Here is a 55,623-nt window from a genome sequence, read left to right on the forward strand (position 1 = left end):
CGTCGCGCAGGACGCAGACGCGGTCGCCGAGGGTCATGGCCTCGACCTGGTCGTGGGTGACGTACACGGTGGTGACGCCGAGGCGCTCGTGGAGCTGGTTCAGCGAGGCGCGCATCGAGACGCGGAGTTGGCGTCCAGGTTGGACAGCGGCTCGTCCATGAGGAAGGCCTGGGGCTCGCGGACGATGGCGCGGCCCATCGCGACACGCTGGCGCTGACCACCGGACAGGGCGGCCGGCTTGCGCTTGAGGTACTGCTCCAGGCCGAGCATGCGGGCGGCGTCGTTGACGCGCTTCTGGATCTCCGTCTTGGACATCTTGCGCAGCTTGAGGCCGAAGGCGAGGTTCTCCTCGACCGTCATGTGCGGGTACAGCGCGTAGTTCTGGAAGACCATCGCGATGTCGCGGTCCTTCGGGGGAAGGTGGTTCACGACGCGCTCGCCGATGACGATCTCGCCGCCGCTGATGTCCTCCAGGCCGGCGATCATCCGCAGGGCCGTGGACTTGCCACAGCCCGACGGGCCGACCAGCACCATGAACTCGCCGTCCTTGATCTCGAGGTTGAGGCCGTTCACGGCCTTCACCCCGCCCGCGTAGATCTTGTCGACGTTGTTCAGAACGATTGCAGCCATCCCCAGTCCTTCGCGTTTCCGAGCCAAGATGATGTGGATACGTTTTCATGACTGTCCCGTGAAATACCGCCTATTGTCAAGATTTCGATGACACAGGGCATGGAATCATGGTGGAATCGTTTCCATGAACGGTCCAGCGCAGCGGCGGATAACCATCAAGGAAGTGGCGGAGGCGGCGGGGGTCGGGGTGGCCACCGTGTCCCGGGTCCTGTCGGGCGGCTCGGCGAGCGCCGAGACCCGCGAGAAGGTGCTCGCCGCGGCGGCGCGCCTCGACTACCGGCCGAGCGCGCTGGGCCGCAACCTGAGGCGCCAGCGGACGGGCGGCATCGGTTTGCTGGTCCCCGACATCACCGACAGCTTCTACGCGCGACTGGCCGACGGCGTGCTGTCGTGCGCCCGCTCGTACGGCGAGCCGGTCACGGTGGGGGTCACCGGCGACGACCCCGAACGGGAGGCCGAGCTGATCGGCACGCTCATCGAGCAGAGCATGGACCGGCTGATCGCGGTGCCGTCCGGGGACGGGGACATGTGGGCGCCCGCGCTGCGCGCGGGGCTGAACGTGGTGTTCGCCGACCGGCGGGTGCGCACGGACGTGCCCAGCGTGGTGCCCGACGACCGGGCGGGAGTGCTGACGGCGGTGGAGTACCTGGCCGGGCTGGGACACCGGAAGATCGCCTACCTCGGCCGGCACGCGCAGTCGCAGCGGGTGGCCGCCTTCACCGCCGCGCTCGCCTCGCTGGGGCTGCCCGCCGACCGGGACCTGGTCGTGCATGCCCGGTCGAGCCGCGACTCCGCCTACGCGGCCGCCGCGGGGCTGCTGCAGCACCGGCCGGACGTCACGGCGGTGATCGCGGGCGGCAACGTGCTCGGCGAGGCGGCCGTGCTGGCCGCCCGGGAGCTTGACGTGCGGATTCCCAGGGACGTGTCGCTCATCATGTTCGACGACGTGCCGTGGGCCGAGCTGTGCTCCCCGCCGCTGACGGTGATCGCCCAGCCGGCCCAGGACATCGGCTACCGCGCCGCAGAGCTCGTGCTGCGGCAGGGCAGGCGGCCTCCGACCGTCACGCTGCCCACCCAGCTCGTCGTACGGGCGAGTTGCGGGCCCAGGGTCGCGAGCCCTAGGAGATGACCTTCTCGATCGCCGCGGCGATCTCCGGGGCCTCGGGGACGACGCGGGGGCGGAATCGGGCGACCACCTGGCCGTCGGCGGCGACCAGGAACTTCTCGAAGTTCCACTGGATGTCGCCCGCCTCGCCCTCCGCGTCGGGCACGGCGGTCAGCTCGGCGTAGAGAGCATGCCGTCCCGGACCGTTGACCTCGGTCTTGTCCAGCAGCGGGAAGTCGACGCCGTACGTGGTGGAACAGAACTCCTTGATCTCCTCAGCCGTACCGGGCTCCTGGCCCATGAACTGGTTGCAGGGCACGCCGACGACGGTGAACCCCCGGTCGGCGTACGTCCGCTGGAGGGCGACCAGGCCCTCGTACTGCGGGGTCAGCCCGCACCTGGACGCCACGTTGACCACCAGGGCGGCCCCGCCGCCGAGCAGGCCGCCGAGGGTCGTGCCCTCGCCGTCGATCGTGGTCACCGGAATCTCGAGAACGCTCATGTCCGCACCCTAAACGAGGGTCCCGTCCGCGCTCGCCGCAGGGCGCGCCGCACGGCCGCACGGTAACCCGCGCCTCCGCGGAGGGTCGGCGTTGGGGGGCGGAACGGCAAAGAACCGGCCGCCGCGTGTCGCGATGCCACCGACGAAGCGGCTGTCCGTATTTCAATCCGCGTGAGGACCCGTCGCGGTGCCCGCCGGAAGCTCTTGGTGATCCGGGCGGGCCGAGCGGACGGCAGCGCCCACGCCATGGGCGCGGCCGGACGGAGGGCGTCACGCGCGCCCGCCTTCCGCACGCGACCCGACGACAAGGACCGATTTGGACAGCAGAAGCCTTCTACGCAACGCAGTCGCCGCCCTCATCGCGGCCACCGTGACCGGTGGCGGAAGCGGAGTGGCGTGGGCCGGCGAGTGGACCGCCCTGGATCAGACCGGGGAGACGGCGCAGACCGGGGAGACGGCGCAGACCGGGGAGACGGCGCAGACCGGGGAGACGGCGCAGACCGGGGAGACGGCGCAGACCGGGGAGACGGGCCAGACCGGGGAGGCGGAGCGGACCGCGGAGAGCGTGCGGCCCGTCACCCACCTGGGCGTGTGGACCACGCGGGCGGCGGCGCAGCCGCCCCGGTTCCGCCGGGCGCCGGCGAAGATCCGCAGCAAGGCGTACGCCTTCCGGCTCGTCACCCGCCGCACCTGGTCGGGCCAGCAGTTCCAGTGCCTGGACAGCCTGTGGACCAGGGAGAGCAACTGGGACCACCGGGCCTACAACCAGGGCTCGGGCGCCTACGGCATCCCGCAGGCGCTGCCCGGCCACAAGATGGGATACGCCGGCAACGACTGGAGGTTCAACCCGCAGACCCAGATCAGGTGGGGTCTGCGCTACATCAAGGGCCGCTACGGTTCGCCGTGCGGCGCCTGGGGCCACTTCCGGTCCCACAACTGGTACTGACCCGGGCTCACCCGGGCGGGGGCGCCTGGCGGCCTACCGCCGGGCGCCCCCGCGGCCGGTCGGCTCGCCGGTGCCGCGATCGGCCCGCGCGTCCGCCCGTACGGCCATGGCCTGGACGAGCAGTTCCAGGCCGAACTCGAACTCCTCGTCGTGGTCGCAGGAGTCCAGATGCGGCCGCAACTCGCTGACCACGGGGAACAGCGCCGGATCCACGTCGGCGATCGCCGCGCCGGCCCGCACCGGGGCGAATGTCGGGGTCACCCCGACCTCCCGCAGCAGCGAGCCCACCACGTACGCGATGAACATGCGCAGCATGCGGACGGCCTCCCGGCCGTCGAAGCCCGCGTCGCGCAGGGTCGCCAGGGCGCGCTCCACCGGGAGGAGACCCGCTGTCGAGCCCAGCTGCCTGCTCACCACGACCATCGTGGAACGGGGGTAGTGGTGGGCGATGCGCCGGAAGGCCCGCGCCTGGATGCGCACCCGGTCGGTCCAGTGGGCGGACGGGTCGTCGGTGAAGCCGATCCGCGACAGCACGTCCTCGGCCACGGCGTCGAGCAGCGCGGCCTTGCTGGGCACGTGGTTGTACAGCGACATGACGCCGACGCCGAGCTCGGCGGCGATCCTGCGCATCGAGACGGCGTCGGCGCCCTCTCTCTCGATGAGCTCCACGGCGGCGGTGACGATGCGGTTCCGGTTGAGCATGACCGAATCCTCTCTCACCGCCGACGTCCGGCGTCCATTGACGTACGTACAGCGTACGTGACACGCTCGCGGGGAAACGTACGGTGTACGTCAGAGGAGGTCCCCCCGTGTCGACCCACGAGCTCTACACCATCCCCGCCGAGCTCTCCACGTGGGACGTGGAGATGACCGGCGCGGCCCGTTTCACCTGGGAGTACGACGACGGCCGGGACCGCATGCTCGCCCTCTACCAGAAGGGCAAGGACAAGCAGTGGGACTCCGTCAAGCGGATCGACTGGGACATCGAGGTCGACCCGTACGACGTGCTCGGCGTCCCCGACACCACCCTGGCGATCCACGGCACCCCACTGTGGGAGCGCATGGACCAGCGGCAGCGCGACGAGGTGCGCAGGCACAACGCCGCCTGGCAGTTCTCCCAGTTCCTGCACGGCGAGCAGGGCGCGATGATCTGCTCGGCCCGCATCGTGGAGTCGGTCCCCGATCTGGACTCCAAGTTCTACGCCGCCACGCAGACGATGGACGAGGCGCGGCACGCCGAGACCTACGCGCGGTTCCTGCAGGAGAAGGTCGGTCTGGCCTACCCCATCAACGAGCACCTCAAGGCGCTGCTGGACAGCACACTCAGCGACTCGCGGTGGGACATGCCCTACCTCGGCATGCAGGTGCTGATCGAGGGCCTGGCCCTGGCCGCGTTCGGAGTCATGCGCGACGTCACCACCAAGCCCCTGCCCAAGCAGATCCTGGCGTACGTGATGCAGGACGAGGCGAGGCACGTGGCCTTCGGCCGGATGGCGCTGCGCGACTACTACCGGAACCTGTCCGACGCCGAGTTGCGCGAGCGCGAGGACTTCGTGATCGAGGGGTGCTACCTCATGCGCGACCGGCTGCGCGGCCAGGAGATCTGGGAGAACCTCGGCCTGTCGCGGCAGGAGGTCGGCGAGGCCATGGAGTGCGTGGACCGGTCGGAGTACCTGCGGCTGTTCCGCGCGCTGCTGTTCAGCCGGATCGTGCCGTGCGTGAAGGACATCGGCCTGTGGAGCCCCCGCCTGCGGCAGGCGTACGCCGACATGGGCGTGCTCGACATGGCCGGGCAGAGTCTCGACGCGCTGATGCGGCAGGACGAGGAGATCGCCGACCGGCTCGACGCGGAGCGCTTCGCGCGCGAGGAGAAGGAGCGGGCGGAGGAGGTCGCCGGCACCATCGCCGCCGCAGACTGACCCGCCACCGCCGGCCCGCCGGGACGATCCCCGCGTCCCTGCCGCGCGTCGGACAGTGGATTCAGGGCCACTGTCCCCATTTGATCGGGATCCTTGCCATACTCCGTCTTCGTGACACTGGAGTTGACGCGGAGTGGCCGCAGATCTCGCCGGATCGTGGTCGGGGCCATCGGCCTGGTCGTCTTCCTGCTCGCCGGCCTGGGCTCGTACGCCTTCGCGCGCGCCGATCGCGAACAGGACACGAAATACTGCGGCCACGACTGCATCCCCGGCGTCAGGATCGGCACCGTGGTCGAGGCGTTGCAGGACCAGGGGCACACGTGCGCCGACAGAAGACGGTTCTGGTCCTGTGAGCTGAGAGTCGGGAAAGTCCGGTTCGAAGCGGATCTCTTCCGCGTCGACAACCTGGTGAACTTCTACGAGTACATCAGCAAGGTCGAGGCCAGGATCGTCAATCCGGACAGCACCACGGCGGCGGCCGGGCTGGGCTACATGTCGTGGTTCGCGACCCTGCCGCACCGGGACGACCCTTCGACGGTCAAGAAGGTCAACGGCTGGCTGGCCGAGCAGATCGCGGGCGACGGGGACACGACCTTCATTCTCGACTGGGAGTACACGCTGGAGCGCGAGGCGAACACCCGGTCAATCGAGCTCACCGTGAAGAGGAGATATTGATGGCGGCGCCCCCCGGCTGGCCGTACTCTCCCGACGGCAGGTTCTGGTGGGACGGCGCCGCCTGGCAGCCGGTGCAGCCGCCACCGCCTCTCGGGTCCCCCGCACAGCAGAACCTCGGCGTGCCACCGCCCCCCGGCTCTCCCGCCCAGCGGGGCGTCACCGTGCCGCCGCCCCCCGGGCCCGCGGCGACCGGTCATCCGTCCATCGCCTCGCCCTGGCCGCAGACGCCCGGGCCGCAGGCGGCTCAGCCGTACGCCGTCCAGCAGGGGCCGCCGTACGCGCCGCCGCCCGACGCCGGGGCTCCCACTCCTACCGGTGTGGCCCCCCAAGGCCGCCGACGTGGAACGGCGGCGTTCGTGCTGGTCACGGTGGGTACGCTGATCGCGGCGCTGGCGCTGGGCGGAGTCACCGGCGCCGCCGTGGGCCTGGCGACCACCGAACCGGTGACGGACGCCTCCGCGCCCTCCTTCCCCGGGAGGTTCCCCACGGCCAAGCAGCGGTACCTGCCCAAGGTGACGGTCGACATGGTCGCGGTGAACTGGCTGCAGGCGGCCAATTCCTGGACATGCGCGAAGTCGGCGGCACCCGACCCGTTGACCGGCGCCAGGATGGGAATGATCTGCCGGCCGAGCGATGCCGCGAGGCTCCACATGTCCGTCTTCATCTGGTCCGACGGGCCCGACAAAGTGATGTCCGTGATGGCCGACTGCAAGCTCGGCGTCCGGGCGAAGGCGTGCACGAGCCTCTTCGCGAAAATGGCGGACACTCTGCTGTCCCCCGACCGGACCCTGCGCGCGAAGGCGGAGACGTGGGCGGGCGAGAACGCGGACAGGGCGGCGGTGACGGCCATCGGCGGCATCCGGCTGCAGACCAGCCCGCGCCCGCACCGCATGGAGGCCGTGCCGGCGATCTGAGAGTTCCCGGCCGCGCTCAGCCTCGGTGCCGTGCCTGCCGTGCCTGCCGTGCCGCTCGGCCTCACGGCAGGCCGCCGACGGCCCGCTCTCGGTGGGCCGTGTGTTCACACGGCCAGCATCAGCACGAGAACCAGCGCCGCGGCGGCGACGGCCAGCGCGCCGGCCCAGACGGTGCGCCCGTCCAGCCGGTGGTCGAGCGGGTGACCGTACCGCAGCGCCCGTTCGAGGCGGCGGTGGCGGATCCCGGTGCGCAGGAGCAGGACCGCCCCGGCCAGCGCGGCGGCGGCGAAGGGCGCGGCGAGGCCGGGCAGGTCGTGCCGTACGGCGAGTCCCGCCATCACCATGCCGGAGCCCGCCATCGTCACGGCGGTGCGGACCCAGGCGAGCCGGGTGCGCTCGCTGTGCAGACCCGGCCTCGGCACGTCGCTCACTGGCCCGGTCACCTCGACAGGAGGATCACGACGAGGGCCAGAACGGCCACCCCCGCCACGCCGTACCCGAACAGGGGAGCCAGGGCGGGCGGCGGAAGCGCGCGGTCCTGCCGGAGCGCCCGGTCGATGTGCCGCCAGCGGGGGTAGGCCGAGCCGGCGGCCACGGCGGACAGCAGCACGAGCACGATGGCGAGCAGGGTGCGCACCCACGGCACGAAGACGCCCTCGGGAACGACCGCGATACCGATGCCGCCCGCGCTCAGCGCGAGCGAGGTGGTGATCCAGGTGAGGAACGTGCGCTCGTTGGCGAGGACGAAGCGGGGGTCGGGTTCGTTCTCTTCCATGCGAGAACGCTATTTCCGCCCCTTTTCCCCTAGATTTGTCGGGGTTGCCGTTTTATCGACCGTCGGTCGGGCGAAGCACCGGACGGCACGCGTGTGGTGGTGCCGGCCAGGTGCCGCAGCTTCCGCTCCGACTCCGACCCGGCCTCCGCCGCGAACGGGTCCGGGCCACGGGACGCCGGCGCGTCCGCTCGGCGGCGGTCCCGGCACCGGACCTAAAGGCAGGCCTCGCTGACCTGGCGCAGGTAGCCGGCGCCGTCGGTGGCGACCTTCTGCGCCGCGTCCACCGCCGCGTTGGCGTCGTCGACGTTCAGCTTCTGCAGGCTGTCGGCGAGCCCCTGCAGGGCGTCCCTGAGCGTGGTGTCGGCGGCCTTGTTCGCCATGCTCTCCAGGTCGGCGGCGCCGTCCTCGAGCTTCTGGCGCATGGCGGCGGGGTCGTCGACGACCTTGCCGATCTCGCCGATGGTCCGGCTGATCAGCTGCGTCGCCTCGGCGCACGACTGGGCCTTGTCCGCGGTCGCGCAGCCGGTGACCAACAGGACGGCGGCCGCGCAGGCGGCGGCGAACGGGAGGAGTCGCATGCCGGTCACCCTACCCAACCGTCGCCCGCCCGCCGCGGGACCGGAGCGGGACCGGACCGGGCTCCCCTTCGCGGCCCTGCGCCCACATCACCGGCCGCCGTCGATCCCGGGCCCTTCGAGGCCCCGTCTCTCACCGCGCCATGACCTCGGCGACGACCCCGCGGAAGCAGCCGGTGACCTCGCGGGCGAAGGCGCTCCGGGACATCCCGGCCCCGTGCAGGGCGTCTCCGTGGCCGATCACGACCACGGTCAGCACTCCCGCCAGCAGCGACCACCACAGGGCCGAGGCGATCGCCCGCGACAAGCGGGACGACTCCCGGAAGGACCGCCGCAGCCGGTCCCGGTGGAAGGGCACGTGGCGCAGCTCGTCGGCGAGGATCCGGCCCGCGACCTCCGCGGCCAGGAGGTCCGGGACACCGTCGCGCACCGCCCGGTAGTAGCCGAGCGCGACGACCTCGGCGAGCATCAGGACCATCAGCTCGGTGCGCAGTCCGAGGAGCCGCCGCAGCCGGACGAAGGCGGCGTCGGTCCAGTGGCCGGAGATCGTGGCGGCGCCCGCCGACTCCAGGAGCCGGCCCAGCAGGCGGGCGTGCTCGCGCTCCTCCGCCACGAACAGGAGGACCGCCTCCGCGTACACGGGGTCGCCCGCCCGGCGGGCCTTGTCCAGGAGGCGGGCGCCGTCACCGTCCTCCCCCACCTGGAACCGCTGCAGGCTGCGTACGAGGGCGGGCTCCAGACGCGCTCCCGCGCTCCAGTCGGGGTCGCCCCAGGTGCGCCGCAGCAGCGCCGCGCCTTCGAAGTCGCGTAACCAGGCGGTGAAAGCGCCCGTGTCGACCGTCGTCATGACCCACGAACCTACGGAGGCGATGTGCAGATTCCGGGGGGCGGTTCGTAGAGGTTCGGTGCGAGCGGCCCCCGGCCGGGGGAGGCACCGATCACCCGATGAAGCGCCGTAGCATCTGCGGCATGGGGAACTGCGAACACCTGCTCGTGACGGCCGACCCGGAGCCGCTCACGCCGGAAGGCTGCCAGGAGTGCCTGGAGCGCGGCATGCGATGGGTCCACCTGCGCAAGTGCCTGGAGTGCGGTCACATCGGCTGCTGCGACTCCTCTCCCGGCAAGCACGCCACCGCCCACTACAAGGAGACCGGCCACCCGGTGATGCGCTCGTTCGAGCCGGGCGAGGACTGGCGGTGGTGCTTCGTGGACCAGCGCCTGGGCCAGGCCGTGCCCTGACCGCGCAGGTCCTGACCGCGCAGGTCCTGACCGCCGGGTTCTGGGGGCGCTCACCCGCGTTCGAGTGTCGCCTCCTCGAAGTCGAGCTCCTGCATGACCCGGTGGAGGACCTCGTCGTCGATGCGCCGCTCGTCCCGCAGCCGCACGAACACCTCGCGTTCGGCGGCGAGCATCTCCCGGCGCAGTCGCCGGTAGACCGAGGCGGGCGTCTCCTCGCCCTCGGGGCCGGTGCCGCCGCCGAGCCGCTCCCAGGCGTGCAGGGCCTTGCGCTCGGCACGGGCGCGCAGCTGCTCGACCACCTCTTCGTGGACGTCCAGCACGCCGTCGGCGGTCAGCTCCTCGAGCCGCGCCAGGGCCGCGGCCGCGGCGGCCTGCTGGGCGCCCGCCTCCGCGAGGTCGTCACCGTAGCGCTCCCGCGCGGTGGACACGCCCAGCCGCCTGATCAGCCAGGGGAACGAAAGGCCGTGGACGATCAGCGTGCCCACGACGATCGTGAACGTCAGGAACAGCAGCAGGTTGCGCTGGGGGAACTGCTCGGGCAGGGCGAAGGCCGCGGCCAGCGACACCACCCCGCGCATGCCCGCCCAGCTCGTCAGCATCACGTTCTGCCAGGACGGCGTCTTGGGCTCCCGGGCGCGCACTCTCTTCGACAGCATCCGCGGCAGGTAGGTGCTGGGCGGCACCCAGGCGATCCGCACGAGGACGACCACCAGGAACAGCACGATCGCGTACATCGCCAGCTCCCCGGGCCGCTCGTCGTTCAGCCCGGCGATGATCGGGCGCAGCTGCAGTCCGATCAGGGCGAACACGATCGACTCCAGCACCAGGTCGGCGACCTTCCAGACCGCGCCCGACAGCAGGCGCGTGCCGTACGTCGTCCGGCTGAGCTCGTGGCCCAGGTAGATGCCGACGATCACGACGGCGATCACGCCCGAGGCGTGCACGGCCTCGGCCCCGAGGTAGGCGGCATACGGCACGAGCAGCGAGACGCCGTTGGCGATCAGCGCGTCGTCGAGCCGCCGCAGCGCGACACCGGCGACGTACGCGACGGCGAGGCCGATCGCCACGCCGAGGCCTGCGGCCAGGAGGAACTGCCCGCCGATGTCGAGCAGGCCGGCGGCCGCGCCGGCCGTCGCGCCGACCGCGACCCGGTAGGCGGTCAGCGCGGTGGCGTCGTTGAACAGGCTCTCGCCCACGAGGATGGTCAGCGCGCGTCGCGGCAGGCCGAGCCTGCGCCCGATGGCGACCGCCGACACCGCGTCGGGCGGTGCGACGATCGCCCCGAGTGCGAAGGCCGCGGCGAGCGGGAGATCGGGGACGAGCGCGTGCGCGACGAATCCGACCACCAAGGTCGTCGCCAGGACGAGCCCGACGGCCAGGAGGCCGACGGGCCTGGCGGCGTCGCGCAGCCGCAGGTACGAGCTGTCCAACGCCGCCGAGTAGAGCATCGGCGGCAGGAAGACCAGCAGCACGATGTGCGGGTCGAGGCTGTAGTCGGGAACCCCCGGCACGTAGGAGGCGGCCAGTCCGGCCATCACCAGGAGCAGCGGCGCCGACCAGCCGCGCCATTTGGCCAGGGCGGCGACGCCGAGGGCGCCGGCCGGGAGCAGGAGGAACTGCAGTGCCGTTGACGTGTCCATCAGACGACGAGGTTACTTACAGTTGGAACTCCTGCTGACCGGGGCCCTCACCAACCCCGGGAGCCCTCCCAGTTCTCCCCGTTCTCCTCCGACCACGGGATCGGGGAGTCCGATACGGGCTGTCCGGCGCGCCGCCCCCCGCGGCGCTCGCGCTCGGCGTGCGGGTCGGGGGCCTGGCCATTCGGCCACTGGTCCGGCCGCAGGCGCTCGCCCGTGGTGTAGAGCGGCGGTTCGTTCGCGTACGACTCGTTGACGTACGGCCGGACCGCGCCGAGCCCGAGCGGGTCGCTCGGGTCCACCGGCGCGGGCTGCGCGCCCGGAAGGTAGGCCGCCTGAGGGCCGGTCTGCGGGGCGGACGACGCGACGAGGCGGTCCTGGGTGGGCGTGCCGCGGGCGACGAGCACGTCGTTGGGGCCGAGCGCGGCGGGCGCGGGGTAGGCCTCGGGGGCCGGGGCGGGCGGCGGCACCGGCGGGCGGGCGTACTGCCCGGTTCCCGGATAGTCCGGGTACTCGTAGTCGGCCGGTCCGGGCGGCTCGGGGAACCCCGCGTCGCGCGCCCCGCGGCCGTAGCCGTTTTCGGCCTGCCCGTACCCGTTCTCGCCGTGCGCGTAGCCGTCGTGGCCCCTGCCGTAGCCGTCGGGCGCCGGAACGTGACCGTCGGTGGCGGCGTACCCGTCCCGGGCCTGCCCGAAGGGATCCTGCGGCACGTTGTGGGGTACGCCGTAGGGGTCCTGCGGCGCGTATCCGTCACCGGGCTGCCCGGCGTACGCGTCGGGCCCCGCGTAGGCGTCCTGGGCGCGCGCCGCGTACGCCTCCTGGGGTTCGGCCGCGTACGGGTCGTGGACCTGCGTGGCGAACGGGTCGTGGACCTGGGTCGCGTAGTGGTCCTGCCCCTGATCCTGCGGGTGCGCGGGGTAGGTCCCCTGGGGGGCGTAGCCGTCCTGTCCCGCCGCCCCCTGCTGGGGGAACGGACCGGTCCCGGCGTCCTGCTCCTCGCCGCCCGCCTCGGCGAAACCCTCGTCCAGGGTGTCGATCAGCCGTCCCACGTCGTCCATGGGCATGCGGAAACTCGCCGTGCACATCTCGCCCCGCCACAGGCTCAGCACCAGCGTGCCGTCGTGCCACGTGACCCGGAGCACACGGTCCTGGCCTCGCGCGTCGAAGAACACCTCGCCGAACGATGGCAGTGGGACAACTTCCGACATGGCAGACATAGTGCCTTTACCTGCCCTTTTCCGTCCACTCGATCTCGGGAACCCTCGCGAAACGTCCGTTTCGTCCCTTTTCGACCTCACTGGGTAGATCGCCGTTGACCTTGAGAGCACTGACACCCCAGTGTGCCATGCGCGCCGGGAGGGAGTTCCTGGAACGCCAGGATGTGGTGGGACGGACACGCACCGGATGTCGGTGGCACCGGGTAGCGTTCTTCCGTGCCCAAGGACCGTCCCGAGCTCCCGCCCGTCGAAGAACTCCTCGCCACCGCGGTGACCGCGCTGGGCGGCGTCGAGCGCCCGGGCCAGGTCAAGATGGCGCAGGCGGTGCGCGACGCCGTCGAGAGCGAGGAGCACCTCGCGGTGCAGGCGGGCACCGGCACCGGCAAGTCGCTGGCCTACCTCGTGCCCGCGATCAGGCACGCGGCCGAGAGCGGCGACGCCGTGGTGGTGTCCACCGCCACGATCGCGCTGCAGCGCCAGTTGGTGGACCGCGACCTGCCCCGGCTCGCCGACGCGCTGGAGGGCCTGCTGCCGCACCGCCCCGAGTTCGCGATCCTGAAGGGCCGCCGCAACTACCTGTGCCGCCACAAGACGGCCGCCGGCATGCCCGAGGACGAGGACGACCAGCTCTTCGACCCGCGTGAGGTCAGCGCCACCGGCCGGATGGTGCAGCGCATCCAGGAGTGGGCCAACGAGACCGAGACCGGCGACCGCGACGAGATCGTGCCCGGCGTGAGCGACCAGGCCTGGCGGCAGTTCTCGGTGACGGCCAGGGAGTGCCTGGGGGCGCAGCGGTGCCCCAGCGGCGCCGACTGCTTCGCCGAGCTCGCGCGGGAGCGCGCGGGCGAGGCCGACGTCGTGGTGACCAACCACGCGCTGCTGGCGATCGACGCGATGGAGGACTTCGCGGTCCTGCCCGAGCACGACGTGGTCGTGGTCGACGAGGCGCACGAGCTCGTCGACCGGGTGACCTCGGTGGTCACCGGAGAGCTGTCGGAGAGCACAATCGGCCTCGCCGTGCGCCGGGCGGGACGGCTCGTCGAGCAGGGGGTGGCCGACCGCCTGCAGGAGGCGGGAGAGGACCTGCGCGCCCTGCTGGCCGTCGCTCCGCCCGGCCGGGTCGACACGCTGCCGCAGTCGCTCGGGATGACGCTCGCGCTGATCAGGGACGCCGCGTTCGCCTGCATCACCGCCCTCGGGCCGCGCAACAAGGACAAGGACGACCCGGAGAACGCCGGGCTGCGCAAGGCCGCCTTCACCGTGCTGGACGACGTGCACGACACCGCTCAGCGGATGCTCGACGCCTTCGGCCCGGCGGCCGGCGACGACGCGGACGAGTCCGGCGACGCCGCGAACGGCGACCACGCGGGAGACGCCAGGTCCGAGGAGGTCCACCGGGCGGAGGTCGTCTGGCTGGAGGAGGGGCGCGGGCGCGTTCCCCCCACGCTGCGGGTCGCGCCGCTGTCGGTCGGCGGCATGCTGCGCGACAAGCTGTTCGGCGACCGGACCGTCGTCCTCACCAGCGCCACGCTCGCGCTCGGCGGCTCGTTCGACAGCCTGGCCCGCCAGTGGGGCCTGGGCAAGGGCGAGTGGACCGGCCTCGACGTCGGCTCGCCGTTCGACCATCCGCGCCGCGGCATCCTCTACGTCGCCACGCATCTCCCCCAGCCCGGCCGCGACGGCCTGCCCGAGGCGTACGTCGACGAGATCGCCGAGCTCATCGAGGCGGCCGGCGGCCGGACGCTCGGCCTGTTCTCCTCCATGCGGGCCGCCAAGGCCGCCGCGGAGGCGCTGCGCGAGCGGCTGGACGTGCCGCTGCTCTGCCAGGGCGACGACTCGACCTCGCAGCTCGTCAAGCAGTTCGCGGGCGACCCCGCGACGTGCCTGTTCGGCACGCTGTCCCTGTGGCAGGGGGTCGACGTGCCGGGCCCCTCGCTGACCCTGGTGATCATCGACAGGATCCCGTTCCCGCGCCCCGACGACCCGCTCGCCTCGGCCCGGCAGCGCCATGTGGCGGCCACGGGGGGCAACGGCTTCATGGCGGTGGCGGCCACCCACGCCGCGCTGCTGCTGGCGCAGGGCGCGGGCCGGCTGCTGCGCTCGATGGACGACCGGGGCGTCGTCGCCGTGCTCGACCCGCGGCTCGCCACCGCCCGTTACAGCGGGTTCCTGCTCAACTCGCTGCCGCCCTTCTGGCGCACCACCGACCCCGCGAAGGTTCGCGACGCCCTGCGCCGCCTCACCGCCGGCTCCTGAGCGGAGCCGGCGGATCACATCCTCGTGACGGCCCCGAAGGTCTCGCCCGCGTTGAGGCGCCGTACGAGGTCGAGCACGGCGTGCGGCCCGCCGTTCGCGGTGACCCATCGGCTCACCCGGCAGGCCGCCTCCGCATAGGCACGCCGGTCGGCGTCGGCCGCCCGCAGCCAGGCGTCCAGCGTCACCGGCAGCGGCGCGTCCGAGCTCACCAGGCAGCGGTCGGCCGCCGTCTCCGGCGCGAGATAGCGCGGGTCGCCGGAGACCAGCACGGCCAGCCCCTCGTCGAACCACTGCGGCACCTCCACACCGCCCGGTTCCAGCCGGGCGTGCAGTTCGACGTGCGACATCTCGTGGGAGGCGATCACCGGGTCCACGCCCGCGGGCGACAGCATGACCGCGCGGTTCAGCACCGCGACGCCCCGCTCCCCGCCCCCGCCGATGCGGCGGTAGCAGCGGTCGCTGAGGCAGGCGAGGATCCGGGGCGAGGTCTGCCTGCCGCCGAAGAAGGCGCGGACACGCCGCTCCGCCTCCTCCACGGCGGACAGCACCTGCCGCCTCCGGGACGACGGCAGGCCCGATTCCGCGTAGATGCCGGAGGCCAGCCGCTCCAGCCCGTAGCAACCGGGACACGTGGTGGCGGCGACCGAAGGAAAGGCCACCGCCACGACAGCGGCCGCCGCGATCGGCAGGACCACGAGCAGGGCGAGCAGCCACGCCCGTCCACGCCGTGACGGGCCGCCTCTCCTGCCGGCGCGCCCTCGCTTCCACACCATGGCCGGTCCCCCTCGATGCCGGTGGTCGTGCGGCAGAGCCTCGCCGATGTCCGCCCGTCGCACATCGAACCGGGGTATGACCTCCCGTGGCATGAGGCGCCCGCCGCCGGCGAAAGCGGCACGTCGCGGCGGGCGCTCGGTCAGGGAGAGGGAATCGGGGGCAGCGGGCTGAGGTCGGGGCGCTTGGGGGCGAGGCCGTCGCCGGACGAGGTGCCGCGAAGGCGCCGCCCGATCCACGGGCCGAAGTGCTCCCTGAGCCACTGCACGTCCTCGCGGCGCTTGGCCCTCGGGTCCACCTGCTCCCGGGGCGGCCAGGTCTTGCGCCAGTCGTCCTCGCCGGGCACGCCCAGCACGTGCAGGACGCGGGCGGCGACCAGGCGGTGGCCTTCGGCGTTCATGTGCAGCCGGTCGCCGCTCCACGCCCGCCAGTCCCGCAGCCCCTGCATCGACCACATGTCCACCAGGTGGCAGCCGTACAGGTCGGCGATCGACCGGACGTGCATGTAGAAGATCGCGAACTTGCCCCGCACCCGGCGCATGATCGGGGTGTCCCGGGGATCGGTGCCGGTGAAGAGTACGACGTCGGCGCCGGTGGCCCGCAGGTCCCGTACGGCGGCGGCCAGCTTCTTGGCCATCTCATCGGGATCGCTGCCGGGGCGGATGAGGTCGTTGCCGCCCGCGCAGAAGCTGATCAGGTCCGGCTGCAGGTCGACGGCCACGGGCACCTGGTCGGCGACGATCTGGTCGATCAGCTTGCCCCGCACCGCGAGGTTGGCGTAACGGAAGTCCGGCTCGAGTGCGGCGAGCCGCTCGGCGACCCGGTCGGCCCAGCCCCGGTAGCGCACCACCTCCGCGGGCGCCGGAGGGAGCGCGTCCGGGAGGGGGTCGTTGAGCCCCTCGGTGAAGCTGTCGCCGACCGCCACATACGACCGGTAGCCCATGATCCCTTCTTTCGTCACTCGCCCATGTCCGCGATCGCGCGCAGCGCGAGCTCGTACGACCGCATGCCGAACCCCGCGATCGTCCCGGTGGCCACGGCCGCCACGACCGAGGTGTGACGGAACTCCTCCCGCGCGTTCGGGTTGGAGATGTGCACCTCGACCAGCGGGGCCGTACGCTGCGCGATCGCGTCGCGCAACGCGTACGAATAGTGGGTGAAGGCGGCGGGGTTGAGGACCACGGGGGTCCTGCTGTCGGCCGCCTCGTGGATCCAGCTCACCAGCTCGGCCTCGTCGTCGGTCTGCCTGACCTCGACCGACAGGCCCAGCTCGCGGCCGGTCTCGCGGCACAGGACCGCCAGGTCGTCGAAGGTCTGCGCGCCGTAGACGTCGGGCTCCCGGCTGCCGAGACGGCCCAGGTTGGGCCCGTTCAGGACGAGCACCTGCCTCATCGGGCGACCTCCCGGTACGCCGCTTCGAGCAGCTCCTCCGACGGGTTCTCCAGACGGGCGGGCCTGCCGATGTCGTCGAGCACGACGAAACGCAGCACCGCTCCCCTGGCCTTCTTGTCCACCCGCATGTGGTCACGCAGGCGCGGCCAGGCATCGGCGCGGTAGGAGGTGGGCAGCCCGACCGACTCCAGGATGGAGCGCGTGCGGTCCACGACGTCGCGCCCGACGCGGCCGTCGAGCCGGGACAGCTCGGCGGCGTAGACGAGTCCGATGGCCACGGCCTCGCCGTGCCTGATGCGGTAGTCCTCGACCCGCTCGATCGCGTGACCGAGGGTGTGGCCGTAGTTCAGGATCTCCCGCAGGCCGCTCTCGCGCAGGTCCGCCCCGACGACGTCGGCCTTCACCCTGATCTTGCGCTCGACCAGCTCGCGGGTGTGCTCGCCCTCGGGGGTGCGGGCGGCGGCGGGGTCGTCCTCGATCAGCATGAGGATCGTCGGGTCGGCGATGAACCCGCCCTTGATGATCTCGGCGAGGCCCGCGACGTAGTCGTCGGGCGGGACGCTCGCCAGCGTGGCAAGGTCGCACAGCACACCCCTGGGCGGGTGGAAGGACCCGACGAGGTTCTTGCCCTCCGGGGTGTTGATGCCGGTCTTGCCGCCGACCGCCGCGTCCACCATGGCCAGCAGCGTGGTCGGCACCTGCACCACCTGGACGCCGCGCAGCCATGTCGCGGCCGCGAAACCGGCCAGGTCGGTCGTCGCTCCGCCGCCGACGCCGACGACCGCGTCGGAACGCGTGATGCCGTATCGCCCGAACGCCGACCACAGCTCGGCCGCCACGTGGACGGTCTTGGCCTCCTCGCCGTCCGGCACGGGCAGGGCGACGACCTCCAGCCCGGCGCCCTCGAGCGTCTCGCGGACCGGCCTGGCGATCTCGGGAAGCCCGGCGGGGTGGATCACGGCGACGGTGCGCACCTTCGCGTCCAGCAGGCCGGGCAGCTCGGCCAGCACGTCGGTGCCGACGACGACGTCGTAGGGGCTGTCGCCCCGCACGGTGATGCGCGTCGCGGTCACAGCGCCGCCTCGATGTCGGTCGCCACGTCCTCGGGCTCGCGGCCGTCGGTGGCGACGGTGATCGCGGCGAGGCTCTCGTAGATCGGTCGGCGCTGCTCCATCAGCTGCCTGAGCCGGCTGCGCGGGTTGAGCACCAGCAGCGGCCGGGCCGAGGCGAGCCCGACCCGCTTGACCGCCTGGTCGAGCCCGACCTGGAGATACACGACCCGGTGGCCGGCCAGCAGCTTCTGCGTGTGCTCGTGCAGGATCGCCCCGCCGCCCAGCGAGAGCACGCCGGGGTGGGTCTCCAGCGCGTCGCGCACGGCCTGCGCCTCCAGCTCGCGGAACCGCTCCTCGCCGTCCTCCACGAACACGTCGCTGACGTTCTTGCCGGCGACGGCCTCGACGTCGGCGTCGGTGTCGCGGAACGGCAGGCCGAGGCGGTCCGCGAGGATTCGCCCGACCGTGGACTTGCCCGAGCCGGGCGGGCCGATGAGGACCGCGGCGGGGCCTTGTGGCGCCGATTGCATGATCACAAACCCTATTACTTGATGACCAGGGACGACAGGTAGCCCGCCAGGTTGCGCGCGACCTCTTCCACGGAGTCGCCGCCGAACTTCTCGACGGCCGCGTCCGCGAGCACGAGCGCCACCATCGCCTCGGCGACGATCGCGGCGGCCGGGACCGCGCAGACGTCCGAGCGCTCGTGGTGCGCCTTGGCCGGCTCGCCGGTCAGCACGTCGACCGTGGCGAGCGCGCGGGGCACGGTGGAGATGGGCTTCATCGCGGCGCTGACCCGCAGCGGCTCACCGTTGGTCATGCCGCCCTCGACGCCGCCGGCCCGATTGGTCATGCGGCGCACGCCCTCGGGGGTGTTCTCGATCTCGTCGTGCGCCCGCGAGCCGGGGCGGCGGGCCGTCTCGAAGCCGTCGCCGACCGCGACCCCCTTGATCGCCTGGATGCCCATGAGTGCCGCGGCGAGACGGGCGTCGAGGCGCCGGTCCCAGTGGGTGTAGCTGCCGAGGCCCGGCGGCAGGCCGTAGACGACGACCTCGACCACACCGCCGAGAGTGTCGCCGTCCTTGTGCGCCTTGTCGATCTCGGCGACCATCGCCGCGCTCGCGGCCGGGTCGACGCAGCGCACCGGGTCGGCGTCCACCGCCTCCATGTCGCCGGGGCCGGGCAGCACGTCGCTGGGCGCGCTCGCCTCGCCGATGGAGACCACGTGACTGACGATGTCGACACCGAGCGCCTGCTTGAGGAAGGAGCGGGCGACCTGTCCGAGCGCCACCCGGGCGGCGGTCTCCCGCGCGCTGGCCCGGTCGAGCACCGGCCGGGCGTCGTCGAAGCCGTACTTCTGCATGCCTGCGAGGTCCGCGTGGCCGGGGCGGGGGCGCGAGCGCGGCGCGTTGCGCGCCTGGCCCTCCAGCACCGCCGGGTCCACCGGGTCGGCGGCCATGACGGTCTCCCACTTCGGCCACTCGGTATTGCCGATGCGGATCGCGACGGGCGATCCGAGCGTGCGGCCGTGCCGTACGCCGCCGGAGATCGTCACCACGTCCTGCTCGAACTTCATCCGTGCCCCCCGGCCGTATCCGAGACGGCGGCGGCGCAGCGCCTCGGCGAGGTCGGCGGTGGTCACCTCCACACCTGCGGGCAGGCCTTCCAGGATCGCGAGAAGCTCGGGGCCGTGTGACTCCCCGGCGGTCAACCAGCGCAGCATGGTGACAAGTCTTCCATGTGCGTCCCAGTGCGCCGCCCCCTGACACCCCCTTGACCATCCACGGGTGCCCCGAAGCCGGGAAACGGCCGGTCCTATATACCCGGAAAAGCCAGCGCCACGAGCATGCCCGCGAGCATGAACGGGCCGAACGGGAACTCGGTCGTGCGGGTGGCCCTGCGCGCCAGGAGCAGCCCCACGGCGTACAGCGCGCCGAGGACCTGGCCCGCCATCCCGGCGACGATCGTGGCCTGCACGCCGAGCGCCCCGGTGAGCAGTCCGATCAGCCCGGCCAGCTTCACGTCGCCGAGCCCGAGGCCCGTGGGGCGGGCGAACCACAGCACGGCGTAGACCGCGCCGAGCGCGCAGCCCGACGCCACCGCCGGCAGCAGGCGGCCCGACGGCGCGAGCAGGACCAGCAGGATCGGGTACGACGGCAGCGTGATCGCGTCGGGCAGTCGCCAGGTCCGCCGGTCGATCTCCGCGAGGGCGGCCCCCGCGAGAACCGCGTACAGCCACGCGGCGAGCACCCAGCCGTCGTGGACGCGCCAGGCCACCAGCGCCGCGGCCAGCGCGGTCGCGCCCTCGAGCACGTACGGCGGGCGGGGCAGCGGCACGGCGCGGGCCGCCGCGGCGAACGCCGGCAGCACCTCCCGGCGGCGGTCGTCCGGCTCGGGGCCGAACCCGGCGGCGAGGGCACGGGCGTAGGCCCCCGCGATCAGGCCGAGGACGGCGGCGGTGAGGACGACGAGGGACACGCGGCCGACACTAACGCGCGCACGCCCCCCGTTACCCGTGGTGCGCGCTCCTCTGTGGACGACCGCGCTTCTGCGGACGACCCCGCACCTGTGGACGACGGACCCGGCACCGCTCGCCGTAACCCACGGCGAAAAGGCCGAAGCCAGTAGGCTGATCGCGAAAGCACTTCGCCGATGAGGCCGGAAGGACGGCGCAATGACAGGGCCATCCCTGACCGTGCTGGCACCGATTCTCGTCCTGATTGCGGCGTTCGCGGTCGACGCGTGGGTCTACGCGGATGCCAAGGAGCACCTCAGGCGGGGCCACCCCGCGGTCTTCACCCTCGGGCCCGTCCGGATAGCGACGCCCGAGGCATGGTTTCTGGGATGCCTCATCATGTGGGTCGTCTTCTTCCCGCTCTACCTGACGGTCACCGGGCGCAATCCCTTCCGCTAGCGCATGGGCGGGGTCAGGCGCGGCGGCTCCACCAGCGGCGGCGCTTCTCCTCCGCGGTCCCCAAATGGGCCACGGTGGCGCCCGGCACCTCGCGGGCGAGCCGGTCGACGGCGGAGGCGTCCCTCTTGGCCTCCTCCACCGTGGCGAGGGCCTGCAGCATGCCACCCTCGATCACGAACGGGACCGGCCCGGCGACGTCCACGACCACGGCGGCGGCCCTTTCGTGCCGCGCCGCCTGGCAGACCTGCGGCGCGGTGGCCTGCACCGGCCGGGCGTCCGCACGCCACCTGCGCATCGGCTCGGTCCCGGTGAAGGCGAGCACGGCCTCACGGCCGTCCTTGCCGACCAGTTTCGGGAGGGCCATCTCGCTCTCCTTCTCCTGGCGCAGGCCGTGCTCCCCCACTTCCGACTCGGTCAGCAGCGCGACCACGGGGACGAGCAGCCTGGTCCCGGCGAGCACCGCCAGGACGTCGGCCGCCGTCGCCGTCCCGGCCTGGAACGCCGACAACGCCGCCGCGACCGGCGCGTCGGTGCCGCCGTCGTCGTCGGGGCGCAGGGGCTGCGGAATCGATGGCACGTCTCCCGACCCTACCCCCAACCCGGACAGCCCTCCGCACTACAAGATCACGCGAGGTCGGCGATGGCGATCACCGGGCCTCCGCCGGACGGGCCCTGGTGGACCGCCGCCACGGAGACGAACACGGCCGGGTCACCGGTCACGCTCGCCGCCACCCCGCCGACCGTCGCCTTGATCTGGCGGTGCCAGTGGACGTCGGAGTCGTCGAGCATGATGTTGCGCCGCCCGCGTACGCGGCCCGAAGGGTCCGCCTCGCACTTGATGAACAGGTTGACCAGCCGGTCGCCGAGATCGTGCGGGCGCGGACGCTCGGGCAGGTCGACGCCCGCGCTCCGGACGGCCTCCCAGATGCCGTCGGTGTCCAGTGCGTCCTTCATCACCGAGTGGCCGGCGCGGTAGCGCCCGCCGATCCCGCGTACGTTGCCCACGACGACGATCTGGGCCCGGTCGAGTTCGACGCCGCTGGAACACGACGCGACCGACGAGTAGAGCGACAGGTCCTTGTGGATCTGCTCGGCCGACGGCATCTCGATCTCCCCGAGCGCGACCGCGATGCCGAGCGCCGTGGTGGAGTTGGAGATGTCCATCGACTTCAGCGTGTCCTCGGTGACGACCGTCTGGCCGCGTTCCTTCGCGTCGGTGATCGTGGACAGCGTGAGCAGCGGCGTCTTGGTCTGCACGTAGTGGACGTCGGCCGGGTCGTCGATGCCGGCGATCTTCATCGCCTCGCGGACCCCGGCGGCCACCTTCTCGACCATCGCGGGCCTGCCGATGTCCTCGGGAAGGATCACCTCGCTCATCGCCACACCGACGCTCGCCCGAGGCTCGTCGGTCCGCACGGCCTTCGCCGGGTCGATCGTGGCGAAGATCGTCGCATGCGGGCTGAGCACGCCGTCGGTGCCGCCGGACCACACCAGGGGCACCTGCGCGACCTCCTCGGCGGTGCGGGTGCCCTTGCCCACGAGCACCTCGCGGAAGGCGCGGTCGGCGAGGATCCGCGTGTAGTCGTTCACGCCGCCGTTGCCCTCGGTCTTGCCGATCACGGCAAGCACGCGGTCGGCCTCGATCACGCCCTGGTCGATCAGCCTCGCCAGCCCGGAGGCGTCGGTGACGCTCTCGATGGGGACCTTCCGTACCTCGATCGGATCCGGCACTATGCCTCCACCCCTCTGTACACCCTTGTACCTATATTTCCTGACAGCGCGGCACCGATGTGGTGCAGCGAGGTGATCACCGCCCGTCCCCCGCCGCCCTCGGCGAAGCGCACGGCGGCCTCGACCTTGGGCCCCATGCTGCCCCCGGCGAAGTGACCGGCGGCCTGCAGCTCACGCAGGGCGGCGACCTCGATCTCCTCGATCGGGCGGGCATGGGGAGTGCCGAAGTCCACCATGGCGTTCGGCACGTCCGTCGCGATGACGAGGTCGGTGGCGCCGACGGCGGCGGCCAGCACGGCGGCGGCGAGGTCCTTGTCGATCACGGCCTCGACCCCGGTCAGCGTGCCGTCCGCGCCGCGCACGACCGGCACTCCCCCGCCTCCGGCGGCGACGACGGTGTATCCGGCCTCGATGAGCGCGACCGCGGCGGACGCGTCCAGGATCTCCACGGGACGTGGCGAGGCGACCACCCGCCGCCAGCCGCGCTCGAAGCGCCGCCAGGCCTGGCCGTGCTCCTCGAAGCGGCGCGCCTCGCCCTCCCCGAAGTACCGTCCGATCGGCTTCACCGGGTCCTGGAACGCCGGATCGGCCGGGTCCACGAGCGTGCGGGTGACGACGGTCGCGACCCGCGCGTGCCCGAGTTCACGCTGCAGGGCGTTCATGACGAGCGTGCCGATGGTGCCCTGCGTCTGCGCCACGCACCAGTCGAGCGGCACCGGCGGCACGACGTGCGTGCTGAGCTGGTTCTTCAGCAGGATGTTGCCGACCTGGGGGCCGTTTCCGTGCGTGAGCACCACCTCGTGCCCGGCCCGGATGAGCGCCGCCACGTGGGCCATCGCCTCGCCGATCGCCCGATGCTGGTCGGCCGGGGACGCGCTCCCGTCGGGAGCCGTCATGGCGTTGCCGCCCAGTGCGATCAGTACGCGTCCGCCCACACCCGGAAACTATCCAGCCCCACCCGGGCCTTCATTGGCGAGTCTCGCCCACCCCTGCCACATCCATGGGCACATTTCACCAAGCTCGACACCGGGCGGCGACGCCGTTCCCCCGCGAGGCAATGGAAGGCGGTCCGAGCGCGGAGCTTCGGCCGTCCGCGGCATCGGGCCGCCTCTCACCAAGAGTGACTTCTGTCACAATGCTCGCCACTGCCCCCCTTTTATTGGAGACACGCATGGCCACGCCTCAGGTGCGTCCCGGCCTCACCCACGAGCGCGTCGGCGTCTTCGCCGACGCCATCTTCGCGATCGCCATCACGCTGCTCGCCCTGGAGCTCCCGCGCCCGGAGGGTGAGGACTTCCAGCGACTGGGGGCGTTCTTCGGCGACCACTTCGGCTCCTTCATGGCCTTCGCCATCGCCTTCCTGATGCTCTGGTTCGCCTGGCGGGCCCATCACACGCTGTTCGACCAGATCGAGCGGGTGTCCCAGCCGATGCTCCTGCTGCACATCCCGCTGTTGTTCTTCGTGGCCTTCCTGCCGTACACGACGTCGCTCTTCGGCGAGGCCAACGCCGGCCACCTCACGACGAGCGGCAAGGCCCTGGTGACCGGGATGTTCGCCGGCAACGAGGCCATCCTGCTGCTGTCCCAGGCCGCGCTGTTCACTCTGGTGCAGGCGCAGCGCCTGCACCGGCCGGACACCGACCTGCTCCGCCTGCGTGTCAACACCTGGGTCTACTGGGCCATCGGGATCTACTGGCTGCTGAGCGCGGTGGCGAGCGTATGGGCGGTCAACGTCGTGCCCTTCCTGTGGCTGGCGACCCCGCTCGTCGCCTTCGGCACGGTCCGGGTGCTCAAGAGGCGGTGAAGCCGCGCAACACGCTCGCGATCTCATCGACCTCGGTGAGCTTCCCCGACGCGACCGCGATCACCAGGTCGTACGCCGAGTCGTCGTCCGTGTCCACTGCTACACCGTTGTAGGCGAGGAAGACCACGGTGGAGACCCAGGCCACTCGCTTGTTGCCGTCGATGAACGGATGGTTGATGGCCAGCGAGTGCAACAACGCGGCGGCCTTAGCCAGGAGGTCGGGGTATGCCTCCTGGTCGAACATCCGGGCTTGGGGCCGGTGCACGGCCGAATCGAGCAGCCCGAGATCGCGAAGCTGGGGCGTGCCCTCAACGGCCAGTTCGGCCAGGTCCAGAACCTGCTCGACGGTCAGATAGCGGGTCACTGGGCGAGACGGTCGAGCACCGGCTTCCAGCGCCGCACCGCCTCGACACCCAGGCGGTGCACTTCCTCATCGGCGGCGTTCCGGGCGAGGTACTCCTCCACCGCGGCGACCACGATCTGCTGCATGCTCCGGCCTTCCTTCTCGGCGCGCCGCCGGAGGGCCTCGGTCTGCTCGTCGCTCAGGCGAAGCGTCATGGCCATGCCTCCATGGTACGGCGCGGTATCACACTGATACCATCAACGGAGAGTATACGACCGGTGACGATCCGCCATCAAACCGCTCGGTTCAGCTGACGCCGAGGCGGCGCAGGCGGGTCACCGCCTCGTCGATGACCTCGTCCCGCTTGCAGAAGGCGAACCGCAGGAAGTGCCGGCCCCGATCGGGGTGGTCGTAGAAGACCTGCGTGGGGATGGCGACCACCCCGGCCAGCTCGGGCAGCCGCCGCGCCAGCTCCAGCCCGTCCTCGAAGCCGAGCGGCCGTATGTCGGTCTGCACGAAGTAGGTGCCGGCGGGCCGGAGCACGTCGAAACCGGCCTCCGTCAAGCCCGCCACGAGGCGGTCCCGCTTGGCCTGCAGGGCCGTCCGCTGAGCCGCGACCCAGTCCATCTCCTCCCGCAGGGCGTACGCGACCGCGGCCTGCCAGGGGGCGTTCGCGGTGAAGGTGAGGAACTGCTTGACCGCCTGCACGGCGCCGGTGAGCGGCGCCGGGGCGCACACCCAGCCGGTCTTCCAGCCCGTGACGCTGAAGGTCTTGCCCGCCGAGGAGATCATGACCGTGCGCTCTCGCATACCGGGCAGCGTGGCGAGCGGCACGTGCTCGACGCCGTCGAAGGCGAGGTGCTCGTAGACCTCGTCGGTGACCGCGACCAGGTCATGCTCCCGGCACACGCGGGCCACGCACTCCAGCTCCTGCCGGGTGAACACGGTGCCGGTCGGGTTGTGCGGCGAGTTCACCAGGATCGCCCGGGTGCGGGGCGTGACCGCGGCCTCCAGCTCGGCCGGGTCGAAGGTGAACCGCCCCGCGTCGACCCGCAGCGTCACCGCCCTGCGTACGGCTCCCGCGAGCGCGACGGCCGCGGCGTAGGAGTCGTAGTACGGCTCGAACACGATCACCTCGTCGCCCGGCTCGCAGAGCGCGAGGACCGTCGCGGCGATCGCCTCGGTGGCGCCGACGGTGACGAGGACCTCCCCGTCGGGGTCGTAGGCGAGGCCGTACCACTGCTTGCGGTGCTCGGCGACCGCCTGGCGCAGCTCGGGGAGGCCCGGCCCGGGCGGGTACTGGTTGAGGCCGCTCCGCACGGCCTCGACCGCCCGCTCCAGCATGCGCTCCGGCCCATCGGTGTCCGGGAAACCCTGGCCCAGGTTGATCGAGCCCGTCTCCACGGCCAGCTTCGTCATCGTGGCGAACACGGTCGTGCCGAACTCCCGCATCCGCCGCACCAGCGGCTCCCTCACGGCCCTCACCCTATCCGCGACCGCCGAGAGCCGGCACGCGCCAACGGGCGTCCCCGATGCGTCCGGCGATCATTCCTTGGACGACGCAGAGGTGCGGTACGGGTGCGTGGCGCAGTCGACGTACGACGCACCTGGACCCATTACATGGACGACCGTATTTCGCGGAGTGCGGCGCCGCGCCGGAGCGCACCGACAAAGAGATGGCTGCCCGAAACGAGGACAAGCAGAGGAATAATGCGACGTTCCTGTCGATCCTGGAGCGGGAGCCTATAGTGAAGTGACCGGCGGAGCGCGGGAGGTGGGGTGGCCGGCACCTCGGGCGCTGGAGGCCGTCTCCCGTATTTCTTCATCGGTTACGCGCACACGCCTCGTACCCATCCCGGGGACGAGAACCCCAACCTTCTCATGGAAAAGCTCCACAAGAAGCTGTGCCGGGAGAGCATGCAGCCCACACCCATGCCCGTTGGCGTTCCTCCGGGCGTCATGGACATCCTCCCGGGCGTCGAGTGGGACAAGCGCCCGGCCAAAGAGCCAGTGATCGTTCCCGCGTTCCGGGTTCCGGATCCGGACTTCGAACTGCCGGATATGGTGAGGATTTATTCAATTCCATCATCCGGACCTCGGGACGCACTATCTCAAACGAGGCCTCCACGGCTTCATGAAGATCGAGAGATACCGCGACCATTACAAGTCCGCCGTGGATACGCCGTGCGGCTGGAATCCTTACCACCCCGAGGACCTCGGCCCGCCGGCGCCACCCTGCGCGCACCGCTGCCGACGAAGCCGGCGCGGCCGCTGCCGGGCACCGGCCGCCCCCGCGCAGGAGGACCGCGCACCCCGAGGATTTCGCGCCCGACGAGCCGCCAGGACGGAAGGGGAGGCAATGACCGAGTTCCGGGATGGCCACATCGTCACCTTCTACTCCTACAAGGGAGGGACGGGAAGGACGATGGCGCTGGCCAACACGGCCTGGATCCTCGCCTCCAACGGCCTCCGCGTGCTGGTCGTGGACTGGGACCTGGAGTCCCCCGGCCTGCACAAGTTCTTCCGGCCCTTTCTCGACGAAGAGTTGATCAGCGGCACGGCCGGCGTGATCGACCTGATCAGGGACTTCGCCTGGGCCGCGACCCGTTCCGGTCCGCGTCCCGCCGACTGGCACACCCGGTACGCGGACGTGGGACGGCACGTCGTATCGGTCGAGTGGCCCCACTTCCCCGACGGCGGCTCCCTCGACTTCCTGCCCGCCGGGCGGCAGAACCGCGACTACTCCTCGCTGGTGTCCACCTTCGACTGGGACGACTTCTACGAGCGGCTGGGCGGAGGGCAGTTCCTCGACGCCCTGCGGGTGGACATGCGGCGCGGCTACGACTACGTGCTCATCGACAGCCGCACCGGCCTGAGCGACATCGCCGACATCTGCACGGTCCACCTCCCCGACACCGTGGTGCCCTGTTTCACGCTCAGCGACCAGAGCATCGAGGGGGCCGCGCGGGTCGCGGCGGAGATCGCCGGACGGTTACCCGACCGCCGCATCAGGATCCTGCCGATCCCCATGCGCGTGGACCACACGGAGAAGGAGAAGCTCGACGCGGGCCGGGCCTTCGCCCGCAGCCAGTTCGAGGGGTTCCCCAGCGGCGTCGGCCAGGACCAGGCCGGCAGTTACTGGGGCGCCGTCGAGATCCCTTACAAGCCGTTCTACGCGTACGAGGAGACCCTGGCGACCTTCGGTGACCCGCCCGGCTCGCCCGGCTCGCTGCTGGCCGCCTACGAGCGGCTCACGGGCGTCGTCACCGGAGGCCGGGTCTCGTCCCTTCCTCCGCTCGACGAGGACCTGCGGCTGAGTTACCGGGAGCTGTTCGTCCGGCGCCGCCCGTCGCTGTCGAACGACGTCACCCTGAGCTACGCCCCAGAGGACCGGCTGTGGGCGGAGTGGATCGCCGCCGTGCTGACGCAGGCCGGCATCCGGGTCCGTACGCAGGGGGGCGAACGCGAGGACGACGAGAGCGGGCAGGCGCGGACGCCGGAGGCGGCGCGCCGCACGGTCGCACTGCTGTCCCCTGCCTACCTGCGCTCACCGTGGGCCCGGGAGACCTGGCACGCCGCCGAGGGACCCGCGGCGTTGTCTCTGCACCTCCTTCCCGTCCGCGTGTCGGACGTCCGGGTCCCGCAGCCGTACGCCGATCCGCCCCCGCTGGACCTGTTCCGGCTGGACGAGCAGCACGCGGCCGCCGCGCTGCTGCGCGCCCTCGACCGCCCGGCGGGAACCGAGGCCACCGGGCGAGGAGCGACGCCGCGGTATCCCGGCATCCAGCCCGCCATCCTGAACCTGCCGACCAGGAACGCCGCCTTCACCGGCCGGGGCGAGGTGCTGGAGCGGCTGCGGGACCAGCTGGTCCGCGGCAGCCAGGCCGCGGTGACCCAGGCCGCGGTGACACACGTGCAGGAGGGCCGCACCCAGGCCCTGTTCGGACTCGGCGGCGTGGGCAAGACCCAGCTGGCCATCGAGTACGCCCACCGTTTCATGAGCGACTACGACGTCGTGTGGTGGGTGTCGGCCGAACAGCCGGAACTGCTGAACGGCGCGATGGCCGATCTGGCCGAGCGGCTGGGCATCGGGATCGGCGACAACCTGGCGGAGGCGGCACTGGCGGTCAAGGACGCGTTGCGGCGGGGCGAGCCGTACGCCCGCTGGCTGCTCATCTTCGACAACGCCAACAGCGCGGATGACGTGCGGACCTACCTCCCCGGCGGCTCCGGCCACGTGCTGATCACGTCGCGCAGCCGGACCTGGTCCCAGATCGCCACGCCACTGGAGATCGACGTCTTCACCCGAGAGGAGAGCCTGGAGCACCTGCGGCGCCGGGTGGCCGATCTCGGCGACGACGACGCCGACCGGGTGGCGGCCGCGCTCGGCGACCTGCCGCTCGCCATCGAACAGGCCGGGGCGTGGCTGCAGGAGACCGGTATGAGCGTGGACGAGTACGTCGGCAAGCTCTCCACGCGGCCCGTGCGGACGCTCGCGCTCGGGGACTCCCCGACCTACCCGACGCCTGTCGCCGCCACCTGGAACGTGTCGTTCCAGCGCCTGCGGGAGAAGTCACCCGCGGCGGTCCGGCTGCTCCAGCTGCTGGCCTTCTTCGCCGCGGAACCGGTGTCGCTGTCCATGCTGTACGGCGACGAGACCGTGCGCTGCCTGATCCCGTACGACGACTCGCTGCACGAGAAGATCATGATCGGCCGGCTGGTACGTGAGCTGAACAGGTTCGCCCTCGCCGAGGTCGACCAGCGCAACAACTCGGTGCAGGTGCACAGACTGGTGCAGGCCGTGCTGCGCGACCAGATGGACGACGACGAGCGCGAGCGCACCGTCCACGAGGTGCACCGCATCCTCCTGGGCGCCCGCCCGCGCGAGGGCGACACCGACGACCCCGGCAGCTGGCCGCGGTACGACGAGATCTGGCCGCACCTCGCCCCGTCCAACGCGGAGGACTGCGACGAGGAGCAGACCCGGCAGCTGCTGATCGACCGCGTGCGGTACCTGTATCGGCGGGGCGAGTTCGACCGGGCGCTGAACCTCGGCCGCCGCCTGGAGGAGCTGTGGATCAGGAAGCTCGGCGACTACGACCCGCAGACGCTCTACCTGCGGTTCCACATGGGGAACGTCCTGCGTTCCCAGGGCAGGTACCGCGAGGCGTGCGATCTCGACCGGGCGATCCTCGACGACCAGCGCCGGGTCCTGCCCGACCCGCACCCGCACACGTTGCAGACCGCGGGAAGCCTCGCGGCGGACCTGCGGGCTCTCGGTGAGCCGGCCGAGTCGCTGCGGATGGAGCAGGAGACCTACGCCCGCACCAAGGAGCTGTTCTTCGACGACCATCCGCGGGTCCTCGCGGCGGCCGGCAACCTGGCCGTCGCCCTGCGGCACGTCGGTGACTTCAGCGCCGCGCGCCGGCTCGACCAGGAAACCGCGGACAAACGCCGTGAGGTGCTCGGTCCCGCCCACCCCTTCACGCTCCTGTCCGAGACGAATCTCGCCCTCGACATCCGCGAGGCGGGCGAGTACGCGGAGTCGGCCGAGCTGCTGCGCGAGACGCTGAACAGCTACGCCGAGGTGCCCGGCCCCGAGCTCCCCGACACGCTGAACACGGCACGCAGCCTCGCCGTGTCGCTGCGGGAGACCGGCGCGCTCGCGGAGGCGCGGCGGCTCACCGAGACGACCTACGAGCGTTGTCTCCGGCGCTTCGGTCCCGACTCGCCCGAAACCGTCGCCTGCAAGCTGAGCCTGGCCTGCGACCTCGCCGCGGCGGGCGACAGGCGACGGGCGTTCGAGCTCGCCGCCGAAGTCAGGGCCGGCTATGAAAGCACACTGGGCGCGGACAACCCGTACACCCTGATCGCGGCCAACAACGTCACGATCTACCTGCGGCACCTCGGGGAGCCGGCCGAGAGCCGGGCGCTGGGCACTCGGACCCTCGCGACGCTGCGGCGCAGGATCGGGCCCGATCACCCCTTCTCACTCGCCTGCGCCGTCAACGTGGCCAACGCGCTGGGAGACCTGCGGGACCACGCCGAGGCCGAGACGCTGCAGCGGGACACCCTCGACCGGCTGCGCGCGGTTCTCGGGCCCCGCCACCCCACCACGCTGATCTGCGAGGCCGACCTGGCCGTGACCCTGCGCGACGTCAGGCGGACCGACGAGGCGCGGGTGCTGCGCGAGCCCCTGCTCGTCCAGCTCCGCCGGACCCTCGGGGAGGCGCACCCGGTCATCGCCGCGGTAACCGACTGGCGCCGCGTCGACCGGGAGCTGGAGCCCCTCCCCTGGTGACCGGGCCGCGCCGGGTGACCGGGCAGGCCTCAGCGATCAGTCCGTCCCGCAAGCTCTCGAGCGTCGGCTGCGCCTTCGCTCCCCCGTATGGAGCCCGAGCTGGGTCTCTCCTTAGGACCACGAGATCGAGCGGCTTGCGATGATGGAGCAGGAACGGAGGCTGCGGGACCTGGTCGCCGACCGGGACGCGCTGTCGGCGCGGGGGTTCGGTGGCACGGCCGACGTCGTCTCGCACGCCCGCGAGCAGGAGATGCGCGTGCCGGTGCTCTGGCCGCCCGGCTCGTGAAGAGACCGACAAGGAGGGGCTGGAGGGTGAGCCTGACGGCAGACAGGATCCGGCGGGTGGACGCGCTGCGCGGGTTCGCCGTGTGCGGGATCATGCTCGTCAACGCGTGGCAGCAGACGGTGCGGCGGACGCCGACCTCGCTGGACTGGGTGATGACGAACCTGTTCCAGAGCCGCTTCTACCCGATGTTCGCGTTCCTGTTCGGGCTGTCCTTCGCCCTGTTCCTGCGCTCGGCGCGGCGGCGCACGCGGCGGCCGCGCGTCGTCATGCTCCGGCGCCTGGCCGTGCTCGCCGTGCTGGGCGCGGCGCACATCCTGATCGACCCGGGCGAGGTGCTGCTGCCGTACGCGCTGCTGGGGGCGCTCGTCCTGCTCCCGGCGAGCCTCCTGCCCCGGTGGGTGGTGCTGTCGGCAGGCTGCGCCGCGCTGGTCGCCTCCGTGCTCGACTCCCACCCGTACGTGCTGATCACCGCGCTGTTCCTGCTCGGCCTGGCCGCCGCCCCGGGTGTGGAGGCGGGGAGAGGACCGACGCGCCTCGCCGGGGCGGACGGCCTGGGCAGCGGGCCGTTCCTCGCCGTGGTGTGCGGGGCGGCTGCCGTGCTCGCGGCCTGGCTGACCTGGTGGTGGAACCACGCACCGCCCGGCGGCGGGGTCTACCAGGCGGCCGCGCTGTGCGGGGCGGTCGCGTACGCGGCGGCGTTCCTGCTGCTCGCCCGGCGCGCGACCCTGTTCGAAGCGCTGGGGCGGATGACGCTGACCAACTACGTGACGGGCACGACGGTGATCGTGGTGGCGATGCCGCTGCTGGAGGCCGACGGCACGGGGGGCGCCCTCGTGGTGCTCGCCATCGTCACCGTCGCCGCGCAGGCGGTCTTCTGCCGGTGGTGGCTCGCCCGGCACCGGCACGGCCCGCTGGAGTGGGTGTGGCGAACGCTCACCTGGTGGGGCACTTCGCGGGGCACCTGGTGGGGTGTGGAGACGACCGGGCAGACTGTGGTCCGTGACCCGCGTAGCCCTGTGCCAGATCCCCGTCGACCACGACCCGGAGACCAACCTCGCGACCGTGCGTGACGCCCTCGCGCGGGCGCGGGGGGCGGACCTCGCCGTGTTCCCCGAAGCGACGCTCGCCCGGTTCGGCCCACGGATCGTCGAGACGGCCCAGCCGCTCGACGGCCCGTTCGTCACCGGCCTGGCCGAGGCCGCGCGCGAGCACGGCACCGCGGTCATCGCCGGCGTCTTCGAGCCCGCCGCGGACGGGAGGGTCTGGAACACCGCCGTCTGCGTGCGGGAGGACGGCTCGCTCGCCGCGGCCTACCGGAAGATCCACCTGTTCGACTCCTTCGGCGCCAAGGAGTCGAAACTGGTCGCGCCGGGGGACGCGCCGGCGGTGGTGGAGCTGGCGGGGCTCAGGATCGGCCTCATCACCTGTTACGACGTCCGCTTCCCCGAACTGGCCCGCGCGCTGGTCGACCGGGGCGCGGACACGTTCGCGGTGATCGCCGCCTGGGGCTCGGGGCCGCTGAAGGAGGACCACTGGACGACCCTCGTCCGGGCGAGGGCCATCGAAAACACCACCTGGACCATCGCGGTCGGTCAAGCGCCCAACCCCGCCATACCGGACGGGTTCGGTGTGGGCCGCAGCATGCTCGTCGACCCGATGGGGGTCGCCCGCCACGACCTGGGCACGGGCCCCGGCGTGCTGCTCGCGGAGATCGACGCGGCGTGGACCGAGACCGCGCGCGCCACCCTCCCCTCCCTCGAACACCGCCGGCTCGGAGTCGGCAGATCGTAAACTTGGCCCCATGAGCGAGCCGGGACGCAGGACGCGGATGCAGAAGGTGGTTCCGCCGCGGCTGCTCGTGCCGTACCTGTCGGGCCGGCGGACGATCATCTCCGGCTACGTCTACCGCGAGCAGGACTGCGACCGCCTCACCACTCCCGCCGCGCTCGTCGAGGCCCTCGACCTGTGCTTCGACGGATCGGAGCTGACACCGGACGTGCCCGAGCTGTACATCATGCGCTGGGACGCGCGGGACATCGACACCTACGTCGTCCCGTACGGGCCGCACATGGGCGGTGATTGGAGCGATGCACCGCCCTTCACCGGGAACGGCTTCACCGCCTCGCGCGAGCAGGTGGTGCCGCAGTTCCACACGATGCCCATGCCGATCCCGGCCGGCGCGGAGATCGTGCACCTCACCGCGGCCGGGGAGCGTCCCTTCGCCGGGTACGACGGCCTGACCTGGCGGCCGGCGCGATGAGCGAGATCGAGCCGGTCGGCCTGGGATTCGTCGCCCGCTACCGCGACCGTGACTACGCCGCCGCGGTCGGGCCGGGCGGCGACGACGTGGTGCTGTTCAGCGAGACCCCGCAGGAGGGATTCACCGCCGCCGGCGGCTACTGGCGGCTGCGGGTGAACCGGTCCACCCTGGAGCGGCTCACCCTCCTGCGCACGGTCGGCGCCTTCGGGGGCGAGCCGTGCCTCGTGCTCGACGAGGACGACGGCGGAGACGGCGGGGAGGGCGGCCTGCACATCGCCTACACGGGTCACAACGGGCTGAAGGCCGAGGCGCTCGGCTACTGGCTGGTGGACCACGGCGCGTACGAGGTGGTCGTGCCCCGCGACGAGGTGCACGCGATCCGGGTGGAGCGCGTGCCCGTGCCGCTCGCTCCTGACCGGGCGGACGGTCAGGAGACCACTCCGCAGCCCAGCGACCGGTAGCGGGCGAACCCGGCCGCCGTCCGCTTCGCCGCCGGGCGGTCCGGCGACCCCGCGTTCGTGCTCCCGGCTCCGGCGCGGGCGAGGCCCACGGCGTCGATGAGAGCGAATCGGGCACCCCCGCTCGGCCGGCCGGGACGTCGTAGTCCTGGCACGGCCCGGGGGTCACGGACACGTCAGCGGTGGGTGCGATGGCCGCGCCACTGGTCCATCAGCCGGCGCAGTCGCTGCCGGTTCTCCGGATCACGCGTCATGGTCTTGGCCTTCTCGACGTTCTCCCGGCCCTTGGGGCTCTGCAGGTACTCCCTGATGCGCTGGACGATAGATGCCATTTGTAACTCACCATCCCTTTTATGCCGTCACTGGACGGCTACCCACGGACACCGCCGCCAATCACCGGTGCGGGAGCGTACAGAACGGTACGGTGAAGCCCGGGGACGACGTGCGGGTGTCGGTACGCGACCTGAGGGCGAGACGTGGGATCGGATGCACCGGGCACGGGACCGTTGTCGCCGGACTTCAGCGGCATATCCCCCGGGCACATGGATCGTTTCGTCAAGGAACTGGAGCACGCCCGTGGGGTCGTCGGGGAACGCGCCGAGGTCGTCCGGCGGGTGTTCGCCGATCCCGCGGCGGCACGGCTCGCGATCTCACTGGCGACCAGGGACAGCCCGCTGCCGAAGGACACCGCCGCCCGCCTGCTCGCGCTCCCTGGTGTCGCCCCGCGTGACCGGCGGCCCGACCTGGTGACGTTCCTGCGGGGACCTGAACGACCTCGCGGCCGCGGACGCCACGTCCGCCGACGCGTTCGGCCGGATGCTCGCCGCCGCGGCCGGCGCGTACGACAAGAAAGACGGGGCCCACAGCGACGTCGCGGCCCGGTTCGCGTTCGCGATCATGACCGGGACGCCGGGGTTCCGCTTCGCCCCGCCCACGCGCGTCCACCTCGCCGAGGTCGCGGGCGCGTACGCCACGGAGATGACCGAGGGCGAGACGGTCCGGGAGCACGTTCACGTCCTGGAGACGGCCCTCGATCGGGCCTGCGCCCAGTTCGGCGGTGAACCGGTATGGGTGGGCCCCGCGGCTCGCGCCTTCGCCGAGGAGCTCAACGGCCGCCGGGCGCGGCTGAAGAGCGCCGTCCAGCATGTGATCGCCGAACTGGAGGCGAAGCTGCGCGCCACACCCGCCAAGGTCTCCCGCTCCGCCGCGATGAGCGGCTGACGCGGAACGGGCCGGAGTCCCGCGCGCGGCCCTCGGCTGCGCCTCGCGCGGGCACAAGGGCCGGATGCCGTGTGGGCGGTCCTCCGGCTCCGCCCCGGCGTGTCAGACGGTGTCCACCTCCGCGTACGGGAGGCCGCCGGAGAGTTTGGGGTAGCCGGGGCCGCGGTCGAAGAAGGCGGCGGGGCGCGTCTCGCGCAGCCGCTCCCGCAGGCGCTCGGTCGCCTCCGTGTCCACGACGACGTCGTCGCGGGTGCCGGTCAGCACGACGCCGTAATCCTCCCGCGCGCCCTCGAACGAGACCTTCCCGTCGCGGACGTCGGCGGCCACCGTCTCGGCCGGGCGGTCGTAGGGCGAGCCCCAGCCGCCTCCGCCCGTCGTCCGGATGCGGATGACCTGCCCGGCGCGTACGGGGAAGTCGTCGACCAGGCCCTCCATCTCCACACCGTCCACGGTGACCTGGAAGGGACGGCCCGCCCGGCCGCCGTTCACGCCCCAGCACGACAGGATCGAGCGGTCGGCGATCGACATGAAGGAGGCGTCCCGCAACATGCGGATGTGCTTGTCGTAGCCGAGACCGCCGCGGAACTCCCCCGGGCCGCCGCTGTCCACGGCCAGGCCCAGCCGCTCCACCCGGAACGGCCAGCGTGCCTCGGCGAACTCCGCCGGGATGTTGCGGCTGTCGGGCACCACGTGGATGGTGTCCTCCCCGTCGGCGTACCAGCGCCCGCCCGACCCGCCGCCCAGCACCTCGCGCATGAGGTAGGGACCGTCGTCCGATTCGCCGTACACGCCGGTGTAGCGGATGGTCTCCTGGTCGGCCGGCATGCGGCCGCCGGTCGCCTTGGCCAGCACGCCGGCCAGCACCCCGAGCAGGCGCAGGATCACGAACGTACGGGCGTTGGTGGGCGCGGGGAAGATCGGCGTGAGCAGCGTGCCCTTCTCCGGGAAGACCATCTTGATCAGCGGGACGACCCCCTCGTTCACGTCGAGCTCGGCCATCCGCTGGGGAGTGTCGGCGAGGTTGCGCAGGATCGGCGCCAGCCACTTCTTCAGGAAGACCCCGTCGGCGTAGTCGCCCGCGTGGTTGATCGGCCCCTTGGCCTGCGGCGAGGTGCCGGTGAAGTCGATGGTCAGCGGCGTGTCCGCCGAGTGGTCGACGGTGAGCGTGATCCGCTGGGCGTGCAGGCGCGGCTCGTCCACACCGTCGTGTTCGGCGTAGTCCTCCCAGACGTGCACCCCCTCGGGGATCTTGGCGAGCAGCTCGCGGCGGAACGTCTCGGTCGTCTTGCCGATGATCGCGTCGAAGCACGCCTCGACCGCCTCCCGGCCGTACCGGCCGAACAGCTCGCCGAGCCGCCGCGCGCCCATCAGGCAGGCCGAGCACTCGGCGTCGAGGTCGCCGGCGAGGCTGTCGGGCATGCGGGAGTTGCGCGTCATGATCGTGAGCGCGGCGCGGTTGGGCACCCCCTGGTCCCACAGCTTGATCGGCGGGACCATCAGGCCCTCCTCGAACGCGCTGCGCGCGTGCGACGGCATGGAACCCGGCACGGCTCCGCCGATGTCGTCGTGGTGGCCGAACGCCTGGACGAACGCGACGACCGCGCCCTCGTGGAAGACCGGCACCGTCACGCACAGGTCGGGCAGGTGGCCGATGCCGCCCTCGGACAGGTAGACGTCGTTGTGGAAGAACACGTCGCCCGGGCGCATCGTGTCCACCGGGAAGTCGCGGACGATCGGCTGAACCAGCGCCGAGTAGGACCGACCGGTCAGCTTGCGCATCCGCGCGTCGTGGATGCCGGCGCGGAAGTCGTGGGCGTCGCGGATCATGGGCGACCTCGCCGTGCGCGCGATCGCCGTCTCCACCTCCTTCTCCACCGAGGCCAGCGTGCCTTCCACGATCTCCACGAGCACGGGGTCGGCGGTCCTACCGGTCATCGCTCACCACCACGAGGTTGCCGTAGTCGTCCATGGTCGCCGTGAAGCCGGGGTGCACCGGCAGGGTCGAGCCGTACTCCTCGATCACGGCGGGGCCGTGCACGACCGCGCCCGCGCCGAGGTCGCCCCGGCGGTAGGTCACGGTCCGGCCCCACCGTTCGTAGTACACGTCGCGGGTCGCGACCGGGCTCGGCTCGTCCTCCTGGCGGGGCCTGCGCGCGATCTTCGGCCGGACGATCGGGCCGATGCCGGACACCCGGAGGTTGACCCACTCGACGGCGTGGCTGGGATCGTCACGGTAGCCGTATCCGTAGAGCCTCTCGTGCTCGGCGTGGAACCGCTCGGCGACCGCGCCGAGCCATGCCTCGTCCACGGGGCCGTCGGGGGCGGCCACCCGCACCTCGTACGCCTGGCCGTAGTAGCGCAGGTCGGCGCTGCGCGCGTACACGTGCTCGGCGAAGCCCTCGCGGTCGAGCGCGGCCGCGGCCTCGGCCTCCAGGTCGCCGAGGATCTCGGCGACCGCCTCGGGCGAGGGGTCGCGGGAGACGTGCGTGCGGACGTAGTCGTTCTTCACGTCCACGGTGAGCAGGCCGAACGCGGACACGTTCCCGGGGTCCGGCGGGACGATCGCAGCCGGCAGGCCGAGGATGTCGATGAGGCGGCAGGCGAGCAGCGGCCCGGAGCCGCCGAAGGCGACCATCGGGAAGTCCCGCACGTCGAGGCCGCGCTGCACGGTGATCTGCCGGATCGCGTTCGACTGGTTGAACGCGCTGATCTCCAGGATCCCGGTGGCGCAGCGCTCCGGGGTCAGCCCCAGCCGGCCCGCCAGCGCCGTCACGCCCGCCCGCGCGGCGGCGACGTCGAGCGGGATCTCACCACCGAGCAGATGCGGGGGCACCCGGCCGAGGAAGACGTGCGCGTCGGTCACCGTCACCTCGGTGCCGCCCCTGCCGTAGCAGATCGGGCCGGGATCCGCGCCCGCCGACCTCGGGCCGACCTTCAGCGTCCCCTCGGGCGAGATCCAGGCGATCGACCCGCCGCCCGCCCCGACCGTGACGATGTCGATCATGGGGATCTTGCACGGGTAGCGGCCGATGCTGCCCTCGGTCGTCAGCGACGGCTCCCCGTCCACCACGACCGCCACGTCCGTCGAGGTGCCGCCACCGTCGAGGGTGATGACGCTCGGGTGCCCGGCGGTCCCCGCGACGAGCGCCGCGCCGAGCGCCCCCGCCGCCGGGCCGGACAGCACGGTCGTGATCGGCTGGTGCACCACCTCGGCCGCCGACAGCACGCCGCCGTTGCTCTTCATGACCGAGAACGGCCGGCCGAGCCGCTCCGACAGGTTGTCGATGTACCGCCGCATGATCGGCTTGACGGCCGCGTCCACCAGCGTGGTCACCGACCGCTCGTACTCGCGGTACTCCCGCAGCACGTCGCTCGACAGCGACACGACCGCCTCGGGGTGCTCGCGTTCCAGCACCTCGCGCATCCGCCGTTCGTGCCCGGGATTGGCGTAGGAGTGCAGGAAGCACACCCCGATCGCGGTGACGCCGCGCTCCCTGAACCACCGGGCGGCCCGTACGGCCTGCGCCTCGTCGAACGGCCGGACCTCCCGGCCGAGGTGGTCGAGCCGTCCCCCGACGGTACGCACCCGGTGCACGGGCACGATCCGCGGGGGTTTGACCCAGAAATAGGAGTTGCCGTAGCCGTCCGGCACGCTCTGCCGGGCGATCTCCAGGACGAACTCGAAGCCCTCCGTGGTGACGAAACCCAGATGTGACGTGCCGTCCGGGCGGTCCTCCAGCAACTGGTTGGTGGCGACGGTGGTGCCGTGGACGAGGGCGGAGACGGCGTCGAGGGCATGGGACCCCGCGTGGGCCTCGAGCACCTTGTGCACGCCTGCCATGAACCCGTCGGCCGGGTTGGCGGGAGTCGAGGGAGTCTTGGTCGTGACGATCCGGCCGGACTCCTCGTCGACGAGCACGACGTCGGTGAAGGTGCCGCCCGTGTCGACCCCGATGCGGACGCTAGGCATGCTCAGTGTTTACCGACCGCCGCCGATCGGAAGAACCGGCGCACTCTGCCGAAGAATCGCCGTCCTGTCGTCACACCCTGCCCGGACGGGCGACTCAGACGGCGCAGGTGCCGTCGTCGCAGTCCTCGCCCGCCGTGCCTGCCGTCGTGCCCGCCGCCGCTGCCTCCTGGGCCGTACGCGCCTCGACCTCCCGCAGGGCGGCCACGAGCGTCTCGACGGGCTGCGCGCCCGAGACGGCGAACTTCTCCTCGAACAGGAACAGCGGGACGGCGCGGACGCCGAGCGCGCGGGCGCGGGCCAGTTCGGCGCGCACCTGCTCGGCGCCCTCCCCGGTGTCCTCGACGCCGGTCTCGGCGGCGAGCTTCGCCAGCGTGGCGGGGTCGCCGACGTCGAGGCCGTCGGTGAAGTGGGCGCGGAAGAGCCGGTCGGCCATGTCCCCGTCCCGCCCCGCGCGCCCGGCCAGCCAGATCAGCCGGTGCGCCTCGAACGTGCCGGCCGCGACCGCCCGGTCGAATCGGAGCTCCAGCCCGTCCTGCGCCGCCACACCCGTCACGTGACCGGTCATCTGGGCCACCCGGTCGGCGCCGCCGAACTTGCGCTCGAGCGCGCGCAGCAGCGGCTCACCGCTGGAGACGCCGTCCGGGTCGAGCTGGAACGGACGGTGGGCGACCTCGACGTCGCCGTCGAAGGCCCGGACGGCCTGCCGGAGCCGGTGGTGGCCGATGTAGCACCAAGGACACACGACATCGGAGAAGATCTCTACTTTCACGACATGTCCCAACCCGCGGCACCGACCGCCGATTCCCCGGCCGCGCCTGCCGGCGGCTATCGCCGGCGGCTCTGGCGTCCGAGGAGCCAGCCGATGACGGCGCTGCCGAGCGCGACCCCGGCACCGGTCCCGAACGCCGCGAGCATCGTCCAGGCCGGCACCCCCTGACGGGGCGCGGCCGGGGCCTCGCGGGTGAACACCCGCGGCGCGGCCTCCCCTGCAACGGCCTCCCCTGTCACGGGCGCGGTCACGGCGTCAGCGGACTCGGCGGGAACGGCAGGCACGGCGGGAACCGACAGCAGGTGCCGCTCGACGGCGGCGAAGAACTCGCCCGCGGTCTTCTTGGCGACCGAGGCGAGCATCCGCTGCCCCACACCGCCGATCATGCCGCCGACCACGGCCTCGGCGTCGTAGTCGATCCGGGTGCCGCCCCCGGCGTCGCTGAGCCGTACGGCCACGGTCGCCTCGACGGTGCCGGGGGCGCCCTGCCCGCGCGCGCCGAGCGTGAACCGGTCCGGCTCCTCCTGGTCGCGCAGCGCGACCTCGCCCTGGTAGACGCCCTTGATCGAGGCGACCCCCGCGGTCACCGTCATCGCGTACACGTTCTCGCCTGTCGTCTCCAGGCGCTCGCAGCCGGGGATCGTCCGCACCAGGACGCCGGGGTCCTGGAGGGCGTCCCAGACCCGCTTGCGCTCCGCCGCGACCAGCGCGCTGCCCGAGACCTTCATGGGCCACCTCCGATGCCGAGCACCCTAGAAAATCACCTGTCCGGCGAGAACGGCAAGATCTGCCCCGGCACGGCGCGGCGGTCGTGCAGAGTTCACATGCCCTCGCGGCGCGGGCGGGACTACAGGGGCGCCGCGGCCACCTCGGAGGACCTGGAGGAGGGCCTGGGGGGCTGGGACAGCGCGACCTCGCGGCAGGTGTTGCGGCTGACCACCGCGAGCAGCGAGCGGAGCGTCTCCACCTCCTCCGGCGTCAGGCCGTCGGAGATCCGGCGGTGGAGCTCCTCCTCGACGCGGCGGACCTCGGGGCGCAGGGCGTCGCCCTTGGGCGTCGTGCTCACCACGCTGACCCGCCGGTTGGCGGGGGACGGCGTGCGGCTCACGAGCCCGCTGCGCTCCAGCCGCTGCAGGCTCTTGGTCATCGTGGACATGTCGATGCCCAGCGCCGCGGCGAGCTTGTTCTGCGACATCGGGCCGTTCTCCCACAGCCTGCCGAGCACCCGGTCCTGCCCGGGATAGAGGCCGATCTCCGCGAGCAGGGCGGCGAGCAGGACGCGGTGGCCCAGGGCCGCCTGCGCCATCAGGCAGCTCAGGCTGTCGGAACCCTCTCCCTGCGGCACTTCGCACGCCCTCGCGTCGCCGGTCAGCGCATCCACCATCACGACCCCTCCTCCGCGATCAGCCTACCCGTTTGCATATTGGTCGGCCAAGTTGTATGACTTTCATTGGCCGACCAAGTTTGCCGACCAAGTTGACTGGCCACCTTGACACGAAAGGACACGATCATGCCGTTCACCTCCTTCGAGCTGGGTTCCCTCCGTCTGCCGAACCGCCTCGTCATGGCGCCCATGACGCGGTCACGCTCGTACGTGGCCGGAATCCCCTCTCCGCTCACCGCGCTCTACTACGCCCAGCGCGCCTCGGCCGGCCTGATCGTCACCGAGGGCGTCCAGCCGAGCCCCGCCGGGCAGGGCTACATGGACACGCCGGGGTTGCACACCGACGAGCAGGTCGCGGGGTGGCGTGAGGTGACCGACGCCGTCCACGCGGCGGGCGGCAGGATCGTCGCCCAGATCATGCACGCGGGCGGGGCCGGCCATCCCGCGAACACCGGCAGGCTTCCCGTCGCCCCCTCGGCCGTACGGGTCGGGGGGCAGATCTTCACGCCGTCAGGCCTTCAGGACACGCCGGTGCCGGTCGCGTTGTCCACCGCCGAAGTGGAGGCCACGGTCCGCGACTTCGCCGCCGCCGCGCGGCGCGCGGTGGACGCCGGGTTCGACGGGGTCGAGCTCCACGGGGCCAACGGTTACCTGATCCACCAGTTCCTGTCCCGCAACGCCAACCTGCGCGACGACCGCTACGGCGGGACGGTGTCCGGCCGCATCCGGTTCGCGGTGGAGACCGCCCGGGCCGTCGCCGAGGAGATCGGCCCCGACCGGGTGGGCATCCGCCTGTCCCCCCGGAACGGCGCCCAGGGACTGGCCGAGGACGACGCGCACGAGCTCTACCCCGCCCTGGTGTCCGCGCTCGCCGAACTCGACCTGGTCTATCTGCACCTGGTGGCGACCGGCGGCGACGAGCTCAACGCGCGGATCCGCGACCTGTGGCCGAACGCCCTCATCGTCAACGACCCCGCGGCCACCGACCCGGCGTCCGCCGCGGAGCGGCTGCTGGGCTGGGGCGCCGACCTGGTCGCGCTGGGCAAGTCCTTCCTGGCCAACCCCGACCTGCCGCTGCGCCTGCGGGTCGGCGCACCGCTGAACGAGGCGGATCTGAGCACCGCCTTCGGCGGCGACCACCGCGGCTACACCGACTATCCGACGCTCGCCCTCCACCCCGCCGCGGCGTAGCCGGCACACGGGACGCGAAGACCTCCGGTTCGGCGAACCGGAGGTCTTCGCCGTTCCCGCGTCCCGTTCCCCGCGGTTCTCAACCGCGCGGCGTACGGGCGAATCAGCCGTGCGGCGGACGCGCTACTTGTCGGTGTTCGTCCATTCTTGATCCCGTGCCTCCCCAGGAGGCGCTCCCGGCGGGACGGGACCCGTGTCCCTGGCGGCCGGGACGATCCGACCGCAATCGTCGGTACTGCAAGAAACGGGGTTCCGGCCCCCGCGAACCGGGGTCCGGACGGCACTCCGCCCGGCTGTGACGAAGATCGCACGTCGCGGGGCCCTAATGCTCTACAGCTTGTAGTACTACTTGTTATAGGACTACGGGCCGTAGAGCTCCGGTGTGAGGGAGACATGGACGCGCTTGACCTGGCACGGTGGCAGTTCGGGGTGACCACCGTGTACCACTTTCTCTTCGTACCCCTGACGATCGGACTGGGCGTCTACGTCGCCGGACTCCAGACCGCCTGGCTACGTACGGGCAAGGAGCACTACCTCAGGCTCACGAAGTTCTTCGGCAAGCTCTTTCTGATCAACTTCGCCATGGGCGTCGTCACCGGCATCGTCCAGGAGTTCCAGTTCGGGATGAACTGGAGCGAGTACTCGACCTTCGTCGGCGACGTGTTCGGCGCCCCGCTGGCGCTGGAGGCGCTGCTCGCGTTCTTCCTGGAGTCGACGTTCCTCGGATTGTGGATCTTCGGCTGGGACCGGCTGCCCAAGCGGATCCACCTCGCCTGCCTGTGGGCCGCCGTCATCGGGTCCAACCTGTCGGCGTACTTCATCCTCGCGGCCAACGCCTGGATGAAGCACCCGGTCGGCTACGAGGTCGTGGACGGCAAAGCCAGGATGACCGACCTGTGGGCCGTCCTGACCAACTCCACGGCCCTCGCCCAGGTGCCGCACGTGGTCGCCGCCTCGTTCGTCGTGGCGGGCGGGTTCGTCATCGCCGTCACGGGCTACCGCATCCTGCGCGAGCGCGGCCTCGGCCTGGTGCCCGGCCGCGGGAACGCCAGGGCCGTCCAGGACGCGACCGTGCCCATGCGCCGCCTGCCGGACATGTGGCGGACCAGCCTGCGCGCCGCGCTCGTCATGACGGCGATCGCGGGGGCCGTCGTCGCCGGCAGCGGCGACCTGTCCGGCCAGCTGCTGCGCGAGCAGCAGCCGATGAAGCTCGCCGCGGCGGAGGGCCTGCGCCACGACACCGCCGGCGCGCCGTTCTCGATCGCGCCCGGCGTCGAGGTGCCCGGCCTGCTCAGCCTGCTCGCCGCGCACGACCCCGGCGCGACGATCCAGGGCGTCGACGACGTCCAGGCGCGGTACGAGAAGGCCTTCGGGCCGGCCGACTACATCCCGAACCTGCCGGTCGTCTTCTGGTCGTTCCGTGTGATGATCGGCTTCGGCATGGCCACGGTGGGCCTTTCCGTGCTCGGCCTGTGGCTGACCCGGCCCCGGCGCCGGCAGGGTGGCGCCGCGAAGCCGGTGCCCGACTGGTTCGCCCGCCTCTGCGTGCTGGCGCTCCCGCTGCCCACCGCGGCGATCGTCGCCGGCTGGCTGCTCAGCGAGATCGGCCGTCAGCCGTGGACCGTACAGGGCGAGCTCATGACCGCCGCCAGCGTGTCGCCCGGCGTCTCGCTCGGCGAGGTCGCGATCACCCTGGCCGTCTTCACGGTCCTGTACGGCGTGCTGGCGGTGGCCGAGGGCGTGCTGCTGGTGCGTCACGTCAAGGCGGGCCCGGAGCTGCCTCCGGTCGAGGCCGCGCCCGCCGGCGCCGTTCCCGCCCACTCCGACGAGGCGCGGCTCATGCCGACGCTCATGTACTGAGGAGTCACGAGATGACGACCTTCTGGTTCATCGTGATCGCGTTCCTCTGGACGGGCTACTTCGTCCTGGAGGGGTTCGACTTCGGCGTGGGCGCGCTGCTGCCGCTGCTGTCGCGGTCGGAGGCCGACCGCAAGCAGGTGCTGGGCACCATCGGGCCGGTCTGGGACGGCAACGAGGTGTGGCTGATCACCGCGATCGGGGCGATGTTCGCCGCCTTCCCTGCGTGGTACTCCGGCCTGCTGAGCGGCTTCTACCTGGCGGTCTTCCTCGTCATCACCGGCCTGATCGTCCGCGGGGTGGGCCTGGAGTGGCGGGGAAAGGTCCACTCCCGGCGCGAGGTCGCGCTGTGCGACGCCGGGATCGTCACCGGCAGCGTGCTGCCGGCGTTCCTGTGGGGCGCGATCTTCGGCAACCTGTTGTTCGGCACGGCGCTGGCGACCGTGCTCGGTGGGGCCCTGTCGCTGTCGGTGGCCGTGCTGCACGGCGCGGTGTTCGTCGCGCTCAAGACGACCGGCGCGGTCCGCGCCCGCGCCCGCCGCGCCGCGCTGCTCGCGGCCGTCGGCGCGGTGCCTGTCGCGATCGGCACGCTGCCGTCCGTGCCCGGCAAGGGGCCGATGTGGACGCTGGGGACGGCGCTGCTCGCCGCGTCGGCGCTGGCGGCCGGGGTGACGCTGGTGTGGGGCCGCCGTGAGGGCTGGGCCTTCACCGCGACCGCCACGTCGATCGCCGCGACGACGGCCACCGTCTTCGGCGTGCTGTGGTCGGCCCCGCTGCCCGGGCTCACGCTGGCCGAGGCGGCCTCGGCGCCGTACACGCTGACCGTGCTCACCTGGATCGGCCTGATCGCCCTGCCGGGCGTCATCGCCTACCAGGCCTGGACCTACTGGGTCTTCCGCAAGCGCCTCACCGCCCAGGTGTCCTGATCGTCTTCCGCAGACACGGAGCGCACTCGATCTCTCACGGATCGTCCAGAAGGCCTGCGGGAGACCGTGCCGTACGCTGAAGATATGAGCGTGGTTACCTTTCAGGCCGATCCGCGCACCGAAGCCGCGCTGGCCGAACTCACAGCCGATGGGCAGGCGCCCGACGAGGTCATTCGCGAAGCGATCGTGATGGCATGGCGGCTGCGGCGCGCGGAAACGGCGCGCCGGGAGGCCCTCGCCGCCGCGGGTGATCCGGACGATCGCGAGGAAGCGCGAGCGATCATGCGTGACATGGAGTCTCTGCGTGCGTGGTGACGTCCACCGTCTCCGCTCCGCTCGGGACACCATGAAGCACGAGCAGAGCGGCGAGCGGTTCGCCGTAGTGATCCAATCCGACTTCATTCCGGCCCTGTCGACCCTGCTCGTCGCTCCGACCTCCACGAGCGCTCGGCCCACATCCTTCCGGCCTGAGATCGAACTGTTGGGCAAGTCGACGCGAATCGTGCTGGAACAGACCGCCGCGGTCGCACCGGAGCGGCTCGGCTCCTTCGCCGGCCGGCTCTCCCCCGCCGAGTTGCTCGAAGTCGACGAAGCGCTCCACCTCCTGCTTGGGCTGGTCCGCTGAAGGCAGCCCGCGCAGGACTGGCCCCTAGCGCGTGAGACGCAGGTGGTGGAGGTCGGAGGGGGAGATGGGCATCCGGTCGATCGTGATGCCCTCGGCGTCCTCGACCGCAGAGGCGATGACGGCGGAGACGGGAATCACCCCGGCCTCCCCCGCGCCCTTGATCCCGAGCGGGTTCAGCGGCGAGGGCGTCTCCAGGTGGGCCGTCTCGATGCGCGGCACCTCCGTGGCGTACGGCATCAGGAAGTCCATGAACGAGGCGTTCAGCAACTGGCCGTGCTCGTCGTAGACCATCTTCTCGTACAGCGCACCGCCGACGCCCTGGGCGACCCCGCCGTGGATCTGCCCCTCGACGATCATCGGGTTGATCAGCTTCCCGCAGTCGTGGACGACGGCGTACCGCAGGATCCTGATCTCGGCGGTGTCGGGGTCGGTCTCCACGATCGCCGCGTGCATGCCGGCCGCGAAGGTGGATCTGACCGGCGAATAGTAGTCACGGCCCTCCAGCCCGGGCTCCTCGCCCTCGGCCACCGGCGGCCGGTCGTCGGAGGCGGGCCCGGCGAACTGTGTGGCCCGCTTGGCCTCCTCGTCGAAGGCGTACCGCAGCGGGTTGGACAGCACGGCGACGGTCGCCAGCGGGATCGACGCCGACGGCACGCCGGCGACGTGGATCTTCCCGTCGGTGATCTCCAGGTCGCGCGGGTCGGCCTCCAGTGCCTCCGCCGCGATCCGCAGCGCCTTCTCCCTGACCTTCCGGCAGGCGAGCGCGATCGCGTTGCCGCTCATCACGGCCGCCCGTGAGGCGAAGGTTCCCACGGCGTACCCGAAGCGGCGGGTGTCGCCGGTGACCACCGACACCTTCTCGATCGGCACGCCGAGCTCGGTGGCGGCGATCTGCGCGAACACCGTCTCGTGCCCCTGCCCCTGGGAGGTGAGGCCCGTCGAGACGTGCACCCGGCCGTCGGAGGTGATCTGCACGTGCCCGCCCTCGTACGGGCCGACGCCGGTGCCCTCGACGTAGCAGCCGACGCCGATGCCGATCCTGCGCCCCTCGGCCGCCGCGCGGGCCTTCTCCTCGGCGAAGGAGTCCCAGCCGATCAGCTCCTTGAGCATGCGCAGCGCCTCGGGGTAGTCGCCGCTGTCGTAGATCAGCGGACGCCCGTCCTGGAACGTCAGGCCCTGGTCGTAGGGGAACTCGTCCGGCTGGATGAAGTTCGCCGCGCGGACCTGCGTGCGGTCCCTCCCGAGGTACGCGGCGATCTTGTCCATCGTCCGCTCCATGCAGAACACGCCCTGCGGGCGGCCCGCGCCCCGGTAGGGCGTGACCTGCACGGTGTTGGTGTAGATCGAGGAGAACTCGACCCGGTAGGCCCCCACCTTGTACGGCCCGAGCAGCTGGGTCGAGGTGATGATCGGCACGATGATCCCGTACGGCGTGTAGGCGCCGTGGTCGTGCAGGATCTCCACCTCCAGGCCGAGGACGCGCCCGTCGTCGTCGAACCCGACCCGCACGTGCTGGACCTGGCCGCGCTCGTGCGACGACGAGACGAAGTGCTCGCGCCGGTCCTCGGTCCACTTCACCTCGCGGTGCAGCAGCCGGGCCGCCCACGGCACGAGGATCTCCTCGGGCCATGGGTGGACGATCTTGACGCCGAATCCGCCGCCGACGTCCGGCGCGATGACCTCCACCTTGGGCAGCGGCAGCCCGAGCTTGGCCGCGATCGCCATCCGCACGCTCGTGGAGGTCTGCGTGGAGGAGTAGACGCGCAGCGAGCCGTCGTCGGCGTCCCACCGCGCGTACACGCCCTTCCCCTCCAAGGGGGTGCACGCGCTGCGCTCGACGTCGAGGCGGAACTCCAGCCGGTGCGGGGCCGCCTCGACCGCCTCCCGCGCCGTCACGCCGCCGTGACCCGGCACCTCCTGGACGAGGTGCGCGCCGACGTTGCCCGGCACGTCCTCGTGCACGAGGTGGACACCGCGTACGGCCTCCTCGATGCCCACCACCGGCTTGAGGATCTCGTAGCCGACCCGGATCAGCGCGCAGGCGTCCTCGGCGAGGTAGCGGTCGCGGGCGACGACCATGACGACCGGCTCCCCGACGTGCCGGACGATCTCCCGGGCCAGCGGGTACGCCGTACGGCCGTGCGTGAGCGCGGGGTGCGGGATCAGCAGCGGCAGCGGCTCGGCCAGCGCCCCCGGCAGGTCCTCCCAGGTGTAGATCGCGACCAGGCCCTCCACGTCGAGGGCGGCCGACACGTCGACGTCGAGGATCCGCGCGTGGGCGTGCGGCGACCTGACGAAGGCGGCGGCCAGCGCACCCGCGCCGAGGTCGTCGAGGTAGCGGCCCTGACCGGTGATGAGCCGGGCGTCCTCACGCCGCCGGACCGGCTCGCCGAACAGCCTGGTCGTCACCGGTCCTCCTCCGCCTGCAGCTCGGCCGCCCGGTGGACGGCTTTGAGGATGTTCTGGTAGCCGGTGCACCGGCACAGGTTGCCCGCCACGGCCTCCAGCGCCTCCTCCTCGGACGGGGCGGGGTTGTCCCGGAGGAACGCGGTGACGGTGCACAGGAAGCCCGGCGTGCAGAACCCGCACTGCAGGGCGTGGCACTCGGTGAAGGCCCGCTGGACCGGCGACGGTTCGCCGCCGCCGCGGGCCAGGCCCTCCACCGTCGTGATCTCGTGGCCGTCCGCCGTGACGGCGAACGTGAGACACGAACGGACCGGCTCGCCGTCCAGCAACACCGTGCAGGCGCCGCAGACGCCGTGCTCGCAGCCCACGTGGGTGCCGGTGAGGCCGAGGTCGTGGCGCAGGCAGTCGGACAGCAGCCGCCGCCCGGGCACCTCCGCCTCATGCAGGACCCCGTTGACCGTCAGCGTCACCCGATGGCGCGTCTCGTTCACGCTTCCTCCCCGTGGGCCGCCGCGGCGGCGTCCCGCAGCGCCCGTACGGCGAGCACCCCGGTGAGGTGCCGCCGGTAGTCCGCCGTCGCGTGGATGTCGCCCTCCGGCTCGACGCGGTCCCGTACGGCGGCCGCCGCGGCCTCCCAGTCGGCCGACGCGGCGGGCCGCGGTCCGCAGGCCGCGGTCACGTCCACGACCACCGGGACGGGTCCCACGCTCACGCAGGCGACGCGGGCGGCGGCGACCCGGAGGTCCTCGTCCAACGTGACGGCGGCGGCGACCCCGGCCACCGCGTAGTCGCCGTGCCGCCGGGCCACCTCGTGGAAGGCCGTGCCCGACCGGGCGGGCAGCGCCGGGAAGAACGCCGACACGGCCAGCTCGCCCGGCCGCAGCGCCGACTCCATGGGACCGGTGAAGAACTCCGCGGCCGGCACCTCCCGCTCCCCGCCCCGGCTCGCCAGCCGTACGGACCCGCCGAGCAGGGCGAGGACGGCCGGCATCTCGGCGGAGGGGTCGGCGTGCACCAGGCTGCCCACCACCGTGCCGCGGTTGCGGATCACGGGATGGGCGACCAGCCGCAGCGCCTGGCGCAGCAGCGGCAGCGCGGCGGCGGCCTCCGGCGAGCGTTCCACGGCGGCGTGCCGGGCCAGGGCCCCGACGCGTACGCCGGGCGGGCCGGCCTCGATCCCGTCGAGGCCGGGCACGCGGTTCACGTCGACGATGTGGGCGGGCGCGGCCAGCCGCATGTTGAGCAGCGGGATCAGGCTCTGGCCGCCCGCCAGCACCTTCCCGTCCGGCCCGGCCTCGGCGAGGACGTCCAGCGCCTCGCCGAGGGTGGCCGGGCCGTGGTAGTCGAACGGGGGCGGCTTCACAGTGCCCGCACCCGCGGCTCCCGCCGCTCGGACCTCACCGGCGGCTCCCGCCGCTCAGACGGCGGGGTCGCGTTCGAACCCGATCTCCCCACCCGAGACCTCCTTCGCTGGTCTGCGCGCGATGGCGCGCAGCAGGTGATAGCCGGCGAGCACCACGATCGTCCCAAGCGCGATGCCGGCGAGCGAGAAGTCGCCGGTGATCTGGTGGGTGACCGGGCCGATCGCGAGGATGATCCCCGCGCCGATCGGCACCATGTTCACCGGGTCGGCGAAGTCCACCCGGTTCTCCACCCAGATCTTCGCGCCGAGCAGACCGATCATGCCGTACAGGATGACCGTGACGCCGCCGAGCACGCCGCCGGGCGTGGCGGCGATCAGCGCGCCGAACTTGGGGCACAGGCCGAACAGGATCGCGATGACCGCGGCGATGTAGTAGGCGGCCGTCGAGTAGACCCGCGTGGCCGCCATGACGCCGATGTTCTCGGCGTACGTCGTGGTGGGCGAGCCGCCGACCGCGGTCGCGACCGCGGTGCCGACGCCGTCGGCGATGACGGCCCTGCCCATCTGGGGGTCGACGTCGGCGCCGGTCATCTGGCCCACCGCCTTGACGTGGCCGACGTTCTCCGCGATCAGGGCGATCACGGCGGGCAGCACGACCAGCACGGCCGACGCCTGGAACGACGGCGCGTGGAAGTGCGGCAGCCCGATCCAGTCGGCGTCGGCGACGGCCTGGAAGCTCACCCGGGGGTGCGTGTCGATCTTCCCGGTGCCCGCGTTGTAGGCGGTGATGTTCCCCAGGACCTTGTCGGCGAGCCAGGACAGGACGAACCCGAAGACGAGCCCGAGCAGCACGCCGATCCGGCCGAGGAAACCGCGGAACAGCACGATGAACACGAACGTCGCGACCATCGTGATCAGCGCGATCCACGGGTCCTGCGGCCAATAGACGTCGGCCACGACGTACGCCAGGCCGAAGCCGATCAGCATGACCACCGCGCCGGTCACGACCGGAGGGAAGACGCGGTGGATGATCTGCACGCCGAGCACGTGGATCGCCACACCGCACAGGGCGAGCACCAGGCCGGCGACGAGGATCGCGCCGGTCACGACCTGGTCGGCCGCCGGGGTGTCGCCGCCGAACGCCGCCCGCACGGCCACCACGCCGCCGACGAACGACGCCGACGTGCCCAGGTAGCTGGGGATCCGCCCCTGGGTGAACAGCAGGAACAGGATCGTCGCGACGCCCGACATCATCACGGCCGTGTTCGGGTCCAGCCCCATGACGAGGGGGAACACGAAGGTCGCGCCGAACATGGCGATCACGTGCTGGGCGCCGATGCCGACCATGCGCGGCCAGCTCAGCCTCTCGTCGGGTTTGACGACGTCCCCGGGCGCCAGCCCTCTCCCGTCGCCGTGCACTGTCCATCTGAAAGCCATTTACGCCCCTCTTGCTACTGGGCCGTGGGCCGGTCGGCCACCCCGCAGGCGTCCCTCCGCGGCGCTTCTAGACCGTTTGGGGCACTTTAGGACTGGCGTGCGCGACAGACATTGGCATGATCTGCCAAACCCACGGACTCCGGGGCGTCACACCACGCGGATCGTGTACCCGTCTCCGGTGACGACCTGGCCCGCCCGGATTTTGCAGGCCTTGCGCAGCTCCACGCGTCCGTCGACGCGCACCCGGCCCTCGGCGACGAGGTGCTTGGCGGCGCCGCCGCTGTCGGCGATCTGGCAGAACTTGAGGAGATCGCAGAGCGGGATGTGGTCGCCGTCCAGCTCGAAGGTGATGGCAGGGGCCTTCGCATCGTTCACGCCGCCAGCTTAGGCAGTCGCGACGACGACAACGCGGCGAGGCGCCGCCTGGGCGACCGCAGTAGGCAAGAGATCTAAGGGGCACGACCTAGATACCCCGCATGCGCAGCACGTGCAGGGCGAGGGTGAGGTTGAGCCGCAGGTGCGCGTCCTCGGTGAAGTTGCCCAGCATGCGCTCCAGCTTCCCGATCCGGTAGCGCAGCGTGTTGTAGTGGAAGTGCAGCCGGCGCGCGGTCTCGGCGACGTTGAGGTTGGTCTCCAGCAACGCCTGCAGGGTGCGCCGCAGGTCGGCGTTCTCGGCGTCGTCGTCCCCCGCCAGCGGGCCCAGGGTCTCCCGGACGAAGGCGTGCAGCTCGTCGGTGTCGTTCACCAGCGAGAGCAGCCGGTAGACCCCCAGCTCGTCGAAGTGGGCGACCGCGCCCGCCCCATGAAGCTGGCGGCCCACCCTGGCGGCCTTCAGCGCCTGGCCGTACGCGCCGGGCAGGGCGTCCACGCCGGAGGCGACCCGGCTGAGGCCGGTGGAGAACGTGCCGTCGGAGACGGCGGCGAGCGCGTCCCTGGCCACTCTGGCCGGATCGGCGGCCGCCCCGACGATCGCCACGACCTCGTGGGAGAAGCCGGCGACCGCGCCGCGCGGGTCGTGCTTGCGCACCGACGCCTGCCACGCCGCCAGCATGCGGTCCTGAAGCGGCCGTTCCTCGGCGTCGGGGTCGATCTCGGCGACCAGCACGCTCACCGGGCGCTCCAGGTCCCAGCCGAACGCCTGGGCGCGCTCGGCCACCCGCAGCCCGCCCCTGCCGGTGAGCACGTCCCGCAGGAAGTCCGCGCGGTACTTGCTCTCGACGGCGGTGACCGCCTCCTGCTTGGTGATCACCAGCGCGGCGACGGTCGCGGCGCGCTCCAGGATCCCGATGTCGCTGGGAGTCAGCGTGCCGTGGGCGCTGTAGGCCGCGATCCTCCCGTGGTGGTGCCCGCCCGCGACGATCGGGACGGCGGCGTGGTGCCCGTCGCCGCCGGCGGGCGGGGCGGCCGGCGTCCGCGCGAGGGCCGCGTTGATCTCCCGCAGCCGGGCCACCTGCGCGGGCTCCCCCGCGGTGGCGAGGAAGTGGCCTGCGGCGTCGGCCGCCCCCACGGCCACCTGCAGCAGCCCGGCCACCTCCGCCGTGACCTCACGCATCCCGCCCCCCGCGAGCACGATCTGCACGAGCGCCCGGTGCGCCTCCTCAGTGCGGGCGAGGATCGCCGCCTGCCGGTTGAGGATGTCGGTGAGCACCTGGTTGAGGATGTCGTCGAAGCCGACGTCGTTGGGCAGCAGGATGAGCGGGAAGCCCAGCCGGTCGGCCTGCTCGACCATCTCCCCCGGGAGCTCGTCCAGATAGCGGCCGAGCTTGATCGCCAGAGCGGCCAGGCCGCGCTCGTCCAGGTCGGCCACGAGCCGGTCGAGCGACTGCGGCGTGTTGCGCAGCGGGTAGCCCGTGGTGAGCAGCAGCTCGTGCGGCTTCACCCAGGCGAGGATGTCGGGCACCTCCATCACGTTGAGGCGCTGCACGATGCGGTCGAGGCCGCCCCGGCCGGCGATCAGGCGGGCGTCCGCCAGCGTCGAGACTCCGAGCACCTCCCCCACCGACACGCCGTGGAGGATCGTTCCGGTGCTCGCCAGGCGCATCGCGGGCGGGGCCGGGTCGTTCTGCAATGCCGTCTCCGGTCCTGCTTGCCGAAGGGGGTCCCGACGTCCTCGGTCACCGCTCCTCCTCATTGGTCGCTCACCGCTCCTCGTTCGCTACGCGGGCCGCTCGTACCTCGCGGACCACTCCGCTCACTGCGTCGGGCTCGCTCCGGGGACGTCTCACGCCGATTGTGCCCGAGCACCGGTCCTGTCAGGAAGAGCCAAGCATTCGGCCGACTGTTGGCATCTTTCTCCGTACGGAGGGGGGAGACCGGGCTTTAGCGTCGGCAACGACTGGCTTCGGGAGGTCCGGTGAGTGTTGGCACGCGCCCGAGAGCGCGGGCGGCGGCGCCCGCGTCCCGCCCCCCGGCGGCCCCCGCCTACGTGAGCGGCGCCGCGAGTACGGCCGTACGGCCCGCGCTCGAGGCGCCCCGCCGTCCGGCCCGGGTGCTCGCGGCCTTTCCCCTCGCGCTCTACCTGGAGATCAGGAGCGAGACCGAGCCGCACGTCGTCGCCGTGGTGACGGGCGAGGCGACCCGCCTGCCCAACGCCGTGGTGCTCGCCGGGCCCGTCGAAGGGGTGTCGGCGGGCGACGACGCCTGGGTCGGGGAGGGCTCCGTCGAGGTCGGCGGCCTGTCGATCCGCGTGCGCCGCTGGTGGGACCCCGCTCCCCCGCTCGCCCCCGCCGACCCCGTACGGCTCGCGGCCGCGCCCGGACTGCTCGGCCGCGCCCGCGCGGCCTCGCCCCGGCGGCCGGGGCTGGACCCGGGCGGTGCCCCGGCGCTGCTGGAGCACGGCTGCCTGGCGGGTTCGCTGCTGGACAGCATCACCGCGGCCGAGCGGCTGATCGGCCTCGGCCCGGGACTGACCCCGAGCGGCGACGACATGATCGCCGGCCTGCTGGTCGCGCTGCGGCATCTCGGCGCGGCGGCGGACGTGCCGCGCGCCGTCTGGCTCGCGGACTGGCTGGCCGCCGCCGTCACCTACGACGCCCGCACCCGGACCACCCCCGTCTCGGCCACCCTGCTGCACTGCGCCGCGAGGGGCGAGGCGAGCCCGGAGGTCACCGGGGTGCTGCGCGGCGTGGCCGGGCACCAGCCGCTCGATCCGGCCGTGCACCGCCTGCTCCGCCTCGGCCACACCTCGGGCGCCGACCTGGCGTGGGGCGTGCAGATCGGCCTGTCCGCCGTACTCGCCCTTCGGGAGGGCCGGTGAACGACCTGGTCGAGGTACGCCCCGGGGTCTACCGCGACTCCGTGACGCTGATGCGGGTGAGCCGGGCCCTCACCGGACAGCCCGGAGTGACCGTCGCCGTCGTCGCGATGGCCACGGAGCTCAACACGGCTCTCGCCCGCGATCTCGGCTTCGCGGTGCCGCCCGCGACGCCCGGCGACCTGCTGGTGGCGGTGCGGGCCTCCTCCCCCGCGGAGCTGGAGGACGCCGCCGCCGAACTGGAACGACAGCTCGCCGCACGGGCGCCGGCGAGCGGGACGCGGGACGAGGCGCCGCCGCGCACCACCCGGTCGGCGGCGCGGGCCTTCGAGGCGACGCTGGCGCTGGTGAGCGTGCCGGGCGAGCACGCCTTCGCCGAGGCGCTCGACGCCGTGGAGGCCGGGCTCTCTGTAATGATCTTCAGTGACAACGTGCCGGTGGAGCAGGAGATCCTGCTCAAGGACCGGGCGCGGGCCAAGGGTGTGCTCGTGATGGGGCCCGACTGCGGCACCGCGGTCGTCGGCGGGGCCGGCCTGGGCTTCGCCAACGTCCTGCGCCCCGGGCCGGTGGGCGTCGTGGCCGCCTCGGGAACGGGCGCGCAGCAGGTGACGAGCCTGCTCGACCTCGCCGGCGTCGGCGTGTCCCACGTGCTCGGCGTGGGCGGCAGGGACCTGTCCGCCGAGGTGGGCGGGCGCTCGGCGGTGCAGGCTCTGCGCGCGCTCGACGAGGACCCGGCGACCGAGCTGATCGTGCTGGTCTCCAAGCCTCCCGCCCCCGAGGTGGCCCGCGCCGTACGGGACCTCGACCTGGCGACGCCGGTCGTCGCCGCGCTGCTCGGGCCGGGGCAGGACGACCTGACCACCGCCGCGGAGAAGGTGCTGCGCGCCCTCGGCCGCGACGTGCCCGAGTGGCCCTCCTGGCCCGCCCCCGTCACCCCGGCGGCCCGGCCCCCCGCGCCGCACGGCGCGGACGCGGCGGGCGAGGGCGTGGCGGCGCGGCGCGGGCCTCTGCGGGGGCTCTACGCCGGCGGCACACTGTGCGCGGAGGCCGCCCTGGTCGCGGGCGACGGCGAGTTCACCGACTTCGGCGACGACTCCTACACCCGGGGCCGGGCCCATCCGATGATCGACCCGGCGCTGCGCCTGGAGGCGCTGCGCGGCGTCGCCTCCGGCGTCGTGCTGATGGACGTCGTGCTCGGGCACGGCGCCGATCCCGACCCGTCCTCCTGGCTCGCGCCCGCCGTGCGCGAGGCCGTGGCCAGGGGCGTGGACGTGGTCGTGGCCCTCGTCGGCACCGACGGCGACCCGCAGGGGCTGCGTGCCCAGGCCGCCCGGCTCAACGAGGCCGGGGCGGTGGTCTTCACCTCCAACGCCGCGGCCGCCCGGCACGCCCGCCTCCTGGCGGGCGGATGACGGGCGTGGCCGCGCCGACCATGATCGGAGCCCGATGACCCTCTCCATGCTGTACGGCGAGCCGCGGGTGGTCACCGTGGGGGCGCAGGTTCTGGGCGAGGCGCTGG

The 55,623-nt window shown here is 72.3% G+C and carries 57 protein-coding genes and 1 pseudogene (1 of these 58 only partly in view); 24 read left to right on the plus strand and 34 right to left on the minus strand.

All coding sequences use genetic code 11. The features are described 5' to 3' along the window. A pseudogene (locus HHX41_RS15875) lies at positions 1-630 on the minus strand (ABC transporter ATP-binding protein); the annotation flags it as partial. Positions 631-754: 124 nt separating this feature from the next. On the opposite strand from HHX41_RS15875, the gene HHX41_RS15880 reads away from it, so the two are divergent. After that, the gene (locus HHX41_RS15880) at positions 755-1,759 is read left to right on the plus strand and encodes a LacI family DNA-binding transcriptional regulator (RefSeq protein WP_169980430.1); all 1,005 of its coding nucleotides are present in this window, start codon (positions 755-757) and stop codon (positions 1,757-1,759) included. On the opposite strand, the gene HHX41_RS15885 is transcribed toward HHX41_RS15880, so the two are convergent. Next, entirely contained in the window at positions 1,749-2,237 is a 489-nt protein-coding gene (locus HHX41_RS15885; protein WP_182906581.1) for a glutathione peroxidase, read from the minus strand. The genes HHX41_RS15880 and HHX41_RS15885 overlap by 11 nt on opposite strands. A gap of 316 nt (positions 2,238-2,553) precedes the next feature. Here HHX41_RS15885 and HHX41_RS15890 point away from each other — a divergent pair, with 316 nt between their 5' ends. Next, the gene (locus HHX41_RS15890) at positions 2,554-3,183 is read left to right on the plus strand and encodes a transglycosylase SLT domain-containing protein (RefSeq protein WP_259401013.1); all 630 of its coding nucleotides are present in this window, start codon (positions 2,554-2,556) and stop codon (positions 3,181-3,183) included. Between the two features lie 33 nt (positions 3,184-3,216). Here HHX41_RS15890 and HHX41_RS15895 read toward each other — a convergent pair whose 3' ends face one another. Beyond that, a complete protein-coding gene (locus HHX41_RS15895; RefSeq protein WP_182906582.1) occupies positions 3,217-3,885 on the minus strand; it encodes a TetR/AcrR family transcriptional regulator C-terminal domain-containing protein in 669 nt (222 codons plus the stop codon). A gap of 107 nt (positions 3,886-3,992) precedes the next feature. Here HHX41_RS15895 and HHX41_RS15900 point away from each other — a divergent pair, with 107 nt between their 5' ends. The 3 genes from HHX41_RS15900 (at position 3,993) to HHX41_RS15910 (ending at position 6,691) form a co-directional block, all read left to right on the plus strand. Continuing rightward, complete coding sequence (locus HHX41_RS15900) at positions 3,993-5,102, plus strand: ferritin-like domain-containing protein (RefSeq protein WP_182906583.1); 1,110 nt, start codon at positions 3,993-3,995, stop codon at positions 5,100-5,102. A gap of 111 nt (positions 5,103-5,213) precedes the next feature. Continuing rightward, on the plus strand, positions 5,214-5,777 hold the full coding sequence (locus tag HHX41_RS15905; protein WP_182906584.1) for a hypothetical protein: 564 nt from the start codon (positions 5,214-5,216) through the stop codon (positions 5,775-5,777). Beyond that, positions 5,777-6,691 (plus strand): hypothetical protein, encoded by a 915-nt coding sequence (locus HHX41_RS15910; protein WP_182906585.1) that lies wholly within the window; start codon positions 5,777-5,779, stop codon positions 6,689-6,691. Before HHX41_RS15905 ends, HHX41_RS15910 begins: the two co-directional genes overlap by 1 nt. 104 nt (positions 6,692-6,795) lie before the next feature. On the opposite strand, the gene HHX41_RS15915 is transcribed toward HHX41_RS15910, so the two are convergent. The 4 genes from HHX41_RS15915 to HHX41_RS15930 all read right to left on the minus strand — a co-directional run bounded on the left by HHX41_RS15915 (position 6,796) and on the right by HHX41_RS15930 (position 8,888). Beyond that, positions 6,796-7,122, minus strand: coding sequence for a DUF202 domain-containing protein (locus HHX41_RS15915; RefSeq protein ID WP_182906586.1), 327 nt, complete (start codon positions 7,120-7,122; stop codon positions 6,796-6,798). 8 nt (positions 7,123-7,130) lie between these two features. Continuing rightward, positions 7,131-7,466, minus strand: a complete 336-nt coding sequence (locus HHX41_RS15920; RefSeq protein ID WP_169980414.1) for a YidH family protein — start codon at positions 7,464-7,466, stop codon at positions 7,131-7,133. 212 nt (positions 7,467-7,678) lie between these two features. After that, on the minus strand, positions 7,679-8,044 hold the full coding sequence (locus tag HHX41_RS15925) for a hypothetical protein (protein ID WP_169980412.1): 366 nt from the start codon (positions 8,042-8,044) through the stop codon (positions 7,679-7,681). 130 nt (positions 8,045-8,174) lie between these two features. Beyond that, complete coding sequence (locus HHX41_RS15930) at positions 8,175-8,888, minus strand: ferritin-like domain-containing protein (protein ID WP_182906587.1); 714 nt, start codon at positions 8,886-8,888, stop codon at positions 8,175-8,177. Positions 8,889-9,010: 122 nt separating this feature from the next. Between HHX41_RS15930 and HHX41_RS15935 the strand changes: the two genes are divergently transcribed. Next, entirely contained in the window at positions 9,011-9,280 is a 270-nt protein-coding gene (locus tag HHX41_RS15935) for a ubiquitin carboxyl-terminal hydrolase 14 (RefSeq protein ID WP_169980409.1), read from the plus strand. A gap of 50 nt (positions 9,281-9,330) precedes the next feature. On the opposite strand, the gene HHX41_RS15940 is transcribed toward HHX41_RS15935, so the two are convergent. Then, positions 9,331-10,920, minus strand: a complete 1,590-nt coding sequence (locus tag HHX41_RS15940; protein WP_182906588.1) for a Na+/H+ antiporter — start codon at positions 10,918-10,920, stop codon at positions 9,331-9,333. Positions 10,921-10,967: 47 nt separating this feature from the next. Further along, the gene (locus HHX41_RS15945) at positions 10,968-12,125 is read right to left on the minus strand and encodes a hypothetical protein (protein ID WP_182906589.1); all 1,158 of its coding nucleotides are present in this window, start codon (positions 12,123-12,125) and stop codon (positions 10,968-10,970) included. Between the two features lie 225 nt (positions 12,126-12,350). Between HHX41_RS15945 and HHX41_RS15950 the strand changes: the two genes are divergently transcribed. After that, on the plus strand, positions 12,351-14,390 hold the full coding sequence (locus HHX41_RS15950; protein ID WP_182906590.1) for an ATP-dependent DNA helicase: 2,040 nt from the start codon (positions 12,351-12,353) through the stop codon (positions 14,388-14,390). 14 nt (positions 14,391-14,404) lie between these two features. On the opposite strand, the gene HHX41_RS15955 is transcribed toward HHX41_RS15950, so the two are convergent. The 7 genes from HHX41_RS15955 to HHX41_RS41790 all read right to left on the minus strand — a co-directional run bounded on the left by HHX41_RS15955 (position 14,405) and on the right by HHX41_RS41790 (position 20,083). After that, the gene (locus tag HHX41_RS15955) at positions 14,405-15,163 is read right to left on the minus strand and encodes a hypothetical protein (RefSeq protein ID WP_182906591.1); all 759 of its coding nucleotides are present in this window, start codon (positions 15,161-15,163) and stop codon (positions 14,405-14,407) included. Between the two features lie 140 nt (positions 15,164-15,303). Beyond that, positions 15,304-16,104, minus strand: coding sequence for an SGNH/GDSL hydrolase family protein (locus HHX41_RS15960; protein WP_182906793.1), 801 nt, complete (start codon positions 16,102-16,104; stop codon positions 15,304-15,306). A 14-nt stretch (positions 16,105-16,118) separates the two neighbouring features. Continuing rightward, positions 16,119-16,553: a type II 3-dehydroquinate dehydratase gene (gene aroQ / locus HHX41_RS15965; RefSeq protein WP_169980397.1), complete on the minus strand. Its 435-nt coding sequence runs from the start codon at positions 16,551-16,553 to the stop codon at positions 16,119-16,121. Beyond that, the gene (aroB, locus tag HHX41_RS15970; protein ID WP_182906592.1) at positions 16,550-17,626 is read right to left on the minus strand and encodes a 3-dehydroquinate synthase; all 1,077 of its coding nucleotides are present in this window, start codon (positions 17,624-17,626) and stop codon (positions 16,550-16,552) included. Before aroB ends, aroQ begins: the two co-directional genes overlap by 4 nt. After that, positions 17,623-18,135: a shikimate kinase gene (locus tag HHX41_RS15975; RefSeq protein ID WP_182906593.1), complete on the minus strand. Its 513-nt coding sequence runs from the start codon at positions 18,133-18,135 to the stop codon at positions 17,623-17,625. The genes aroB and HHX41_RS15975 overlap by 4 nt, the downstream gene beginning before the upstream one ends. A 14-nt stretch (positions 18,136-18,149) precedes the next feature. After that, complete coding sequence (gene aroC, locus HHX41_RS15980) at positions 18,150-19,328, minus strand: chorismate synthase (protein ID WP_211591644.1); 1,179 nt, start codon at positions 19,326-19,328, stop codon at positions 18,150-18,152. A 92-nt stretch (positions 19,329-19,420) separates the two neighbouring features. After that, complete coding sequence (locus HHX41_RS41790; RefSeq protein ID WP_182906594.1) at positions 19,421-20,083, minus strand: A24 family peptidase; 663 nt, start codon at positions 20,081-20,083, stop codon at positions 19,421-19,423. A 196-nt stretch (positions 20,084-20,279) separates the two neighbouring features. On the opposite strand from HHX41_RS41790, the gene HHX41_RS15990 reads away from it, so the two are divergent. Further along, positions 20,280-20,519 carry a hypothetical protein gene (locus tag HHX41_RS15990; RefSeq protein WP_169980390.1) on the plus strand — a complete coding sequence of 80 codons (240 nt, stop codon included), beginning with the start codon at positions 20,280-20,282 and terminating at the stop codon, positions 20,517-20,519. Positions 20,520-20,532: 13 nt separating this feature from the next. On the opposite strand, the gene HHX41_RS15995 is transcribed toward HHX41_RS15990, so the two are convergent. The 3 genes from HHX41_RS15995 to HHX41_RS16005 are packed head-to-tail and all read right to left on the minus strand — an operon-like array spanning position 20,533 to position 23,185. Further along, entirely contained in the window at positions 20,533-21,096 is a 564-nt protein-coding gene (locus HHX41_RS15995) for an SseB family protein (protein ID WP_182906595.1), read from the minus strand. Between the two features lie 47 nt (positions 21,097-21,143). Further along, the gene (locus tag HHX41_RS16000) at positions 21,144-22,250 is read right to left on the minus strand and encodes a ring-opening amidohydrolase (protein ID WP_182906596.1); all 1,107 of its coding nucleotides are present in this window, start codon (positions 22,248-22,250) and stop codon (positions 21,144-21,146) included. Continuing rightward, positions 22,250-23,185 carry a carbamate kinase gene (locus HHX41_RS16005; RefSeq protein ID WP_310742007.1) on the minus strand — a complete coding sequence of 312 codons (936 nt, stop codon included), beginning with the start codon at positions 23,183-23,185 and terminating at the stop codon, positions 22,250-22,252. Before HHX41_RS16005 ends, HHX41_RS16000 begins: the two co-directional genes overlap by 1 nt. Before the next feature lie 236 nt (positions 23,186-23,421). On the opposite strand from HHX41_RS16005, the gene HHX41_RS16010 reads away from it, so the two are divergent. Continuing rightward, positions 23,422-24,054, plus strand: coding sequence for a TMEM175 family protein (locus HHX41_RS16010; protein WP_169980384.1), 633 nt, complete (start codon positions 23,422-23,424; stop codon positions 24,052-24,054). On the opposite strand, the gene HHX41_RS16015 is transcribed toward HHX41_RS16010, so the two are convergent. The 3 genes from HHX41_RS16015 to HHX41_RS16025 form a co-directional block, all read right to left on the minus strand. Further along, entirely contained in the window at positions 24,041-24,418 is a 378-nt protein-coding gene (locus tag HHX41_RS16015) for a type II toxin-antitoxin system death-on-curing family toxin (RefSeq protein ID WP_169980382.1), read from the minus strand. The genes HHX41_RS16010 and HHX41_RS16015 overlap by 14 nt on opposite strands. Continuing rightward, positions 24,415-24,618, minus strand: a complete 204-nt coding sequence (locus tag HHX41_RS16020; protein WP_169980380.1) for a ribbon-helix-helix protein, CopG family — start codon at positions 24,616-24,618, stop codon at positions 24,415-24,417. Before HHX41_RS16020 ends, HHX41_RS16015 begins: the two co-directional genes overlap by 4 nt. Positions 24,619-24,703: 85 nt before the next feature. Next, positions 24,704-25,873, minus strand: coding sequence for a pyridoxal phosphate-dependent aminotransferase (locus HHX41_RS16025; protein ID WP_169980378.1), 1,170 nt, complete (start codon positions 25,871-25,873; stop codon positions 24,704-24,706). Between the two features lie 883 nt (positions 25,874-26,756). Here HHX41_RS16025 and fxsT point away from each other — a divergent pair. The 6 genes from fxsT to HHX41_RS16055 all read left to right on the plus strand — a co-directional run bounded on the left by fxsT (position 26,757) and on the right by HHX41_RS16055 (position 33,705). Then, positions 26,757-30,698: an FxSxx-COOH system tetratricopeptide repeat protein gene (gene fxsT, locus HHX41_RS16030; RefSeq protein WP_182906597.1), complete on the plus strand. Its 3,942-nt coding sequence runs from the start codon at positions 26,757-26,759 to the stop codon at positions 30,696-30,698. A 139-nt stretch (positions 30,699-30,837) separates the two neighbouring features. After that, positions 30,838-30,984, plus strand: a complete 147-nt coding sequence (locus tag HHX41_RS16035) for a hypothetical protein (protein WP_182906598.1) — start codon at positions 30,838-30,840, stop codon at positions 30,982-30,984. A gap of 26 nt (positions 30,985-31,010) precedes the next feature. Then, positions 31,011-32,054, plus strand: a complete 1,044-nt coding sequence (locus tag HHX41_RS16040) for a DUF418 domain-containing protein (protein ID WP_182906599.1) — start codon at positions 31,011-31,013, stop codon at positions 32,052-32,054. Then, positions 31,984-32,775, plus strand: coding sequence for a carbon-nitrogen hydrolase family protein (locus HHX41_RS16045; protein WP_169980372.1), 792 nt, complete (start codon positions 31,984-31,986; stop codon positions 32,773-32,775). The genes HHX41_RS16040 and HHX41_RS16045 overlap by 71 nt, the downstream gene beginning before the upstream one ends. Before the next feature lie 10 nt (positions 32,776-32,785). After that, complete coding sequence (locus HHX41_RS16050; protein ID WP_259401014.1) at positions 32,786-33,244, plus strand: hypothetical protein; 459 nt, start codon at positions 32,786-32,788, stop codon at positions 33,242-33,244. Then, complete coding sequence (locus tag HHX41_RS16055; protein ID WP_182906600.1) at positions 33,241-33,705, plus strand: hypothetical protein; 465 nt, start codon at positions 33,241-33,243, stop codon at positions 33,703-33,705. Before HHX41_RS16050 ends, HHX41_RS16055 begins: the two co-directional genes overlap by 4 nt. Before the next feature lie 173 nt (positions 33,706-33,878). Here the strand turns inward: HHX41_RS16055 and HHX41_RS16060 are convergent, their stop codons facing one another. Continuing rightward, entirely contained in the window at positions 33,879-34,034 is a 156-nt protein-coding gene (locus HHX41_RS16060) for a hypothetical protein (protein ID WP_169980367.1), read from the minus strand. A 484-nt stretch (positions 34,035-34,518) separates the two neighbouring features. Between HHX41_RS16060 and HHX41_RS16065 the strand changes: the two genes are divergently transcribed. Next, on the plus strand, positions 34,519-34,923 hold the full coding sequence (locus HHX41_RS16065) for a hypothetical protein (protein ID WP_182906601.1): 405 nt from the start codon (positions 34,519-34,521) through the stop codon (positions 34,921-34,923). 102 nt (positions 34,924-35,025) lie between these two features. Here HHX41_RS16065 and HHX41_RS16070 read toward each other — a convergent pair whose 3' ends face one another. The 5 genes from HHX41_RS16070 to HHX41_RS16090 all read right to left on the minus strand — a co-directional run bounded on the left by HHX41_RS16070 (position 35,026) and on the right by HHX41_RS16090 (position 41,046). Further along, the gene (locus tag HHX41_RS16070; protein WP_182906602.1) at positions 35,026-36,858 is read right to left on the minus strand and encodes a hydantoinase B/oxoprolinase family protein; all 1,833 of its coding nucleotides are present in this window, start codon (positions 36,856-36,858) and stop codon (positions 35,026-35,028) included. Further along, positions 36,848-38,893, minus strand: coding sequence for a hydantoinase/oxoprolinase family protein (locus HHX41_RS16075; RefSeq protein ID WP_182906603.1), 2,046 nt, complete (start codon positions 38,891-38,893; stop codon positions 36,848-36,850). The genes HHX41_RS16070 and HHX41_RS16075 overlap by 11 nt, the downstream gene beginning before the upstream one ends. A 94-nt stretch (positions 38,894-38,987) precedes the next feature. Beyond that, positions 38,988-39,662, minus strand: a complete 675-nt coding sequence (locus tag HHX41_RS16080; RefSeq protein ID WP_182906604.1) for a DsbA family protein — start codon at positions 39,660-39,662, stop codon at positions 38,988-38,990. A 56-nt stretch (positions 39,663-39,718) separates the two neighbouring features. Further along, positions 39,719-40,390 (minus strand): carbon monoxide dehydrogenase subunit G, encoded by a 672-nt coding sequence (locus tag HHX41_RS16085; protein ID WP_182906605.1) that lies wholly within the window; start codon positions 40,388-40,390, stop codon positions 39,719-39,721. 119 nt (positions 40,391-40,509) lie between these two features. Continuing rightward, complete coding sequence (locus HHX41_RS16090) at positions 40,510-41,046, minus strand: MarR family winged helix-turn-helix transcriptional regulator (protein WP_169980347.1); 537 nt, start codon at positions 41,044-41,046, stop codon at positions 40,510-40,512. Between the two features lie 126 nt (positions 41,047-41,172). Between HHX41_RS16090 and HHX41_RS16095 the strand changes: the two genes are divergently transcribed. The 5 genes from HHX41_RS16095 (at position 41,173) to HHX41_RS16115 (ending at position 45,645) form a co-directional block, all read left to right on the plus strand. After that, positions 41,173-42,237, plus strand: a complete 1,065-nt coding sequence (locus tag HHX41_RS16095; protein WP_169980345.1) for an alkene reductase — start codon at positions 41,173-41,175, stop codon at positions 42,235-42,237. A 393-nt stretch (positions 42,238-42,630) separates the two neighbouring features. After that, positions 42,631-44,097 carry a cytochrome ubiquinol oxidase subunit I gene (locus HHX41_RS16100; protein WP_182906606.1) on the plus strand — a complete coding sequence of 489 codons (1,467 nt, stop codon included), beginning with the start codon at positions 42,631-42,633 and terminating at the stop codon, positions 44,095-44,097. Positions 44,098-44,108: 11 nt separating this feature from the next. Then, positions 44,109-45,020 (plus strand): cytochrome d ubiquinol oxidase subunit II, encoded by a 912-nt coding sequence (cydB, locus tag HHX41_RS16105; RefSeq protein WP_169980341.1) that lies wholly within the window; start codon positions 44,109-44,111, stop codon positions 45,018-45,020. Between the two features lie 84 nt (positions 45,021-45,104). After that, positions 45,105-45,335, plus strand: a complete 231-nt coding sequence (locus HHX41_RS16110; RefSeq protein ID WP_182906607.1) for a hypothetical protein — start codon at positions 45,105-45,107, stop codon at positions 45,333-45,335. A 31-nt stretch (positions 45,336-45,366) separates the two neighbouring features. Continuing rightward, positions 45,367-45,645 carry a type II toxin-antitoxin system PemK/MazF family toxin gene (locus HHX41_RS16115; RefSeq protein ID WP_220504113.1) on the plus strand — a complete coding sequence of 93 codons (279 nt, stop codon included), beginning with the start codon at positions 45,367-45,369 and terminating at the stop codon, positions 45,643-45,645. Between the two features lie 24 nt (positions 45,646-45,669). Here HHX41_RS16115 and cutA read toward each other — a convergent pair whose 3' ends face one another. The 6 genes from cutA to HHX41_RS16145 all read right to left on the minus strand — a co-directional run bounded on the left by cutA (position 45,670) and on the right by HHX41_RS16145 (position 52,892). Continuing rightward, entirely contained in the window at positions 45,670-48,054 is a 2,385-nt protein-coding gene (gene cutA / locus HHX41_RS16120; protein ID WP_182906609.1) for an aerobic carbon-monoxide dehydrogenase large subunit, read from the minus strand. Beyond that, positions 48,051-48,542 carry a (2Fe-2S)-binding protein gene (locus HHX41_RS16125; RefSeq protein ID WP_182906610.1) on the minus strand — a complete coding sequence of 164 codons (492 nt, stop codon included), beginning with the start codon at positions 48,540-48,542 and terminating at the stop codon, positions 48,051-48,053. The genes cutA and HHX41_RS16125 overlap by 4 nt, the downstream gene beginning before the upstream one ends. Then, complete coding sequence (locus HHX41_RS41795; RefSeq protein WP_182906611.1) at positions 48,539-49,414, minus strand: xanthine dehydrogenase family protein subunit M; 876 nt, start codon at positions 49,412-49,414, stop codon at positions 48,539-48,541. The genes HHX41_RS16125 and HHX41_RS41795 overlap by 4 nt, the downstream gene beginning before the upstream one ends. 54 nt (positions 49,415-49,468) lie before the next feature. Continuing rightward, entirely contained in the window at positions 49,469-50,851 is a 1,383-nt protein-coding gene (locus HHX41_RS16135; protein WP_169980329.1) for a uracil-xanthine permease family protein, read from the minus strand. Positions 50,852-50,998: 147 nt separating this feature from the next. Beyond that, entirely contained in the window at positions 50,999-51,226 is a 228-nt protein-coding gene (locus tag HHX41_RS16140; RefSeq protein WP_310742008.1) for an RNA-binding S4 domain-containing protein, read from the minus strand. Positions 51,227-51,314: 88 nt separating this feature from the next. Then, a complete protein-coding gene (locus HHX41_RS16145) occupies positions 51,315-52,892 on the minus strand; it encodes a PucR family transcriptional regulator (RefSeq protein WP_169980759.1) in 1,578 nt (525 codons plus the stop codon). A gap of 312 nt (positions 52,893-53,204) precedes the next feature. Between HHX41_RS16145 and HHX41_RS41800 the strand changes: the two genes are divergently transcribed. The 3 genes in view from HHX41_RS41800 to HHX41_RS16160 are tightly spaced (at most 34 nt apart) and all read left to right on the plus strand, a layout consistent with a single transcriptional unit that may run on beyond the window. Further along, entirely contained in the window at positions 53,205-54,107 is a 903-nt protein-coding gene (locus HHX41_RS41800) for a DUF2877 domain-containing protein (RefSeq protein ID WP_169980327.1), read from the plus strand. Next, positions 54,104-55,516, plus strand: a complete 1,413-nt coding sequence (locus HHX41_RS16155) for an FdrA family protein (RefSeq protein ID WP_310742009.1) — start codon at positions 54,104-54,106, stop codon at positions 55,514-55,516. Before HHX41_RS41800 ends, HHX41_RS16155 begins: the two co-directional genes overlap by 4 nt. A 34-nt stretch (positions 55,517-55,550) precedes the next feature. After that, on the plus strand, positions 55,551-55,623 hold the 5' portion of the coding sequence (locus HHX41_RS16160) for a DUF1116 domain-containing protein (RefSeq protein ID WP_182906612.1). It continues 1,313 nt past the right edge of the window; the window shows 73 of its 1,386 coding nt (coding positions 1-73); its start codon is at positions 55,551-55,553; its stop codon lies off the right edge, out of view.

The organism is Microbispora sp. H13382 (genome assembly GCF_014161445.1).
Classification (GTDB): domain Bacteria; phylum Actinomycetota; class Actinomycetes; order Streptosporangiales; family Streptosporangiaceae; genus Microbispora.

Coding starts and splice junctions, on each gene's coding strand:
- HHX41_RS16135 (WP_169980329.1), bottom strand. CDS start 50,851: ATGGCTTTCAGATGGACAGTGCACGGCGACGGGAGAGGGCTGGCGCCC.
- aroQ (WP_169980397.1), bottom strand. CDS start 16,553: ATGAGGCAGGTGCTCGTCCTGAACGGGCCCAACCTGGGCCGTCTCGGC.
- HHX41_RS15880 (WP_169980430.1), top strand. CDS start 755: ATGAACGGTCCAGCGCAGCGGCGGATAACCATCAAGGAAGTGGCGGAG.
- HHX41_RS16035 (WP_182906598.1), top strand. CDS start 30,838: ATGATGGAGCAGGAACGGAGGCTGCGGGACCTGGTCGCCGACCGGGAC.
- HHX41_RS15885 (WP_182906581.1), bottom strand. CDS start 2,237: ATGAGCGTTCTCGAGATTCCGGTGACCACGATCGACGGCGAGGGCACG.
- HHX41_RS15975 (WP_182906593.1), bottom strand. CDS start 18,135: ATGCAATCGGCGCCACAAGGCCCCGCCGCGGTCCTCATCGGCCCGCCC.
- HHX41_RS15960 (WP_182906793.1), bottom strand. CDS start 16,104: ATGGGCTACCGGTCGTATGTGGCGGTCGGCGACAGCTTCACCGAGGGG.
- HHX41_RS16020 (WP_169980380.1), bottom strand. CDS start 24,618: ATGGCCATGACGCTTCGCCTGAGCGACGAGCAGACCGAGGCCCTCCGG.
- HHX41_RS16070 (WP_182906602.1), bottom strand. CDS start 36,858: ATGACCGGTAGGACCGCCGACCCCGTGCTCGTGGAGATCGTGGAAGGC.
- HHX41_RS16050 (WP_259401014.1), top strand. CDS start 32,786: ATGAGCGAGCCGGGACGCAGGACGCGGATGCAGAAGGTGGTTCCGCCG.
- HHX41_RS15895 (WP_182906582.1), bottom strand. CDS start 3,885: ATGCTCAACCGGAACCGCATCGTCACCGCCGCCGTGGAGCTCATCGAG.
- HHX41_RS15990 (WP_169980390.1), top strand. CDS start 20,280: ATGACAGGGCCATCCCTGACCGTGCTGGCACCGATTCTCGTCCTGATT.
- HHX41_RS16145 (WP_169980759.1), bottom strand. CDS start 52,892: ATGCGCCTGGCGAGCACCGGAACGATCCTCCACGGCGTGTCGGTGGGG.
- aroC (WP_211591644.1), bottom strand. CDS start 19,328: ATGCTGCGCTGGTTGACCGCCGGGGAGTCACACGGCCCCGAGCTTCTC.
- HHX41_RS16085 (WP_182906605.1), bottom strand. CDS start 40,390: ATGAAGGTCTCGGGCAGCGCGCTGGTCGCGGCGGAGCGCAAGCGGGTC.
- HHX41_RS16055 (WP_182906600.1), top strand. CDS start 33,241: ATGAGCGAGATCGAGCCGGTCGGCCTGGGATTCGTCGCCCGCTACCGC.
- HHX41_RS16110 (WP_182906607.1), top strand. CDS start 45,105: ATGAGCGTGGTTACCTTTCAGGCCGATCCGCGCACCGAAGCCGCGCTG.
- HHX41_RS16010 (WP_169980384.1), top strand. CDS start 23,422: ATGGCCACGCCTCAGGTGCGTCCCGGCCTCACCCACGAGCGCGTCGGC.
- HHX41_RS16095 (WP_169980345.1), top strand. CDS start 41,173: ATGCCGTTCACCTCCTTCGAGCTGGGTTCCCTCCGTCTGCCGAACCGC.
- HHX41_RS16115 (WP_220504113.1), top strand. CDS start 45,367: ATGAAGCACGAGCAGAGCGGCGAGCGGTTCGCCGTAGTGATCCAATCC.
- HHX41_RS15935 (WP_169980409.1), top strand. CDS start 9,011: ATGGGGAACTGCGAACACCTGCTCGTGACGGCCGACCCGGAGCCGCTC.
- HHX41_RS15920 (WP_169980414.1), bottom strand. CDS start 7,466: ATGGAAGAGAACGAACCCGACCCCCGCTTCGTCCTCGCCAACGAGCGC.
- HHX41_RS16090 (WP_169980347.1), bottom strand. CDS start 41,046: ATGGTGGATGCGCTGACCGGCGACGCGAGGGCGTGCGAAGTGCCGCAG.
- HHX41_RS16100 (WP_182906606.1), top strand. CDS start 42,631: ATGGACGCGCTTGACCTGGCACGGTGGCAGTTCGGGGTGACCACCGTG.
- HHX41_RS15955 (WP_182906591.1), bottom strand. CDS start 15,163: ATGGTGTGGAAGCGAGGGCGCGCCGGCAGGAGAGGCGGCCCGTCACGG.
- HHX41_RS15945 (WP_182906589.1), bottom strand. CDS start 12,125: ATGTCGGAAGTTGTCCCACTGCCATCGTTCGGCGAGGTGTTCTTCGAC.
- fxsT (WP_182906597.1), top strand. CDS start 26,757: ATGACCGAGTTCCGGGATGGCCACATCGTCACCTTCTACTCCTACAAG.
- HHX41_RS15925 (WP_169980412.1), bottom strand. CDS start 8,044: ATGCGACTCCTCCCGTTCGCCGCCGCCTGCGCGGCCGCCGTCCTGTTG.
- cydB (WP_169980341.1), top strand. CDS start 44,109: ATGACGACCTTCTGGTTCATCGTGATCGCGTTCCTCTGGACGGGCTAC.
- HHX41_RS16060 (WP_169980367.1), bottom strand. CDS start 34,034: ATGGCATCTATCGTCCAGCGCATCAGGGAGTACCTGCAGAGCCCCAAG.
- HHX41_RS16075 (WP_182906603.1), bottom strand. CDS start 38,893: ATGCCTAGCGTCCGCATCGGGGTCGACACGGGCGGCACCTTCACCGAC.
- HHX41_RS15930 (WP_182906587.1), bottom strand. CDS start 8,888: ATGACGACGGTCGACACGGGCGCTTTCACCGCCTGGTTACGCGACTTC.
- HHX41_RS16065 (WP_182906601.1), top strand. CDS start 34,519: ATGCTCGCCGCCGCGGCCGGCGCGTACGACAAGAAAGACGGGGCCCAC.
- HHX41_RS15940 (WP_182906588.1), bottom strand. CDS start 10,920: ATGGACACGTCAACGGCACTGCAGTTCCTCCTGCTCCCGGCCGGCGCC.
- HHX41_RS15910 (WP_182906585.1), top strand. CDS start 5,777: ATGGCGGCGCCCCCCGGCTGGCCGTACTCTCCCGACGGCAGGTTCTGG.